We start from the raw sequence: 57269 nt of genomic DNA, 5'->3' as shown, positions 1-57269 counted from the left end.
AGACCGTTTAATTAATATTAAACTACTAAATCTTTCACCCGTTTTACTTAAATAGATGATAACCAGCAGTAATGACATAATAAAATAGCTAATTGAAGATGCTATCGCAGCTCCATTAGCTCCATATTCAGGAATTAAAATTAAGTTTAAAAGAACATTAACCACGACAGCGAATAACATGGCTATAATCGATGGTATTGGATTACCTTTACCTGCAAAATATGCGTTAAGCGTTTTAAAAAATGATGCTAGAGCTAATCCAGGAGAAAGTAACACTAACACCTTAACTAAGCCTTGATAGTCTTCACCAAATATTAAATCATTAAAAAGTTCAAAAAAAACAATACTACACAATACAATAACTAACGTAATCCAAAAAACAATTCTTGTCGTCGTTGAGACTGTTTTTACTAACTCATTACTATTTTTTTCGTTTGCACTTCTAGACATAATAACAACAAGCGCAGCAGCTGGAAGTTGCCAAACTATCTCAGCAACTTGTACTGTTACAGAGTAAACACCCAGTTCAGCCAAACTACTTAGTTTTGACATAAATAATATATCAATCTTATAATTTGCTTGGATTAAAAATAGGGCTAAAGCAAAAAGAAGACCTTTTTTTAACATTAAAAAAATAATATTGAAAGACACATCTTTTTTTGAAAAATTAGCTCTTCCCTTAAGTACTAACTCACAATATATTATGGAAACGACCAAACCCATAACTAATGAAGCAATAGCAAGACTAGGAGAAATATCATCAATAAAAAGTAAATATAGCAAGATAATCATAAAAATAAATTTATTTATCCAAGTAGAATGATTAAATTTATCAATTACTTCTAGCCCTAGAAAAATACCCCTATAGGAATTGTAAACCACTGTCAACGGAACAATTAAACTTGCAAAAAAAACACCAACTATTGGTACATCGCCTCCTAAAGATAAGTACATAACAACACAACAAAATACATATCCCAATATACCAGTCATGTAAGTATAGGCTTTTAAAGAGCATATTATTTCATTTATCCTGTACTTTTCAGAACCAATAAAATAAACGGCGGATTGCCTAACGCCTCCTTCAACTATTGAGACTAAAAGATTTGGTATCACTAATAATGCGGCATAAACTCCCCTATCAGTGGTGCCTAAACCTCTAGCTAATACAAGAACAGAAACTACAGCCATAAGTATAGATATAATATTAGTGCTAAATACTGATATTATTTTTTTTGCAACACTATTACTCATATCTATCTCTAATTTTTTTTGCTGCCATGTGTAATGGCTCCAAGGTTCCGTCCTTATTCACAAACAATCCTTCAGATTCGAGTTCAAATCCATATTTTTTTCTAACTTTTTCATTTATAACTTTAACTAAATATAGAATATGTAATGCTTGAGCGTTTCCTATATTAATTATAAAATTTGCATGAGTATTGGATATTTCAGCTCCCCCGATTCGAGCCCCTTTTAAACCAGTTGATTCAATTATAGCACCTGGAGGACCTGCTAGTTCATAGTTCTTTGGGTCGCTAATAAATACAGAACCACAGCTAGGTTCTTTTCTTGGGAATTTGTTCCTTCTATCTCTAAGTATAGTCAAACACTCTCTTCGAATTTTATCAATTTCTGTAGGTTTTAAATGAATCTTAATAGATATTATTAATTCACTTTCTAAATTTTGATATATACTTTTCCGGTAAGAAAAATTAGCATCTTTAACACTTCGTACTATGGTTTCTCCTTGCGAAGTTATAGAAGTGATACTTATTATATTTTCAGATATCGTGCGTCGTTTACTCCCCCCATTCATATATACCAAACCACCAATGGTAGCGGGTATACCGACAATATGCTCCAGTCCGCTTAATCCAGAACTTTGTAAGATTCTTGCCACCTTGGGGCAATAAGAAGCAGCTCCTACCTCGGCAATGTCGTCAGATATACTAACGTAATCATAATTGGAACCTAAACGAATCATTCCAACATCTATCAATCCATTATCGAATAATAGATTTGTCGTATTCCCAATATGTAGGTGTTTCACTCTACTATTTGATATAAATTCACGAGCATATTTATACTCTTCAAGTGAATTCACTTCGAATATATGCGTTGCTTTTCCACCAACCTTCCAATTTGAAAATTCATGTAAATCAACATCTCTAATACACTTCATCAAAGTCATCCAATAACCTACCTCTAAGTAAAGGTAGGTTTTATTTTATATTTCTGAAACTGAAGCTCCAAGACTTATTAGTTTCTCTAGAATATTATCGTAACCACGCTTTATTTGCCAAGAGTCACTGATAATTGTTTTACCCTCAGCAACGAGACCTAACATTAGTAATGCTATTCCAGCTCTTAAATCAGAAGCTTTTACTTCACTTCCAACAATCTTATTAGACCCTAAAATTTCAAGAGAATCACCACTTACCTTACAGTTTACGCCCATTTTATTCATATCAGAGGAGTATGCATATCTTCCTGGAAATCTAAGGTCAATAATATGACTTTTCCCGTTACACGATGAAGCAAATGCAGCGAATAATGGTTGCATATCAGAGTTTATTCCTGGATACGGACCTGTACTAATCTCGACAGGGTAACAATGTCCTTTGGCAATAATAGCATTACTGCCACATCGATATAGGTTTACCCCACTCTCTCTTAGATGGATTAAAGGAATCTCAAGATCTTCGAAAGGGAAATTCTCAATTTTTATTTCACTTTTAGTCATTGTAGCCAATATAGCCCAAGTTAATGCTTCCATATTATCTGGCATAACACTATGTCGAACAGAAGATAATGACTGAACACCACATATTTCTATTCTTTCTTGACCATATGCTTTGATATTTGCTCCTGATTTATTTAAAAAACTTATTAAGTCAATAATCTCAGGACGAATATGTGGATTATATATTCTTGTAGTTCCGCTAGCTAAACAACCAGCAAGAATCGCATTTTCTGTAGCTCCAGTGGAGCGCATTCGAAGATGTATATCACAACCTGTCAGTCGTTCTTTTGATTCTGCGATTAAGTATTCACCATCTTCAGTTATTCTAGCACCAAGAGATTCAAGTACATGAACATGAATATCATATTTACGCTCCCCTAATTTGCAACCACCAGGTAATGGCACACGTCCGTACCCATACTTTGCAACTGAAGCCCCTAGAATCAAAAGAGTATTACGAATTGAGCGCTCATGCCATTCAAGGTTAGTGCTAATACTATCAACCTGAGAAATAACGACACTATCATCATTAACCTCAACATTTTTCCCCAAATACCGTAGCATATCCTCATGAATCTGAACATCTAACAAACTGCTTGGATAATTGGTCAACTCAACATTTTCATCAAATAGAATAGATGCGGCAAGTAAACGTAAAACACTATTTTTTGCACCACTAACTTTTACTGTCCCAGTCAATTGACTTTTTTCTATCAAAAATTTCTTTTCATACATATTTTAAATACTCACTAAATTTAATTGTGCTTATAAATATTAAAGAGGCTATAAATAACAAGGCTAAAAGAACCTTGTTCTACAGAGTTGTATACTTTATTATTACGGAGAAGGTTTACTTCTAAACAGACTAATTATAAAGTCGGTTTAAATTAAAATACTTTATATCTTACGACCAAGTTTTAACTATTTTATTTAAAAAATACATATCACTTAGACTAACGCCTACCCGTTAATTAGTTTTCTTTTAAATTTTTCATTTATTTTATAGTAAACCTTTGTCATTAGCTTCACTGAAGATTATGTAATACTTGATTTTTATTATTTTGCAAATTTTTTGCCATGTTTCCTACGCCATTCCAAGTTATTTTCACAAATATCTTCCAAACCTAAACGTCAGTAGTAACTGAAATATGGGTAAAACTTATCCAAGATATGGAAAAGGTATCAGTCTTATAAATCCTAGGTAGCACTTTTACCTTGCAACCCATTTGGGTACGCTACCGCCCTTAGGTTTGGCTCCTAAAGGCAATAGTCACAATTCGTTCGCTTTATGCGGTTTTCATACGGTTTTAAATATGCGGGGCATTCTAGCAAAGTAAGTGCATATTAACCAGTTTGAAATTGACTCTGGCATGACAAACAACTCACCACGCATTCAACCAGCGAGAGCATTGTACGTCTTGCAGGAACTGGGTTCCTATGAAGTAGCGGTTTTCTTGTGCTGCGTCGCAGTAGCGCTTTTCTATATCAATGAAAATATTGCCGTTGCGGTATAGCGACACGAAGCTTGGGTTGTTGTTTACCGCCAATAACGCTTTAATCTCGGTGCGTGTTAGCCCTTGTGGGTAGTGGTTAACCAGCAGTTTCAAGAACTCGCCAATGCGTCCTTCTACTCGCGCTATCTCTTTTTCTAAAATGGTGACTTTTTCTTCCGTTGTCAGTTTTTTTAGGCTGATATCGTCCATTTGCCCTCTCCCTAATTCTACTTTTGTTTCTTGACGTTTTTTGTCTGTATTCGCGCTTGGTCTGCCCTAGCCTTTGGTTTTCCTAAGCTTTTCGCTTCCTAAATCATTGGTTTTCAATAGCTTTTAGCTGTGTGAGCAAGCGCTTAGTCTGTGAAAAATCGAATGGTCACTTTTTAGAATCCGTGCAGGGCGATTTGGATTGAACTAGGGCCTTGATACGTGCTTCGAACGGATTGGTGGTGCTTTTGGCTTGGTAGTCCGCTAGGGCCTGAGAGACGGGCGTGGGTTGTTTGTGAACCATGGGCTTGGCTGCCGGTTGGGTTTTAGCTTCCTTGGTCGATGTAGAAGCAGAAGCCCTTGCTGGTTTAGCCGCTTTTGTTTGCTTAGCCGCTCTAGCCTGCTTAAAGACTGGCGATGAGTCTCGCTTCGCTTTGGCTTGGGCGCTTCTTCTTAGCCAGCCATTCACAAAGTGACCAATGTGCTCAAAGGGTTTGCGCTTATCGGGGTTGATGTACAGCCAGGCTTGCATGGCATGCAGTTCTTGCAGCACATCTAACTTTGGGTAGGTTCGCTCTAAGATTTTGTAGAACTCATGATAAATCGGCGCGCTGCCCTCTTTGGTGAGCAGGTGAATCACGACTTCATTCTGTTGGCTTATTGGAGTAGTGGTGGCTTGAGGTGTCGATACCTCATGTTGTTCAGAACCGCTTTGGGGATCAAGAACATCGGTGTCATCCAAGAGGCCGTTTTTCAAGCTCAACTCTGTTTTATGTTCTTTATGAAAGATTATGTGTGCCAGATGATCACTCTCCGTGTTGGGTCTTGAGTCACCCAGGGGAGTGTCTGAATGGTCGGTTTTCTTCGCATGTTCTGTCTTCTGTGGATATTCCGACGAAGCTGACGGTAAACCTGTTTGTTCTACATTCGTGTTCTCTTGATTCGCTTGGTCTAGATCGATCTGCTGAATGTGGCTGTCGCTGGGAAGGCGCAGCTGATATATGTTGCTGCGCTGGCGCCCTGAATCATCAAAGCGCTTTATCCGCTTCACAAAACCTTGTTTTTCGAGCTCGTTAACGTGTCGTTTAACGGTTCTTACCGACACTTCGCAATATTGCGCCAAGTAATTGAGGGAAGGAAAACACACGCCGCGCGCGTCTGCGTTATCGGCTAATTTCAATAGCACTAACTTGCTTATTGGCGAGCCAGTTTTTAATGGGATGAAAGAAAGAATTAGAGAAACACACATGGTTAACGCTCCTTGTTAATTAGTCATTCGTATAGAAATCCATTGATATACAGAGCATTAACAACACTTTTTGGCGCTTTAGGGGCGAAAGGCCCATGAGATAAGTTGTAAGAAAAGATGTTTGGTTAATCGCCTCGGATAGATATGCAACATCAACCTTATTAAGCAATGGCTTTTCGAAGCACCTCTCATTTTTCTGTATTCCTCTGTTTTCGTGTTATTCCCGCCAACCCCAATCAAGAATGTTGAAGTACATTGCCCTCCCCATGCAGCAATAAGGTGCTTAATGAAGGCGATAGTTTCTCTTTTTATTTCAGCGTATCAACCCGGAATGGCGAGCATCGAGTGCCGTGCTAACTCCCTCACTCAATCACGTCAGCCGTTATTTTTTAGTGATAGTGATGGGTTTGGCCAAGTACTGAGCTATGAAGTTAACTGTTATAAAGAAAGCCATTTAGAAGGTTGTTATTTTAATGAGGATGAATGCGGTGACACCCCCAGCTATGACGATATTTGTTGGATGATCAGCCGATCGCGGCGTAAGCAGCCTCTGGGTTATTACGTGATGTATTTACGTTATGTCAGCCACCACCCCGGCTATGAAAAAACCGTAGCCACCAGTCTGCGACAACACATCGCATTGCACCCTGATTTAAAAGAATCGCTATCAACGTCTTTAATCGTCTATTTACAACAACACGAGGATTTATTTTGTCAAACACTCCACCAGCAACTGATCGAGTTCCAAATCAGCCGTTAGAAGCGTCTGTTTTACAAGAGCGGGCTGACACCAAAGAACGAATTGATTCGGAAGAGCAGGCTAGCAAGATGGAGCTTATCCCTTCGTTAGAGCCTTGTTTACCTTCAGCATCCTATTCATTCAGCCTGGTTTCGGTTTTACTCCGCTTACCTCATTGCCCGCCATATTCCTTTATTACTGTGCATTGCAGCGCCACGCCGCCACAGCAAGATGTAGGCGTAGCCGAGATTCGCCAATGGCATAAAAAGAGAGGCTGGCGCGATGTGGGGTATCACTTTGTTATTCGTCGCAATGGGGATGTCCAATTGGGCAGGCCGCTGTCGCAAACTGGCGCGCATGTGAAAGGACACAACAAGGGCAATATTGGGGTTTGTTTGGTTGGCGGTTGTAATGCCGAGCTGCAACCAGAAGATAACTTCACACTTGCGCAGCGCAAGGCACTGTTTGGTTTGATGGCTGCACTGCAAGAGCAGTTCTTGATTTCAGATGAGAATGTTAAGGGGCATAAAGATTGGGGCGTGAATAAGGCGTGTCCTGTTTTGAAGATAAAAGCTTAAGAGCAGATGCGGGATTCGAAAAGTGAGGAAAATAAAGTGAGAGTGGTGCTTTTAGCTCCTCCCCTTTATCACGACTGTTACTTGGCAAAAAATATCCTATACAAGGGGAGGCTGGGAGGGGTTGGTTAGGCATCGCTAGCAACCCCCTCTAACTCCCCCTTCTATTAACACCATCACTCACAATAGTCCGGTGTTCAAGGGGGAGGACCAAAAGCTAAGTCTTCGAATAATTTGAAGAGCAGTTGCGGGATTCGAGTAAGCGAGATGCGAAGAGACTAATAGCGGATTCCAGATACTTCGTTCCTCGCCTCTAAAGCAACAGAATGGCGGAATGACGGAGTCGTGAGATTATTCACTTAATAAAAGTAGTCGTCATTCCCTACAGTGAGGGACGAACGTGATAGGGAATCTAATTCAACGGATAAATGGCGGAGCAGAGGGCTCGCTAAGGTTGTCGAACCATAAGGTTATACAGTCAAAGGTTATACATGCGGTCAAAGCCAATCAATAAACCAAGGAGCAGTATGACATTGTTCGGAAGAATATTCGGGAGCCAGTCTTCGATTAGCAAGGGGTTAGATGCACTCACCAACACAGGAGATGCGATGTTTTTTACTGATGAAGAAAAAGCGAAGCACAAGCTGGCACTGCTTAAAGCGTATGAACCTTTTAAGTTGGTACAGCGCTACATTGTGTTGTTGTTCACCATTCCTTATGTGGCACTGCATGTGATGGTTATTTTAGGCTGCATGCACGGCTACGATTGGAAACCATTAGGGGAAATGACCAATGAAGCGTTTGGTTATCCGGTGCTAGCGGCGATTGGATTGTATTTAACGGGAGGCGTGGTGAAGAAGTAGAAGAGCAGATTCGAGTGACGGGTAAACGGGATGCGAAGAGCTTAAAAAGCAGATGCGAGTGACGGGTATCGAGATGCGAGGAGATTAAGAGCGGATTCGAGTGGCGGGTAGACGGGATGCGAGGAGATTAAGAGCAGATTCGAGCAGCGGAGCGGGTAAACGAGTAACAAGAGATGAAGAACGGATTCGAGTGGCGCTTTTCGTATCTCGCCACTCGCATCCCGTTACTGTCTTTAGCTCTTCGTTTACCCGGTTACTCGCATCTCGTTACTGCTCTTTAACTTTATTTCTTGTCGCTCGAATAAGCGTAGTTGTAATAACCGTAGCCGTACGAGCTTGATGCTTTCTTCTCGATGGCATTGAAGATAACACCTTTCACTTCGATGCCCGATTGTTCGAAGCGGTTGCGAGCCACTTCTATCTCTTTAATGGTGTTTTGACCGTAACGCGCCACCATTAATGTGGTGCCAGCGAAGGCGCCGACAATGCTTGGGTCGGTTACCGCAAGTACGGGCGGGGTATCAACAATCACCAAATCATACTCTTTCGATGCCCATTCCATTAGTTCTGCAAAGCGTGGGTGCATCAGCAGCTCTGATGGGTTCGGTGGCACTTGGCCACGAGTAATAATATCTAGGTTCTCTACCGGTGTGGTTTTCACTGATTGAGCGAACTCTTGCTTGCCGCTCAGCACATCAGAAAGACCATTGTCCCAGTTCACACCAAAGCTTTGTTGTAGGTAACCTTTACGCATATCGGCATCAATCAACAATACCTTTTGGCCTGTTTTTGCGGCTACTGCGGCAAAGTTAGTCGAGATGAATGATTTACCAATGCCCGGCGCAGGGCCAGAAATCATCAAGATGTTGTTTTTCGCTTCGAGCATTGCAAAGTGTAAGCTGGTACGAAGGCCACGCAGTGCTTCAACCGAAAGATCGGCAGGGTTCGATTCGGCAAGTAGTGCTTGGGTACCCTTGGTTTGCTGTTTCTTCGATTTAAATCGGTTGGTTAGCTCAATCTGTAAATCTGATTTTGGTACCGCTGCGTAAACCGGAAGGCCGATTTGTTCAATTTGGTCTGGGCTTTCAACACCACGGTGGAACGCTGCTTTTACTAACACAAACGCGACACTTAGCATGCCACCCAATAGCGTTGCTAACACAACAATCAGCGGCTTCTTAGGTTTAACGGCGCGAGCATAAGCTTGAGCGTCATCTAAGATACGAACGTTACCGACCGTACCGGCCTTGATAATGCTCAGCTCTTGAACCTTGTTTAATAGCTGGATGTAGATTTGTTGGTTTACTTCAACATCACGTGTCATACGCAGTACTTCACGTTGTGTTTTTGGCAACTTTTGTACTTGCTTGTTTAGACGGTCTTTCTCGCCTAGTAGTGTCTTACGTTTATCAAGCAGGGCTTTGTATGCTGGGTGATCTTTAGTAAAGCGTTGGCTGATTTCACTCTCTTTGAATGTTAGTTCATTCAATTGCGCTTCAAGCTCTACCATTACTTTCAAGGTTGATTGTGCTTCTAAACCCAAATCGATCGATTCGTTCTTTTGGCGGTAATTATTTAGTACGTCTTCATAACCAGTTAGCTCAGATTTAATGCCCGGAAGGTGGCTTTCTAAGAACTGTAGGCTCTTCTCTGCTTCTGCTGAATTACGCTTCACGTTTTGTAAGAAGTAGATCTGGCTAATATGATTAAGGATTTCAGAGATCTGTTGCTTGTTTTCACCTTCAAAGCTTAGCTTCAAAATACCGGTTTGCTTACCTTGCTCAGACAAAGACAAAGAAGCTTTCAACCATTCGATCGCTTCTAGTCGGCTACGTTGACTAATAGAGAATTCAAAATCGTTATGTGATTCAAAACCTGCCACAAACAAGCTGTAGTCGTCTGCTGTTGCTAGCTCACCCACTTTGCCTTTTAGGATAACGCGCTCATCGTCGCGAACTAATTGGTAAGTGCCCTGCTCGGCATCTAGGATCTGGATCGTGTGCCCGTAGTCGCTCGCATAGCTTGGCATGTTGAAACGGCTAACCGCAATGTGGTTGATGTCGCCAGTTAAGCGTGCAAAGCCTTTGCCGACGATTGGCGCATAGTTAGGTGAGGTCACAGTCGTTAAGTTAAACTTATCAACCGTTTCACCCAAGATCATACGCGATTTGATGATCTCGACTTCGGTTGTAGCTGAAGATTCTTGAGAGAACAATTCACCCATATCACCAACCATAGAAGAGATGCCACCAGAGCTTTTCTCTTCAATTTGGATCAGGGCATCCGCTTTGTATATCGGCGTCGAAAGCAAAGCAAACGCAATACCAAACACAGCAAAAACGAATGTGGTGAGCATGATTAGCCATTTAGCATCTAATAAGATGCCAAGCAGTTTTCCTAAATCTATCTCATCAGAGTTATCTGTATGCGATTGCTGAGAGGGTTGTGTTGTCATTTGTTTGCTACTTCCTAAAGTATTGCTATTTAAGAGACTATATACGCTCCGCGTACTTCTCTTTTATATTATTCCGTTGGTGGCTTTGCCATGCCTACATTTAGAGCATGACATTTAAAAAGCTGTCTATTTAAAACCTACTGCATCTAAAATCTATTGCATTTAAACCTACAGTTTTTTTGCCCAAGCTTGCGCCGCTTCGTCAATCAGCTTATAAGCGTGTTCAAACGCCTCACGACTTTGACGATAAGGGTCAGGAATGTCTTTTTGGCCAATCCACTGACCAAACAGCATAGTTTTACCACGTGCCTCTGGCGATATTTGAGTAAGCGCTTCTAAATGGCCCTTCTCCATCACCAAAATCAAGTCATACTGAGCACAAAGCTGTGGCGTAACTTGCTGAGACTGATGGTTTTCAACATCAACCCCATTTTCAGCGGCGATTAAAATGGCAGTGTCGTCTGCAGGCTTGCCAATTAAACGGCTTTTCTCAGCAGCGATACCGGCAGAGGCCACTTCTTTGTTGGGCAGCAAGTTTTGTAAAACTCGCTCTCCAGTCGGGGAACGACAAATGTTGCCCACGCATACGACCAAAATTTTATTAAACATAATTCACTTATAGCGTTAGTTTTTCGTAAACCGAATGCATTTTTAGACTGTACGTGCTTACAAACAAGATTTACTTCTAGATCTAAAAAATCAGGCCACACGTGAAGTGCGACCTGATTACTGTTCTATCTTAGCCTAAGGCCAATTACGAACACGTAGCGCACCTTCGGTTAAATTATTAAATCCGCTAATGGTTGGAAGCAACTGCCCCACTACACGGTTCCAACGGCTGATTGGCGCGGCGGTAACATAAACAATGTCATAAGGTTTTAAATCAAACTCGGTGCCAATCACCAATGCTGACGCATCTTCAATATTGAGTTGGTAGATATCTGCCATACGTTCGGATTTATCATCAGAAGTTCGAATCACAAATACGCCGGTTGCATCCGCTGTCAGTTCATTTATTCCACCGACATTACTGAGCGCTTCCGTCAAGCTCATTCCTACGCGATCAATCTTTAATAACTTGGGCTCTTTCACTTCACCCATCACGAACACTTTCTGCTTATCATTACGCGGTACGTGAACAATGTCACCAGCTTGCAATAAGCGGTTTTGAGTTAGGTCACCACGTTGCATTAAGCCATAAAGCGAAAGGTTTTCTTCCACGCCATTGCGGGTTAATGAAACATTTCGCCAATCAGCATCTTCAGACAAACCGCCAGAACGGTTCACGGCATCCAGTAACGTTAAAGGGATATTAGTGATTGGCTGCTGGCCAGGTTTAGATACTTCACCGGTAATGTAGGTTTTCTTAGATCGGAAAGCCGCTACGTTTACATCAACTTGAGGGCTTTCGATGTATTTCGCCAAACGTTCCGCTATATCAGAACGAATTTCACGAACCGTTTTTCCTGCAACTTCTACTGTACCAATGTATGGGTAGAAAATAGTGCCGTCAGCATGAACCCAGTTACCCGCTTCAGTACTACTACGGTAAGAGCCCGCAGGAATGGTCAGTTCAGGGTGATCCCAGATCGTAATATTTAAGATATCGCCCACACCGACTTTGTATTCATACTTTGCGATGTCTACGTCGAGTTCAGGGTTGGCTTGTGACACCGACAATGTACCCGTTTGGTAAGTCGATACTGATTGAGCTGTCAGTGGGTAAAGGTTAACCACATCAGAGATATCAGATTCTTGCTGTTCCTCTGAAGGCTGAATCACATTCTTGTTGCCAGTAGAAAGGTGAGTTCCTGGAGTAGTACACCCTGCAAGCAATGCAGGAAGGAGCGCTAAAAGGAGACGATTTTTATTAATCTTCATGTTAACCAAGTCATAGAAACGGAATGTGTCGTGATATCCCAAAGGACACCCAAAGAAGTTAGAACAAACAATTTTATCAGCTACGCAGTATTTAATAGAGTTAAGGAGGGCTATTACTGTGATATCGCTCCCACTTAATATCAAAGATAGGAACGCTACCGCCCTTTGATATTCCGCGACATCACACTGCGTAGTTAATCTGCCTCTATCTATCTGGAATTGAGATAGAGGTTTTTTGTCATAAACCGAGCCAAAGATCGGACTTTCACCCGGTTATTTTATTGCGTATGCATTATCCACAATTTGTGTTTATTATCAACCTAGTTGAATGGTTAAAGAGCAGATACGGGATGCGAGTGAACGAGTGGCGAAGAGCTAAAGAGCAGATGAGAGTAGCGAGATACGAGTAAACGAAGAGCCTAAAGCCGTGTCGGGATGCTTTTAGCTCCTCCCCTTTATCACAACTGTTGCTTGGCAGAAAATACCAACATAAGGGGAGGCTGGGAGGGGTTGGTAACACATAGATTAATATCCCCCTCTAACTCCCCCTTTGATGAACATCACCGATCAAAAACGAACGGCGTTCAAGGGGGAGAACCAAAAGCTAGACCCAATGAATATCACGATATCTTAAGCTATTCGTTATTCGATTATTCGAGACTGCTCTTTCCCCGCTCTTCGCATCCCGCTTACTCGTCACCCGTATCTGCTTTCGATCTACTTAACGCTACTCGGTCTTTGGAACCAAGGTGAGCGAGCATCGGTTTGATCGAACAAGTTGTATTGCTTATTCAACACTTGTCCGCCGTCACGCGTGATCGGTAACCAGGTAAAGCCTGCGCGGCTTGAGCTTGGTTTCACGGTAACAAGATCAAACGGAATTGATACATAGAAGCCTTTGGTATAGCTGCCTTCACCGTACTCTTCAGTTGTCATGTCGGTTAAGCTGACAAACGCACCAGCAATCACGCCGCTCTTGAACTGCTTAGAGAAGTCGACACGAGTCCCGACATCACCCGCAAGAAATTTACCCACACCCACTTTAAGCAAGGTATCGCTCAAGAAATCCCATTGTGGGGTGTAGTAACCAGTAATAAAGCCCGTCGTGCCTTTGTCGATCACTTTGTACGTTCGGCTGCTGTCGTCTGGGTTAACTTGGATCTCTTCATCAAACGTGCCGAACCAGCTTTCTGGATCGCGTTGGCTTATTGCTGTCATGTCTGCGCCAATCGCCCAGTTTTGGTTGAATGGACGATACAGGATTTCGCCACCCACACCCGCGAACATGCTCTCTAGGTAACCGCCGTAAGCTTGGGTGTAGATACCGCTGCCATAGTCTTCAAACCACGTCAGTTGTAAACGGTCTAAACGAACCGGATCATCAACATAAGAGCGGAACAAGGTTCTTACCCTTGGCGTTTGGTCAGTGCCGTCTGATGGGACGGTATAGTTAAACTTGTCGTAGTTATCGACTAAGTTAACGTACAAAGAGCCCGACAGTTCAACATTGTTTAACGCCCAGAACGAAGCGTTGGTGTATAAACCCAAACTGTATAAATAGAAGTTTTCAGCCGAACCGAACGATTGAGCTAGGTTTGGTGAAATCGACACATCGAATCGCTCACGCCCATCATGATAAATAACGGATTTCTTACGCTCTAACTCGTGAGTATCGGTTGCATCACTGGTTTGAGCATTGAGATAACTGTTATTAGCCGCCGCTTTGAACGCTTGTGCATCTACCGTTGTCTCAGTGAGTTCCATCGATTTATCATTTTCGATGATTTTATAAGTATCGATGTAACTCGGCACCGCGTTGGCAATCACGGTCGCACCACGCTCAAGGGCGATATCTCTGTCTCGGTATTTAACCTGAGTACCCTTGACCACAATGCTGTTATCGTCGACCAAGATTTGCGCTTGTTCATAGCCCGCGACCGTTTCAAGTTCTTCTGCAAGGGCCGCCATATCAATATCGTCAACCGTATCTACACCACTTGGGCGCAATTCTGCTGTTTCGGTATCTCGCCACACGGAATACATTTCATTGAAATTGGTAGATAGGTCGAAACCAAGGGTTAAAGTATCGCCTCGCTCATAGCTCACTTTCGCTGAGCCCCAATCCGTAAAACGGTAGACCGCGCCCACGTTCCATGGCGTGTGTTGTGTCATGTCGACACCACCACGTACTACAGGGAAGTCTTGAGAGTAATCGTTGCCATCGTATTCAAGCTTTAAGGTTAACGGCTTATAAGGGGTTTGGTATTCAAAGCCGCCATAAATTGCAGCATCGCCTTTAAACCAGCGTTCAAAGTCAACACTGCCGCCATTGCCTTTAAAATCAGACGGGCGTTCACAATACTTGTCACTGGCTTTGCACAGTGGGTTAGTGAAATTGCCACTGGTGCCCATGTATCCCCAAGCCATGCCCAAAGTGAAATCAACGGGGCCAAAACGCTTGGTTGCCGCGACAAATTCGCCATCAAACAAGCCAGTACCACCGAAGTCACGCACGCCTACTGACACTTCTGGTAAGTAGTACCCTTCTTCGATTAAACGCAGTTTAAAGTCGATGCCTTTATCTGTGTATTTAGTACAGCCACTGAATGAGTTTTGAGAGCAATCTTGATTGCCACCACCGCTATAAAAGAGATCTTGTACTTGTGTATAACGAATGGTGGTTTCAAGCCAAGGCATCACCTGCAGGCTGACGTTATAAAAGTAGTATTCGTTATTAAACGAGGCGCTAAAGTTGAACTCACCTTCTGGTGCCATTCGGCCTGTTGGCATTTGCATTAAGCCAACACCACCAAAGTTCATTTGCGACGTTCTGTATTCTGTGTCGTCGAATGGGGATTTTTCTGCTCGAATTGAAGAGGAATCAATGATTGTTTCTGCTCTAGTCGACATGCTATTGGTCATTAATAAAGCACAGGTAACCGATGCACACACTGCCGATAGAGGGAATGATTTCTGTTTCAGCATTACAGGCCAACCTTATGACGTAGCAAATCGACAATATCTTGGTTCAACGTTGAGTATTCCGATGGCAAAGAGTAGAACGCCATAAATACGATGGCACCTGGTGCTAAGTAAACCGGCTGTTCGTTCCAGTATGCGTATTGAATGGTTTGTACCTCGCCATCTGGCTGGACAACATAAGCCACGCTTTTATCTGCAGATTCACCAATAAAGCCATTCGGCAATGCATCGAGATAATCATTCAACGTTCCATGCTCAATCAGATTCATTGTTACCGACTCTTTCATTGCACCCATCAACTGAATAGATGTTGGTCGTTGTGGTAAGTACAGAGAAAAGGCTTGAGTTTGACTGTCTGACGGCTTGTTAGTATGAGAACTTGAAACAAGCAGTGGGTTCTTATCTGATTGAGAGATAACGGCATTACGGTCTAACTCAATAAAAACTCGATTGAGATATTGGAAAGAAGCTAATTGTTGCTTTACTAATTTTGCTTCTGGTTCTTCTACCGAGAAAGCGTCAAGTTGGTTAAATACATTGCGCTTTTTGGCTTCGATAGCTTGGTTAGCTTCTTTAAATCCAGTAACTGCAGTCGCTTCAGTATTGGTTATATCAAACAGTTGAGCCGAAAGGGGGAAGTAACCAATACCGCTGTTATCGTTCACGTTAGAGCTAGCATTCGCGTCGTCTAATACCTGAAGTAGTCGAACATTAGCTTTATACTCAAGCGTCACACCTTGAAGAGGAAGCTCGATTGTTGTTTTAATCGACGAAGAGCGTTCAGGCGTAACAAGATCAGAAGCCGAAGAAGCGGAGCTCAAAGCAAATAAAGCGCTGATCATTAACAGAGCTCTCATCGTTAACATAGTTCTCACCAATGGCAACCGACGCCCCGTCATTTTTGATGTATGACTAATATAATTCATCATTTTAGTTCATTACCCTGTTCGTTAATTGCTTTGATAATGCTTAAGGACGGTTAACTCAAGCCTTGTCATATCAGGGCCTAAATACTGTATGGTTTTTACCACTTTGCCTTCGCTGTCGACCCAATATTCGTTGGTGATGTCTTGTTCTAATATTGGGAATTGAATTTTTTCTTGGAATTTCTTGGTATCGATAGACGCTAACGGAGTTTCAACCGTGTCATTTCCCACATACGTTCGGGTGATGTTCGCTTTGTAGCCAAATCGATAGTTGGGTTGCCAGTCGTAAACCGCTTGCCACTTTTGGGCACCGGGGTTAGCTGACACATCAAACGCATAAGCAGAGTCTGGCGACGAGCTGTTTGCAGAAGAGAATGCATTCAACGGCTGGAATGCCAAACCAGAGAGGTTTTCGTAAGGAAGCAATAGCGTTTGTACGACACGTCCATTTTCAGTGACGATCATCGCTTTGTCAGAAGACATCCACTTTAACTGCTCTGCGCCCGTTTGCGGGTTTTCACCGACGTACGCTAAGACCATGAAGATCTTACCTTGGTCATTCACTTCTGCATAAATGCTGGAATAAGGTAACGTTTGAATGTATTCCTTGGATAGCTCAACATCGGAGCTTCCAAAAAAGGCTTCATCAAAAGTAGAGTTAACGTCTTGAAACTGCTGAGAACAACCAGCAAGAAAAAGACCAAGAGATATGATTAGAGGTTTAAGCATGACGAGTTCTGCTTCCTAGCAATCTGGTTGCTGATGTCCAATATGGAAAATTAATCAATTAGATATAAAAAAACCACTTTATGCTTTCACATAAAATGGTTTTAAACGCCTACTCAAAAATTATCGAGTCGTTGTTGTCGTTGTTGCACCGCTTTCGTTAGAAGCAACCGCTACTGCTGCTGCTGCCGCTACTGCTGCTGTCGCTACTGCTACTGTTGTAGCCGTACCAGTTGCAGCTGCAGATGCACCAGCGCCTGCTGCTGTACCAGTACCTGAACCAGTACCCGCCGCAGCTGTTTCTTCAGCTGCAAATGCAGCACCTGAGAAGCTAACTGCTAATGCAGCTGCTAGAGCCATCTTTTTCATAATGATTTCCATTAATATAAACGTTTATATGTAGAAGATGATTTTCACACCCTCAAACAGTTGCTCAGCTTAAACAACTGATTGATCATGATAGATAATAACCACAATCAAGTAAATGGATAAATCATAAGCAATACCTTATAAAGCAATATTTAGGAAATAGCGTCACATAAAAATGGCCTTAGAGACTGTGGAGGTCAACAAAGCTATGTTTGTATAACGCAGAAGCCAGTACCTATGATCATAAGAGAGCGTAAACCATATCTAACTAAACCCTGTCGCCCGAACCTTTACCTAGTACGGTTTGAATTATGTATTGGAAGTATAGTTTAGTATCTAACGTGTTAATCATGCGTTGATCCCACTCGGCTAGTTTCTTAGGCGTAGACATATCAATGTCGTTAATCTGCGCCAAACCAGTAACACCAGGCCTAACAGCAAGGACACCTCTTGATTCTCTCTCATCGATGAGTTCCTGTTGGTTAAACAGACATGGTCTTGGACCAACTAAACTCATTTCACCTTTAAGTACGTTGTATAACTGAGGCAGTTCATCAAGCTTGGTTTTACGCAGGAATCCACCGAGCTTAGTCACTGAACTCGCTCCAACTAAATGGGTCGCAACAGATTTGGTTTCGACAGGCATGGTTCTGAATTTGACCAAGGTAAATGGTTTTTTGTTGCGCCCTACTCGGGTTTGAAAAAAGACAGGCGACCCCGTGTCAAAGTAACCAAGGATACAAATAATGAGAAATGCTGGCCAAAGGAACAGCAAACCAAAGAAAGCAAAAATAAAATCGAACAAACGAATCAAAATATGTGTCCTATCAAATTCGGATTGAAAACGTGGGGCACTATAAGCACCACTAATCAATAAAGGATACCTGAAAAATTTATGGACAAGAAAGCCATAAACTACCTAAAACGCATCAATGCGACTTCAAGTAAGCTTCTACGGTTCTTTTGATCCCTTGTTCAAAACTTACAGGGGGGTTCCATCCCAATATCTCTTTCGTCAAACCTATATCCACTTGGAGGTTGCCGCATATTCTTTGCGCTATGTGCTGTCTATTTAAAACTGACGATCCAGCTTGTATCCAAGACATTGGGATTGGAATTAATCGCGGTGATTTCCCCATAGCATGAGCGATGGTTTGCATCAATTGAGTTGTCGATACATCCTGATCATCAGAAGCTAAGAAGGTATAGCCCGGAGCTGAAGGGTGCTCGCAACAAGTTAGTATCAAATCGGACAAATTATCCAAATAAACCAAGCTTCTCTGGTTCTTTATAGCACCAAACGGTAACGGAATGCCTTTATCAATCAAACGCATCATAGATAAGAAATTTGCTTTGACGCCAGGCCCATAAACTAATGGAGGCCTAATGATAACCACTTCTAGCCCTGTCTCTTTTGAAAGCTTAGCCAACTCAACTTCAGCTTCATACTTGCTCAAACCATAAGGGTCTTGCGGAGTATTCTTTAAATTCGGTTCAAAGGGTAAATTTGGCTCACTGAATTCACCGTTAACTTTAATAGAGCTGACAAATACAAACCTTTTAACGCCCGCTTCAGCGGCTTGCTTCGCTAGGTTCAAAGTGCCAAGGGTGTTGATATCTCGATAGGCAGTTAAAGCACCTTGCTCACTCTCATTCATTTGATGCACTCGAGCAGCACAATGAACAACACAATCCACACCTTCGAATGCACCAGACCAATCGGTACTCGAATCAATAGAAGAAACAGCAAAGCTATTAACGGCCAAGTTATTAACAAACTGGCTATTAACAAACAAGCTATTAGGCTGTATTTGTGCCGCTTTTCGCACTACAGGCACAACTTCCCACTGACACTCTTGTGCTAAATTCGCAACGCGAGAGCCGACAAAGCCCGTACTACCAGTGACTAATAATTTCATAATACAAAAAAGCTCTACATATTGAATAAAAAACAAGCAGCATCAACAGCAAAACTACTGAGCAACACAGAACCATCAATTACGACTAGCTTACCGCACTTAAGAGCATTAAAATATCGCAGATATTAAATTACTCAGCTACAGCTTGTAAGCCTGATTGAGAACAGTTACCAAGGAATATAATGATTAAGCCGATACGCCTTATCCTCAATACTAAACGAAAAAATAAGCGTTTGATCAGTATTGGCTACGACATATTCGCGATAGCAATGTCAATCTATTTAGCTATTGCTTTAAGGTTAGGCACGTACACTTTTGAGCTAGGATTAGACGAGTGGGTAACTTTACTCCTGACCATTTCAGTTACGGTATTCACCTTTGCCAAACTTGGAATGTACCGCGCTGTACTACGCTACATGATGTTTCCTGCCGTCGGTAACATCTTCCTTGCTGTATTTATCTCATCTCTAACCTTAGTTATGAGCGGATTCTTTTTTCATACTTTTATCCCAAGAAGCGTTCCATTTATTTACGCTGGGTTAGCGATTCTGACCTTAGGTGGGCCAAGGATAATGATCCGCTCTGTCTATGATCAGATGATCAAACGCAAAAAACCCAATGTATTTATCTACGGGGCCGGGGCTACAGGTCGCGAACTTGCATATGCTCTAATACACGGTGATGAATATAACCCGGTTATATTATTAGATGACGACCCGAGCAAAAGGGGCAATATCTTATTTGGGCTAAAAGTCCATCACCCAAGCGAATTTGAGCATCTTCAATCTCTTTATCAGCCAGTAAAGCTATTACTAGCAATTAATAATATTAATAAAGGTAAACGATTAAGACTGGTAGAAAAATTATCTGAGTGGCCTATTGCGATTCAGTCTGTCCCATCGGTAGAGGACATAGCTGCAGGTAAAGCGACTGCGACAGAGATCAAAGATCTCGACGTAGCTGATCTATTGGGTAGAGCGCCTATCACACCTGACAGTGAATTGCTGGCAAAGAATATTCATAACAAGTGTGTCATGGTAACCGGTGCCGGTGGTTCCATTGGTTCAGAGTTATGTCGTCAAATCTTGGCGCAGCAACCTAAAACATTAGTTCTATTCGAACTCAATGAGTACAACCTATACAAAATTGAACAAGAACTACTTTCTACAAAGAAAAACTTAAAGAGCCAAACTCAGATCATTGCCGCTCTAGGTTCAGTCCAAAGACAGAACCGTCTTGAAAAACTCATTAATACATATGAAATTGAGACCCTGTATCATGCTGCCGCATACAAGCATGTCCCCCTAGTCGAGGATAATGTTGTTGAAGGGATTCGTAATAATGTTTTTGGGACACTATCCTGCGCACAAGCCGCTATAAAGTGCGGTGTGAAAAACTTCACGCTAATTTCAACTGACAAAGCCGTAAGACCAACGAATGTAATGGGTGCAAGTAAACGGATGGCTGAACTCGTTCTTCAAGCGCTTGCAGATAAAGGGACAGATACTGTCTTTACCATGGTCAGGTTTGGCAATGTGTTAGGCTCTTCCGGGTCGGTAGTGCCACTTTTTAAGAAGCAAATCAAAGCTGGCGGCCCTGTTACTGTGACGCACCCTGATATCATCCGCTACTTCATGTTAATCCCAGAAGCCGCACAACTTGTCATCCAAGCCGGAGCTATGAGCAATAACGGTCAAGTTTTCGTACTAGACATGGGTGAACCAGTTAAAATCTTAGATCTTGCAAAACGCATGGTGCACCTTATGGGTATGAAGGAAAGCCTTGGATCAAACTCGGATGAAGGCGATATTGAAATCAAATTTACAGGTTTAAGACCCGGTGAGAAGCTATATGAGGAGCTTCTGATTGGTGACAATGTTGAAGGTACTAGCCACGAAAAAATCATGACGGCAATGGAGAGTAAGCTCAGCTGGCCAGAGATGCAGATTCTCTTAAACGAACTAGACGAGTGCTGTCATGATTTTAATGTAGACTGTATAAGAAGAATACTGTTAGAAGCTCCAACAGGTTATATCTCGACAAAAAAATAACTCCCTAAGCAAAAAAAGATTCATCGCCTGAAGCATAATAGTCGTTTTAAACGTGATAGAAGCGAAGTGCGGTTCAGTTTTTCATGGTACTCTTGCACCTTGCACTTAATCGAAGGGTTGGTCGGATTTAAGTCATAGGCAAGGTTTATCAGATCATAAGCTAGTCTAATATTTTCCTTTTCAAGCCTTAAAGCTTCACTTTTTAAATACTTAGGAATAGGTGTAGACTTTTGATGATGGAGACGAATAATTAGCTGATAAGCTTCAAGCAGCATTGAACTCAAAGTCGAATGATCGATTTGGTGATTCCTTTCCATAACCCGATCCTTATAAAACGAACTATCCCACCAAGCACTGTTTTCACATATATTTTCATTGACAATTAACCGTGAGAGCTCCACGTTACTCTCTCTAGTCTTTTCTAATAGTGACTCAATATTCGATTTACTAAGCACCCAATTAGCCTTTGTTCTGCTCTTTAGGTACTTATTTAATATCAGTTCTTTCGCAGCATTATGGACCCCAGTCCTAAGCTCACGGTTATCAGTCATAAATGTCAATAACTCTTGACTTGATGCTTGATTCGATGTTGGTACAGGGAGGTTGCTACCATTAAAACCCACGATCCTAAATACTGAATCCATTACGTTATCAGACAGGGATAAAACATGTACCTTATTGATATAAGGTAATGAGTTATAGAAATTGTATGCATTTAACCATTGCTTTGAAACATTCTTTGAAACATATTCATCTTCGCTAATCCCTGACCAGCGCCCCCATTGCCACCAGGCACTGTTCATCCAAAGAACTGGAGGACGAACAACCATAATAATTTCAACTGTATATTTCGAAAGAACTGAGGAAAGGTAAGAAAATTGCTCTTCTGATTCTATCCATAATTCGTTAGAGAACAAGATAGATTGATAACTTGAGCTTAGTTTAGTTAATGAGAGTTCAAAATTAGCCAGGAATAGTCGATCTATACCCTCAAGCGAACAGGACTTTCGATAGCCGGAGGCAATATTTTGAGCCTGTACTCTTAATTTTCTTCCAGTATCGATGGTACCATCTTTATTAAGACAAGCGTAAGCGAAAGTATCTTGCTTGAAGTTTTTAGAGAAGAAGCTTTATATTGAACTACTCGCACACTTTCCCACACCAATATGTAAATAAATTTTCAAGTTATCCCTACCAGCACACATTATCAATAGTAAACTCTAGTTTCTAGAGAGCTTTGTTACATAAACCAGATATTAATATATCATTATTTTTACAGTGTTCAGACTGTACAGCGTTAAGTATATTATTAACAAACTCTCTCTGTTCATAATAGTAGCTATCTATATTTATCAAGTTAGTCAATTCTTGCAGAAAAACATTAAAGCTCTCAGGTTTAGGGCCTGGAGTATAATTAAAATAGTCGATAGAAAAACCAACTTTTTCATTATACTCACGATAATCATAAGGTAAAAAAAGAATTGGCTTCTTCGTTAACAAATAATCTACATAAATACTGGAATAATCGGTAATCAGTAGGTCAAAGCCAGATAGTACTGTGTTTATATCGTCAACATTAGAGCGATCTAACAACCTAATATTGGAAGCACTTTGTAACAAATCCAACTCATCCCCCTCAAAATTGGGGTGTAAACGTAAATATACCAAAATTTCATTTTTGATGAGAAAGTCATTAAACTTTTCCAACTCAAAATCAGAGAAAGGGAATAGTATTGTTTTTGAGTATGGACGCCAAGTCGGGGCATATAGAATATTTGTTTTCCTAATATCTAATAAGTGATTACAATTAACCAAATCATTAGTAGTAATCAAGTCATTTCTCGCTTGAGCAGCAATCACAACTTGATCCCAATCAACCCCCAAACACTCCTTCCAATTTTTATTAAAGTGCCTTGATGTTGAAAAAAAATAGGAAAAGTTAGTTTTTATTATCTTGTAATAAAAATATTTTAACAAACCAGTTTTCGACTCGCTTAATCCTACATTTTTTAGTGGAGCTCCATGACCCAAATGGATTACAATTCTGTTTCGATTCAAAAAGACTCCACCAATAGGTGTTTCCAAAGAAGAAGTAATCCAAACCTTAGCCCTGAGAATATAAAGAATACCGGTAATCGAGTGAGAAGAGATAAAAAAATCACCATACTCACTTATTAAAGCCTTTCTTTTATTTTCATCATTAATCACAAACCTACATTGAATATCTTTCCTTTCCTTTAGGAAGTATAGAAACAATGATTTAGAGTTGTGATTAAATTCAGTATTAAACTCGGAGCTAAATATATAAATCCGGTCATCCCTAATATTAAACAAAGCATATATCAATCCAGGCAACAACCCTAGGATTATATTTAAAAACCGGTTAACAATAAACTTGTATTTATTTAACTGCATAACTATATTCTAGGAACTCTAGCTTTTATTATATGGATTTAACAATCTCTATAATTTCTGTTGTAGATATAGAAGGGGTTCTTGGAAAGTAAACAACTTCACATATATCTGAAAACTCATCAAATTTTCCTTTCCAGTCATCGCCCATAGCTAGAATATCAGCTTTAAAAAACTCAATATACTCTCTTTTCTTTTCTAAAGACTCTTCAAAAAAAACTTCATCTACAAACGACATTGATTGCACTATTTTTAATCGATCATTTTCTTTGTATATCGGGTAGCGCTGTTTTTTGCTAAAGTTCAATTTATCACTAGATACACCAACAATTAGAGTATGCCCTAAAGATGCACATCGCTCTAATATATTAACATGTCCAACATGAAAGACATCAAATGTTCCGAAAGTTATTACTCGTTTACTCATTAATTAAACCTATTTTTTTTAGTACTCGCAAAGAAGAATGGCCATCTTCAAAAGGGTTAAAACACAAATTAAAAGATTCTAAGTCAGAGGATAGCTTACAATTTTTAATCGCTCTAGATAACATCTCCATATCATCTATAACTTCGCCAGGCAGGTCTTTATCCACATCTAAATAAAAGCCTCTAACATCATTTTCATAGCTTTCTCTATCAGGCATATAAAATAAGACTGGACGTTTCAAGATAGAAAAATCAAAGAACACACTAGAAAAATCTGTTATTAGTATATCTGTAACCAAGAGTAAGTCATTGATATCATTTATATGACTAACATCAATAAAGCTATCACTCACCATGAGAGAGTCAACAAAATAATGACCGCGAAATAAAAATATGTAATTAGAATCGAAATTATTAAGAAAACCCTCACAGTCTAGAGAGTTACTAAAGCGATAAGTGGCTTCCTTAACTTTTTGGTTATCTCTCCATGTTGGAGCATAAAGAACTATAGTCTTATCTAGAGGTAAACCTAGTTTTTTCTTCAAGAGCAAATCTCTGTCAACCTCTGAGCCTTTTGCCAATATGTCATTTCTAGGGTAACCCAGTTCTATAATTTTATCTTTTTCTATGTTAAAAGATGAGCAAAATTTTGAGGTCGCATAAGGGCTAGGTGAAATAAAATAATCATAACGTGAAGAATCAACATTATAGCTATAACATAACCCCTTTGAACTGCTGAGAGAGTAACGTTCAACGGTAATATCATGTCCCAACTTTTTTAGTGGGGTTCCGTGCCAACACTGGATATACTTTTGCGTCGATTTTTTTACAATTTTAAAAGGTAAACGACAATTCACAATCCAATAATGGCACCTAGCGTACTCACGATAATATTCATTCGTACCATAATAAACCACTGTTGTATTAGTATGAGACTTTATCCACTCTAGGTTTTGATTATTTGGAGAATCCAAAACCCAAACAAAGTTTAATTCTGGACGCCTCTCATATAACTCTTTAAAAAGCGCTAAAGGAGAATCACTAACATTTCGACCATTAAAAACCTCAAATATCACACGGTCTTTCTCAACACTTACATGGCCATACCTTACCTTAAATACTGCCTGAGAAAGTCTAACAAAAGTAATCTTTAAAACTAAATCTAACCATTCAAACCTAGAAAGTGATTTTTTAATTAGATTATTCACCCTCCTTCCTAATAAATACATATTACTTACCAATAATACTACTAGATCGATTTTTTATCCGCTTTATCAACCTTTTTACACTCACAGGTACTAAATGCTTAATAGCCATAGTTTTGGTTATCTTCTGAGGAGTCACTTTATCCTCTAATAATTTAATTTCTTTCTCTAAAGCGACCATTCTTCTATGAGATATTCTATATGATACTCTGAGGCATCGAACAATTTCGGAGTCTTCAATCTCTAGTAGCTTAATCATAAGCTTAGTGAAAAATGTGTTTTCAGACAAAAACTGTTCTCTAGACTGTAATTTATGTCTTACAGGGTTCCAAGAATTGTGGAGCAGTATAAACGGTGATTTTTTATTAATTTCAAACTCTAAGTCTTCTTCAGTAGCACCGGCAAGATAAAATGTTTGATACCATTCTTTATTATTTTTATTTTCACTTAAATAACGATTTTTCCACCTTTCAGAAAATACAGCACACATCCTTTCAATTCGTGATGAAGATTGAGATGTTCTCGGTTCTAATATTGCCCCTGTCTCATAAGAGTCGTAGACAGTAATTTGTTCTTTACTTGCACATTTTATAGCTTTATCAAGTAACTCATTCCCAAAAAAGTCGAACCTCTGCTGGTTCATCCCTGCTTCATTAACACGCTCTTTCATTTTAGGATAATGGGCCTCTAGAATACTTGCTCCTTTTTGCGCATAAATAAAGGCAAAGTGAGTTGTCATAGTATCAGTATATCCAAACATACTCATTTCTGATCCATTATTGGCACACTCCTGTAGGAATCTAGCACTATATGGAGTTGCTATAACATCTGCATCCATAAAAATACCGCCATACTTCATTAGCAGTGCTACACCGATAATATCAGAATGATGTGACATTCTTTGGGCAAAAAGATACTCAAAGTTAAATTCGTCTTCATCCAGATACTCAAAAATATTTCCTTTATGAACATGGTGAATGTTGTAATCCGGAAGGTATTTCTTCCAACTTTCCAGACACAATTCAATATATGCGGGAATCTTTCTATTTGGGAGACACTCCCAGTAGTAATAAATATTCTTTTCCATAAAATTCACCTAATTTATTTTAAAAACCCACTAGATAATAACTCATCAACAATTAGTTTACTTGATGGATTTCTATTTTTGTCACAGAAGTTATTTCTAAATTTTGTTAATCGTTCATAATCAATACTTTTGAATGACTCGCTTTTAATAATATCAGCTAATTCACGCTGAGAAAAAGCAATCTCTCCTGGTACATTATCCTTTAATTCAAAATAAAAGCCTCTCAAGTTTTGACTATATTTATCATAATCAGGTGCGTATACAATCACAGGTTTTTCTTGGTTGACATAATCAAACATCGTCGATGAGTAATCAGTGACTAATGCATCAGACGCAAGCATCAGATCTTGAATGTCTGAATAATGAGATAGGTTTATTACATTGTGAGGTAATTTGCTATTTAGTTTAGCTGCATCTATCGGGTGTAATTTTACTGCAAAAACATAACCTTCCGGTAGAGATTGAGACACTTCCTCTAGGTTTACTAAATCAAACGCTCCTTTATTTCCTAAAGTATCATCTCTAAATGTTGGGGCATATAATATACAAGTTGTCGAGTCATTAATCTTCAAAGACTCTCTCACGGCAAGTCGTCGTGTTTCATATTCATCAGAGAAAAAGATATCGTTTCTAGGATAACCATGCTCTATAACGTTTCCTGAAAATTGGAAAGCCGATTTAAAGCACTGAGTCGCATAGTTAGACGGCGACAATAGGTAATCCCACTCTGAAACACATCTCGAAATTTTCTCCACATAGCCTTCGCTTCTCCCATAAACACAGTCTAGGTCGTGCAACATTTTCTTCAGCGGTGTTCCATGCCAAGTTTGCAGATATTTTGTATCTTTTGGCTTACGTAGATATGAAGGGAAGTTTTGATTATTCATCCAGTATTTAGATACTGCCAAGTAGTAGTAATAAGAAATAGATAATCGCTTTACTGATATAACCCTTGGGTCCCTATAATAAGCAACACCATTCCCCTTTGTAGTAACCACAACTTTAATATCTAACTCTCTGGAAAGTATCTCTTGAAGCAAGACTGCTGGGCTATCAGATATACTCTTACCATTGTTTGCCTCAACAAACAATATCTTCTGCCTAATAGGCAAAGCCTTAAGAAATTTATACATCAGCTTTCGCAACCTAAACTTTTTGTCAAGGTTGTACAATTTTGCTGTTATTACTAACGCATATATACTTTTACTTAATTCCGATAGATAAGTTTTTTTACGAATAGATTTAATTTCTTCATATATTCTTAGGCAATTGTTTTCGTCATTAAAATCGAAAAACTTCTTAGATCTAGCTATTGCTGATTCCTTTATAGAAGAACTATTTGATGTCAATGATTGCTCAAGTACGTTCAATACTGACTTACTGCTTGTTTTGACGACTCCTGGTAAATCTTGATCTAATTCTAAATGAGAGGGCCTTTTGCCTAAAAAATCACTACGGTCAAATTGATAGTAAATTACAAGTTTTTCCAAATAAGAAAAGTCAAAACCAACACTACTATAATCGGTAATTAATGTATGTGAATTGATAAGAAGTTGCTGAACATTCACTTCTCCTTGACTTATAACTCGTACACCTTCTGCCTCAAAATAGTGTGAGTACTTTTGCATATTCGGATGTATACAGAAGACCACATTTAGATCATTTTTTTTACAGATGCTATGTAAATCACTGCTATTAATTAAATCGACCCAGGACTTATAATATTCGCTTTCAAGAAAATCCTTCTCATGATTTAGCCAATCTCTCCAAGTTGGCATAATTAGCAGTGTTTTTTGATAATACTGCCCAATATGTGGAGTCAAGTTGTCATAACGACTAAGTCCTGTTACTTTGATTTTTCTTGCGTCAAAGCCAAAATCTTGTCGAATATACTCTTTTTCAAATTTTGAACTAACAACAAAAAGATCTGTAGAAAATGTTACAGACTGAACACCATAAGTTGGAATCATGTTTTTAACCCCCATGACCCCATGCTGAAGAAATATCTTTTTTGCTCTTACGAGCGGATTGAAAATATTATCTTTGAATGGAATAAGATCCTCAGCATAATGCGATGCGATTATATTTTTTGCCGCACATGCCAATTTAACATGTTCCGCAGATCCAAAGTTCAAAATTTTTGCTTCTTTTGGAAGATTTCTTACTTCTGGTGAACTTTTATCAATAACATAATAAGCGTTTTCTAGCTTTTTATCTTCTATCAAATATTTATAGAACTCTAATCCAGTGTCTTGTGCTTTATAGGGCTTCTCTCCGACCAACCATACATCCCTATATACTAGCCTCCAAAAATATTTCATATAGTATGCTTTCTGCATTAATCTATATGCTTCAGAATCGTACAATGTTGTCTTGAAAGAAAAACCTCCATACATAGTAATAAAGGATTCAAGCAAAACAACTTTATTCCCATTATACTTTTCTGTTTTACAAGCCGCCTTTAAGAAAAATACTGGAGTTTTAAGTCTAGATAACAATTCAGGTTGCAAGCTTAGTTTTTCATTGGCAATAAATAAATCAAAAATATTACCAACATCACCGTTAAATACATCAGATATTTTAAACTCATAGCTTTCTAAGGAAGTATTCCCCTTATTTTTACCAGAGACAAAATAGCCTTGATATCGATAAACAGCAGAGTCACTTCTTGACTTCAATACTAACTCACACACTTTGCTTCGATTTAAGGACCAAGTCCGTTCAATTTTTAGGTTTAGTTTATCTCCAGAAATTCTTGCGCTTTTCAGCTTAATTGCTTGTGGATTTCTCTTCCCATGAACAAGTTGTAAGTAACCATTTATATTGTTCATTAGTCCGAACTTGCTACCTTCATCACCTTGTAAAAGTCCTTTAATTTTATCAGCATAAAGTGGCAACTCAACTCGTCGAACTAAACCAAATAACCTTATCTCAAACTCAAACTTCAATCTCGACTTTCTAGTTGAAAGTATATCGTATTCATCTCTTTCTATCTCAATCTTGACAAGATTTTCTTTCAACGACATCGTTGGATTGTTATAATTTTCTTTACTTGTGTAGATTTTGCATGAAATAAAATCCACACAACCATGATAATCAATTATAATATTAGAACTATCAGGAAGATTAACCACATTAACAATAACATTCTTTTCTATTAAATATCTTGCGATTTTCTTTTTTAACTTAACAAAATAATTAGTCATATAATTCACGATAATACTTTATATATAAACCAAATGATTATAAAATTTAGCGAATATTGCTAAACAATTTATTTTTAGTAATTTCATGTTCTGGCCTCAATTTATTAGCATCCCTGAAAAATTCGTACGCTAACCTTGGATGACTAGCCTCAAGAGACAATCCGACATTGTATAACAAGTAAAACTTTCCTCTTGTTGCATTTTTGAGCCCATTCCAATCATTCGCAATAATCAAAGTAAGAATCTCCGGAGACAATTTGATTATGACATTAGGGGGCGGCGATACTATCCTTTCCTCTTTAAATTTTTGCACAAAACCTTTGACCTCCAAGTCAAAACATTTATTACAAATTCTCTCAATTTGCTTCTCACTATGTGAAACGAACAGAACGGTCTGATCTTTACCACCGATTTTATCCATCATAGCGTTTTCAGCTTTGGCTTTAAAGCCTTTGTCTCCAACCGAAAGAACTTCATCAATCAATAATATATCTACGTGTGATACTATTCCTGTTGAAAAGCCTAGTTTGGATCTCATCCCCGAGGAGTACGTTCTGACAGGTTGTTCAAAAAAATCCCCCAGCTCGGAAAATGCATGGATTTCTTTGGATAACTCAATAGATTCAGTTTTACTAAAACCATTAAACATGCAACTCAAAATAGCATTATCGCGTCCAGACAAATCGCCATTAAACCCAAGTCCCAGCGTCAATAAAGATCTTGTTGTACCAGGGGGAACCCAAACTCTCCCTGAATCAGGCTTAAATACACCAGACAAAATCTTCAATAATGTAGACTTTCCTGCGCCATTTTTGCCTAAAATACCGAGTACATCGCCTTTATTGACTTCAAAGCTAACATTATCTAAAGCTTTATGTTTAAACGTATTAAAAATGCCAACTCTAGTTTTATATTCTAAAGAAACATTCTCTACTTTCAATATTACTTCATTCATGAAAACAATGCTCTTGTTAAACTATTATTACGCGCCTTAAATATACAAACGCTCAACAATATTAATAGGGTACCTAGGGTTAAAGTTGGTAAAAGTGAATAGAGGCTAATACTAGAGCCTTCAATAAGAACAACCCGAAAAGAGTCAATAACAAGGGCTAATGGATTTATCAGAAAAATAGTGTTTTTTATTTCTTCATTTGAGATCGAGTTTATATCCCAAAATATTCCAGACGAAAACATTAACCCTGTCATACCTAGCTGGATAATGTTTGAAAAGTCCTGAGCATATGTGACAAGGATTGATAAAAACAACCCAAAACCACAAATTAAAGCATATAAAGCCAGCATCAAAGGTATTAGTTGCCAATAATTTTGATTTGGAGCATAGCCTAAAGACCAAATAACGGAGAAAAGTAATAAAAATGAGATTAGCGACTTATATAATGTTTCTTGTATATTTACTAGTGGAAATATCCATTTGGGCAAATCTCTTTGGCCAATAATATTCTTATTTTGCGTTAGTCCTTTTGATGCCATTACTACACTTTTAGAAAACCATAAGTATATTATTTTACCTACAACCAAAAAAACAAAAAAATCATCTCCACCTCTATTCAATACATACTCAAAGACAAGATAGAACAAAGACACAAACAACAACGGCTCCAATAGCCACCATACGTAACTCAATACAAGCTTATTAGCTTGAGACCTCATTTTCATACGAGCTTGCATATCAACAAGCTGAACATAATTTTTAATCAAAACAAATCTACTCTTTTCAACTTAACTGCACATAAACTGAATGGTTGCAGCTCTAGATCTTGCGTCACCCACTAATTTTTAATCTACGGAGTGACTTACTTTAACTACCATTACACCTCAATACTGCAAACTAGCTTTTAGTAGCTAACGAAGCTAATCGAATATCAGAGACCACTTTCACGAGTTTATTTAGACTGACACGCTACCGCCCATTAGTATTACGCGAAACTACACTACGCATTCACTAGATGATTAAGGGGCTAGCTACAATCATCTCACTTCACAAGCTAAGAGGCAAACTGTCACCAATACTAGGGCCACAAAAACCATTAAGACATCAAGCTTACCTATACCCCCTCTCCGAAAAACTAGCTATACTGCCACCCTATAATTTTTCGCCCAATAACGAATAAGAGTTCAAGATATGCAAGAGTTAGTTCCATTTGTTCAAGAGAATATGATTTTAGCCATCGTATGGATCGGCTTGGTTGTTGCCATCATTGCGAACGTTATCAAGACATCAAACGCAGCTTATAAAGAGATCACGGCAGCGCAAACCACACACATGATTAACCGTGAAAACGGTGTTGTGGTTGATATTCGTACTAAGGATGAGTTCAAGAAAGGCCATATTACTGACGCAGTTCACATTTTACCGTCAGATATCAAAGCAAATAACTTTGGTAACCTTGAAAGTCACAAAGCAGACCCAATCATCGTAGTATGCAAGACGGGTCAAACCGCTCAAGAAAGCGCGAACTTGCTGGTTAAAGCAGGTTTCGAAAACGTAAGCGTGCTGAAAAGCGGCTTAGTGGCTTGGAGCGAAGCTAACCTTCCTTTGGTTAAAGGTAAGAAGTAGTTAAAGGTGAAAAGCCTTTAAAGATAAACAGCCGTTAACGACAAGAAGTAAGCTGACAGATAAACTAACTTTCAGGCTTTGTTCGATAAATTGAATGAACAGAGTCTAATTTGAAATTTTTAAGGACAAGAAAATGGCTGAAGCAGCACAACAAGACGCACAACAGAACTTCGCAATCCAACGTATTTTCCTAAAAGACGTCTCTTTCGAAGCGCCAAACTCTCCAGATATGTTTCAAAAAGAGTGGAACCCAGATGTAAAACTGGACCTAGACACTCAAAGCCGTGAGCTTGGCGAAGGCGTTTACGAAGTTATCCTACGTCTAACTGTTACTGTTAAGAATGCAGAAGACACAGCATTCCTTTGTGAAGTTCAACAAGGCGGTATTTTCTCTGCAAGCGAAATGGAAGCTGGTCAACTGGCACATTGCCTAGGTGCATTCTGCCCGAACATCCTGTTCCCATACGCGCGTGAAACAATTTCTAGCCTAGTGGTTAAAGGTACCTTCCCACAACTGAACCTAGCTCCAGTAAACTTTGATGCTTTGTTCATGAACTACCTACAAAGCCAAGCTCAACAAGCTGAAGGCGAACAGGCTTAAGTCTCAAAGTAGAACTTAACTCTAACGATTCAAGCGCTAGTTAGCTTTTAAATGCACATCGCAACTTCTGCGATGTGCATTTTTTCTTTACACTGTACTAAGATTGAAAGCTCTTCTTATTTTAGTGGATAGCTTTTTCAAAACTCTTCGATTTCCCTCATTATTTTTAGGTGGAAGCATGACAGAAACAACTCGCCCGACTAATACGGCAGACGCTTACGGTAAAGACAGCGCTTACGGCAAAGAGATCGCCATGACTGTCATTGGTGCAGGTTCTTACGGAACCTCTTTAGCTATCTCTCTAGCGCGTAACGGTGCAAATGTTGTTCTTTGGGGGCATGACCCTGCTCATATGGCTCGCCTTGAATCTGAGCGCGCTAATAATGAGTTTCTACCAAATATAGAATTCCCAGAAAGCCTGATCATTGAATCAGACTTAGAAAAAGCAGTGACTTCAAGCCGAGACCTTTTACTTGTAGTCCCGAGCCACGTATTTGGCGTTGTGCTTAATAGCGTTAAACCTTACTTAGCCTCAGACTCTCGCATCTGTTGGGCGACCAAAGGCTTAGAGCCAGAGACAGGACGCCTGCTTAAAGATGTCGCGCACGATGTGCTGGGTGATGGCTACTCTTTAGCGGTTCTATCAGGGCCTACTTTTGCCAAAGAGTTAGCGATGGGCATGCCAACGGCTATCTCTGTCGCTTCACCAGATGAAGTTTTCTTAAAAGAGCTTCAAGAAAAAATTCACTGCGGTAAAACATTCCGCGTGTACGCAAACTCAGATTTCATTGGTATGCAGCTTGGCGGCGCAGTGAAGAACGTTATCGCAATTGGCGCAGGCATGTCGGATGGTATTGGCTTTGGTGCCAATGCACGTACCGCGCTTATCACTCGCGGTTTAGCTGAGATGAGCCGATTAGGTGCAGCTCTTGGGGCGCAACCAGAAACCTTCATGGGCATGGCAGGGTTGGGTGACTTAGTACTAACCTGTACTGATAACCAATCACGTAACCGTCGTTTTGGATTGGCTTTAGGTTCAGGTAAAGACGTCGATACTGCACAAGAAGAGATCGGCCAAGTGGTCGAAGGCTATCGCAACACTAAAGAAGTTTGGTTACTATCCGAACGTATGGGCGTTGAGATGCCAATTGTTGAACAAATCTATCAAGTGCTGTATCAAGGGAAAGATGCCCACTTAGCGGCACAAGATCTGCTTGCTCGAGACAAGAAGTCAGAGCGATAACATCGCTTATGAAGTCGTGGAATGAAATAGATAAAATGGATGGAAAAATGAAACACTGTGAACAGCAAAAGGTTTGGCAATGCATTGTGAAGGAAGCTCGACAGCAGTCAGAGCAAGAACCTATGCTTGCGAGTTTTTACCATGCCACCATTATCAACCACGAAAGCTTAGGCGCTGCATTAAGTTATATCCTAGCCAATAAGCTAAAGACGGCTTCAATGCCCGCAATGGCGGTGCGTGAGGTGGTTGAACAAGCATTCAAGCAAGATCAATCGATTATTGATGCGGCTGCTTGTGATATCTGTGCGACGGTAAATCGAGATCCTGCGGTCGAGATGTACTCGATGCCTCTGCTTTATCTGAAAGGCTACCACGCTTTGCAAGGTTACCGAGTGGCTAACTGGCTATGGAAGCAAGGGCGTATTGCACTTGCTACTTACCTACAGAACCAAATTTCGGTCGCTTGCCAAGTGGATATTCACCCAGCCGCTCGTATCGGTAAAGCGATCATGCTCGACCACGCCACCGGTATCGTGATTGGTGAAACAGCCGTAGTTGAAAATGATGTATCTATCCTTCAAGACGTGACTTTAGGTGGTACGGGTAAAGAAGGTGGCGATCGTCACCCTAAAATCCGAGAAGGTGTAATGATCGGTGCCGGCGCTAAAATACTTGGCAATATTGAAGTGGGTGAAGGCGCGAAAATTGGTTCTTGCTCAGTGGTTCTTCAAGCCGTTCCGCCTCATACGACTGTCGCTGGTGTTCCTGCAAAAATTGTTGGAAAGCCGAAAACTGATAAGCCATCTTTAGACATGGATCAGGGGTTTAACGGTCGCTCTCAGAACTTCATCCATGGTGATGGGATTTAAGAGCAGATTCGGGATCCGACGAATAGCCGAGATGCGAAAAGACTCGCAGCAGATGCTGATTATTAATAAGAGCAAAATGACGATAATGATGAAACCCGTTCAATCAATGAGCACTGTTCTTTTGATATCTGCCAGCCTTGGTGTTGCTCTTTTGTCTTCATCATCATTTGCTGCATCTCAAGGTGAACTGAAAGGCGTATCAAGCGAAATCTCTCGTCAACAGAAAGCGCTCTCTTCCCAGCAAAAGAAACTCGATAGCCTACAGGCAAACCTCAAGAAGCAGGAACTGTCCATCGCTTCACTTGAAAAAGCGATTCTAGACAGTAAAAAGCAGCTCAATACTGCTAATGCTAATATTGCTAATTTAGACACAAAGATTAAAGCGCTCACTGCACAGAAAAAAGTCCAGACAGACAAGTTAGAGCAGCTCATTCAGACTTACTACATGACGAGTCGAGCTAAGGCTTCTTCTCACATTCTCAACACCGGTGTAGAAGAAGATCGCATCAGTCATTATTACCAGCACCTTGCCAAAGCTCGCTCCGCAACCATTAAAACGATTGAACAGACGCAACTTGAATTAGAAGAAAGCCACAAACAGCGTCAACTCGAGCAAGAACAAATCGCAACATTGTTAAAACAGCAAACCACTAAGCGTGACAAGTTGTCTCAGACTCAAACACAACGTAAGAAAACCGTTGGCAGTATTAAGAAGAATATTTCTGGCGACAAAAATTACTTGGCTGAACTTCAGCGAAATGAAACTCGCCTGAAAGCTGAAATAGCAAAAGCAGAAAAAGCGGCTCGAGAACGACGTAATGCAGTCCCGATGGATGGCCTAGCAAAACGTAAAGGTAAGCTACCTTGGCCGATCAAAGATAAAGTTCTACATAACTACGGTTCACGTCAAACGGGGCAAATTAACTGGAAAGGCATGGTGATCAACGCCAAGTACGGTCAGCAGGTTAAATCCGTTTACTCAGGTACGGTGGTATTTGCCGAGTATCTGCGAGGCTATGGTTTAGTGGTTCTTCTCGATCATGGTAAAGGTGATATGACGCTCTATGGCTTTAACCAAGCACTACTGAAGAAAGAAGGTGACAAGGTTAAAGCTGGCGAAGCGATTGCGCTTGCTGGTGACACTGGCGGCCAAACGCGCCCTTCACTGTACTTTGAGATTCGCAGAAACAGCCAAGCCCAAAACCCGAAGAGTTGGTTAGTTCGATAAAGAGCAGATACGGGATGCGAGTATCTTTCTTCGAATCCCGTATACCGCTTACTCGTCTCTTTCTATTTAGAGTTCAACGCCCTTACACCATCTTCCAATAATGTCAGCTGCTCAAAACCTTGAGCTGTCGCAATCGGTTTAACCGTCGCGATCATCTGCAGCATTCCTTGATGAACCACTTGCTCGGTAATTTGAGCTTTTGGAGACATCGCAGACTGATACGCCAACCAACCCGATGCGATCAAGTGAAGAGAAGTGACCATCGATTTCATTTCCGTATCCGTTGCTTTGAGCAGGTTCAACTCAACGAAGGCTCGCATGATATCGACAAGATTCGTTTGCAGCTTTTCTTGTACGGCCATGTAATCAAGGTGGAGTTTTTCATCACGTGACAATATTTCAGGCAGATTCGCATAGAAGAATCGGTACTTCCACATCAGTGTGAAGATAGAATCTAAGTAAGTCTTTAGTAACGTCAGGCTTTCTTGTTGGCCTTGAATCGGTGTGAACCTTTCAAGTAACTCTGTCGAATAGAGAGTAAAGATGTCACGGACAATTTCTTGCTTGTTGCGGAAATGGTAGTAGAGGTTACCAGGGCTAATCTCGATATGCTCAGCAATATGATTGGTCGTAATACTACGCTCACCGTGCTCATTAAAAAGCTCTAGAGCAGCGTAAACAATCTTGTCACGTGTTTTCATTAGTTATTAGTATCCCTATCCGTTTAGGGGTTCAGTATATCGCCACTAAACGGATAGATCGAGCTGTTAACATCTGGTCTAATTAGCATTAGCTAAAATAGAGCCGAATCAATCACTGCCAAACAGATCTCGTGTGTACACCTTATCTGCAACGTCTGCGATTTCTTCTACCATTCTGTTAGATACAATCACATCCGATACTGTTTTAAAATCTTCAAGGTCAGAATAAACTTTAGAGTTAAAGAAATGCTCTTCTTCCAATACCGGCTCATACACGACGACTTCGATGCCTTTGGCTTTTAAACGCTTCATGATCCCTTGGATGGAAGAAGCACGGAAATTGTCAGAGCCCGCCTTCATGATCAAACGATAAATACCGACAATTTTAGGCGAGCGCTTAATAATTGAATCCGCAATGAAGTCTTTTCGGGTACGGTTTGCATCAACAATCGCACCCACAATGTTGTTTGGTACATCTTGATAGTTTGCTAATAGTTGCTTGGTGTCTTTTGGTAAGCAATAACCACCGTAACCAAATGAAGGGTTGTTGTAATGATTGCCGATACGAGGGTCTAAGCCAACACCTTCTATGATCTGACGAGAATCCAAGCCATGCGCTTCCGCGTAAGAATCAAGCTCATTGAAATAAGAAACTCGCATCGCTAGATAAGTATTTGAGAATAACTTTACTGCTTCTGCTTCCGTTGAGTGAGTAAACAGTACGTCGATGTTTTCTTTTTCCGCACCTTCCACAAGAAGATTCGCAAACACTTTAGCGCGTTCAGAACATTCACCAACGATAATACGTGATGGGTGTAGATTATCGAACAGGGCCTTGCCTTCACGCAAAAACTCCGGTGAGAACATGACGTTTTCGCAGTTCAGCTCTTGCTTAATACGCTCGGTATAGCCAACCGGCACCGTTGATTTAATAACCATCACCGCATCAGGATTGATCTCCATGACGTCTTTGATGACAGATTCTACAGAGCTGGTATCAAAGTAATTATTTTTTGGATCATAATCGGTTGGTGTAGCAATGATGACAAACTCAGCATCTTTGTAAGCCGCTTTATCTGTTGTCGCCCTGAAATTCAGCGCCTTATTTGATAGAAAGTGCTCAATCTCATTATCTACAATCGGTGACTGCTTATTATTCAGCATTGTCACTTTTTCATCGATGATATCTACCGCGACTACTTCATGATGTTGTGCTAACAGCATTGCGTTTGATAGACCCACATACCCAGTACCGGCTACTGCAATCTTCATGATAATACCTATAGTTTTGAGTAATTAACTCAACATAATTTATAACTTAGCTTGCCGTATCATACTCTGGTTGGGGAATTATTCCACTAGCCCGCTTTATCCATTCCTTGCTATACTCGTGACAGTTTTGTATTCAAAAGAGTTAGAAATTATGATTATCGTAACTGGTGGTGCTGGCATGATTGGCAGCAATATTGTTAAGGCGCTTAATGAAGCGGGCCACAACGATATTCTAGTCGTCGACAACTTAAAAGATGGTAAGAAATTTAAGAACCTTGTAGACCTAGACATCACGGATTACATGGATCGTGATGACTTCCTAACTCAAGTCATGGCCGGTGATGATTTTGGTCATATTGAAGCTGTTTTCCATGAAGGAGCATGCTCTGCTACCACTGAGTGGGATGGCAAATACATGATGCTCAACAACTATGAATACTCAAAAGAGCTACTTCATTACTGTGTTGAACGTGAAATTCCTTTCTTGTATGCCTCTTCAGCTGCAACTTACGGTGAAACCGACACTTTCATTGAAGAACGAGAGTACGAAGGTGCATTGAATGTCTACGGCTATTCAAAACAACAATTTGATAACTACGTTCGCCGCTTAACCGCGGATGCAGCAGCACACAACGAAAAGCTTTCGCAAATCGTAGGGTTTCGTTACTTCAATGTTTATGGTCCACGCGAGCAACACAAAGGCAGCATGGCCTCTGTCGCTTTCCACCTAAACAACCAAATGAATGCCGGTGAAAACCCGAAATTGTTCGCAGGTAGCGAAACCTTTAAGCGTGATTTTGTGTATGTGGGTGATGTCGCGGCTGTAAACTTGTGGTTCTTAGAGAATGGGGTATCTGGCCTCTTTAATCTAGGTACTGGCAATGCTGAGTCGTTTGAAGAAGTCGCCAAGGCAGTTATCAAGCACCATGGTAAAGGCGAAATCGAAACGATTCCTTTCCCTGAGCATTTAAAAGGTGCTTACCAAGAATTCACTCAAGCAGACCTAACGAAGCTTCGCGGTACAGGTTGCGATATCGAGTTTAAAGCAGTAGCCGATGGCGTTGCTGAGTACATGAAGATCGTAAACGCTTAACGGTATATTTCAGATTAGGACCAATAATACACCCTACTTTTAGCGTGTATTATTGGGAATGTCTAACGAATATAATCATTCCCAGAGTGACCGATATTAAGTTAACTCTCTGATTTAAATAATGTAGTGAATGAATGACCACACAACGCAATGATTTTGATCCAAAAGCTTACAATCCTGAGTTTGAATGGGGTTTTCTAGCACCTAAATACTGGGGAACTTGGATTGCTGTTTTGTTATCGTCTTTAGTCTGCTTCTTACCTAATAGCATTCGTTTAGCATTAGCTAAGTTTATGGCTAAGCAAGCTGTAAAAATTAAGAATAAGGCTAACCGCCGGGCTCGAGTGAACCTTGAGATGTGTTTCCCTGAGCAATCAATCGAAGAGCGCGAAGAAACTCTCTATCAGTCATACGTTACTTCCATCTCATTTTTGATGGGATTTGCTTCACTGACACTCAAGAGTAAAACTTGGCTAGAGAATAACACTGCGATAAACGGCCTAAGCAACCTAACCGATATTATAGACAGTGGCGAGAATGTGATCTTGCTGGTGCCACACACATGGGCTATCGATATCCCAGCGGTATTATTAGCTTCACGCAATTTACCTGTATCTGCGATGGCGAAAGCACAAAAAAACAAACTCAGTGACTGGCTAATGCACCGACAGCGCGTGCAATACGGCGGTCGTGTTTATGATCGCAGCGGTGGTATCAAACCTTTCATCAAGTCGGTACGTGATGGGTACCTGGGTTACTACCTCCCTGATGAAGATCTTGGCCGTGAGCACAGTGTCTTCGTTGACTTTTTCGCGACTCAAAAAGCAACTATCTCAGGCCTTGGTCGCCTATCAAAACTAAGTAAAGCTAAAATTGTGCCCTTGTTTGCTCAATACGATAGCAGTACAGGCCAATACGCCTTGGACTTCTACCCTGCTCTACCCTTCCCAACAGGAAGCGAAGAAGAGGACGCACGTATGATGAACCAATGTATTGAAAATTACGTGAGCAAAAACCCAGAGCAATATATGTGGATCTTAAGACTGCTTAAGACTCGCCCTGATAGCAATATAAATCCTTATAGTGGTTAGCATTACATTAAACAGTATGAATATTATTAACAGAAAGCAGATTTATACAGCAATCTTACTATTACCTTACTTTTTTGCTGTTACAGGCATGTTAGTTTTAGATAGTGGTGATAAGAAAATGATCCCACTATTTTTGATTAGTATCATCGTCAGTATATTAGTATTTAAAAAAGAAACTATATTAAATAACATACAGAGCCAGTTTGTGTGGTTAATTGGCATTTCATGTATATATACTATCTTTAGCTATTATTATCACGAATCCAGTTCTAGAGAGCTAAGAGCACTGATTGGACTTACTCTTTTCCTTATAGCTTTTCCATACCATATACTTACTCAAAAAGTAATTCAATGGGTAGTTTTGATCGGTAGTTTGGCAATATTTGTCAATAGCGTCTATTTCAATGTTTATATCAGTACAGGGCGTAGTGCTGGTTATATAAATCCGATACCTTACTCAACTGCATGCGCATTGATATCCATAATCGCGTTTTCTTTATTGCTAGGTAATTCTCCTTTAAAGGGTAAAACCCTTCCTTTGGTCGCTTTTCTGCTGTCGTTACCTCCTATAATCCTAAGTGAAACTAGAGGGATTTGGTTGGCGTTTACTTTAAGTATCTTTATTATAATCGCAGTTAAATTTATTAAAAATCCTCCTTCGAGAAAATATATACTATTTACACTTATACTCACAGCCATTCTAACTTCTACTGGCGCCTTCTTATTTAAAGATAAAATAAATGAGAGATATAACCAAACCATCTATGAAGTCAAAAAGATTCAATCAGGCGATTATAGTACATCCGTTGGGCTTAGGTTACAAATGTGGATGTTAGCTCCGGAATTAATAAAACAAAAACCAATACTAGGGCACGGACAAGAACAACGGGATATATTAAAAGGTAAGTTAGAACATGGTGAAATATCTAGATCGCTATATCACTATGCTTCAGCCCACTTCCACAATCAGTTTTTAGATAAAATGGTTAAGTCTGGGGTTATAGGAACGATGCTAGTAATTGGACTTCTGCTTTATCCACTAATGATGGTGAGGAAATCACCACCATCCGATGCATATATAATAATTGGTTTGGTTAGCTTATTTTTCATCGCAGGTTTAACTGATGTACCTTTTAATCACCCTCAACCTTTAATGTTATATTTATTATTTCTAATTCCTATTTGCTCAAGATGTAAGAGAGTTACCAATGACTAAAATATTTGTCATAAATTTAGAATCTTCCACAGATAGAAAAGAAAACATTAGTCGCCAACTAGATGAACTATCTCTTCCTTTTGAGCTATTTTCTGCTGTGGATGGAAGAACATTCCCCCCTCACCCACTACTAAACCTTTACAATAATGATTTAAGCCAAACATACCGAGCAAAAACACTAAGCGCTGGTCAGTTAGGGTGTTATGCAAGCCATTACTTATTGTGGCAGAAGTGTGTTGAACTCAATCAACCAATAGTCATAATTGAAGATGATGCTCTTATATTTAAAGAGGCATTCCTTAACTTCATACGAGATATTAGTGACATACCAGAAAATGTAGAGTGTGTGAGATTATTCAAAAATAAGCGCCGTAAATATGGTTCTTACGAAGTTTTCGAAGCTAAATCTACTAGTATTCATAAGTTTACTAAAGGGCATATGAGTGCAACAGCCTATTTCTTAAGACCTTCAGGAGCTAAAAAATTCCTTGAACACTCAAAAGAGTGGTATATGGCTGTAGATATTTATATGGACCGATTCTGGCAAAACGAAGTCGAGTGCTACGGCACTGCAGTACCCTGCTTAACGAACGACCCTAAGTTTGATTCCGATATCGGTTATGAAAAACGCACAAGCACCAGAAGTTTATTCAAGAAATGTAAGCGTGAATGGTTCAATTTAAACGAAACTATCCAGCGTCACCTACATAACATAAAATTCAAATACTCGAAGCGGTAATCCAATGAAAATTCTTATTGCTAGTTCCTACTATCATGCTCGAAATAGTGTACGTCCTGAAGCCGAAATGTTTATAGAAATGGTAAAGCAAGGTCATGAGGTCACAGTTCTTACCCAAGGCGATGCAGAATACGCTCAACGGTTTCAAGAAAATGGCGTAAGAGTTGTTGATGCCTACCCAAATAAAAAGATTTGTATAAAGACTATCAAAGCTTATAAAAAAGAACTTAATAATAAAAGCTATGACATCTTTTATGCATTTAACTCCAAAACAATCCCAAACGCGGCGTTTGCGTGTATTGGCACAAAAACAAAATTAATCACATATCGCGGGACTACAGGTGGTCTGTATCGCCATGATCCTTCAGCCTATCTTACTCACCTGCACCCAAAAGTCAGCGGCGTTGTTTGTGTATCAAAAGCTGTTGCTAACGACGTCAAGAAGAGAGTTTGGTGCAATAAAGACAATGTAGTCACCATCTACAAAGGTCATGAACTAGACTGGTACACTGTTCAAGCAAATAAACCGGAAGAATTTGGCTTAGATTCCAATAAAGTCGTTGCTGTGTGCGCTGCTCATGTAAGACCCAGTAAAGGAATTGATGTTCTAATCAGAGCTACACACTTTGTAGATAATCCCGACTTCCATCTTCTTTTGATTGGCAGTGGCTACGAACCTTATTTCGAAATGGCCAAAGAAAGCCCTATGTCGGAAAGAATACACTTCATTGGTCACAGAAAAGATGTGCCATCTATAATGGCAATGGCTGACTTTCAAATCCAGCCATCAATCAGTGGAGAAGGCCTTCCAAGAACGATAGTTGAAGCCATGGCTAATGGGACACCATCCATCGTAACGACAACTGGTGGCTCCCCAGAACTTATTGAAGAAAACGAAACTGGCTACATTGTTCCCGTAAAAAACGCCCAGTTATTAGGTGATTCTATAAACAATATGGCGAAGAATAAAGAACATTGCGCGGAGATGGGACGTAAAGCAAAAATCAGACTTCAACGCTACTTTTCGTCATCAGAAACAGTAAAACAGCATATTAATTTTTTTGAAAAACTAACTAAGAAATAATTTAATACTAAAAGGGCAGGAAAATGAGTTAACCTGCCCTAACGATTTAGTTTTGATCTTTGATAATTTTACTTATCACTTCTTTTTGAATTTCGACTATCGCATTGAGTTGTGCCAAAGAGCTCAATTGGTAATTGCTCTTGTCATTGGCTAAAACTTTAAGCTTCAATTGTAAATTTTTCATATCGTCATTAGAGGCCAGTTTGTACACAGTCACGAGTGACAGCCACTTTCTCGATGAAGATTTAAATAATTTAGCTACATTTCTCTTAAACGTATTTTCTAACAATTTACCAATGGGCATCTTATTAACACTCATAAAAGGTAAGTCGTGTAATATTAGCTCTACATCCATAGATTCAGCAAAGTCATACCACTTTTCATCGTCAAATGCCGGGGAGAAACGAACTCCTTTCCAAGGGATGCGAAGTGCGTCCGCAATAATTGCACCGTGCATGGCCTCAGTCACAACGGACTCACACTCTTGAAGAGCCAACAAAAAAGTCTCGACCGGTTGTTTTGCTGTAATGTATGTTAAACCTATCTTCTGGCAAACTTTATCCCAATCGATAAAATCTTCACTACGATGATGAGGTATAAATCCAATCTTCCCTTTTTGTATTTCCGCTTTAGGGAAGTCAACTTCACGAAGGAGATAAGCACCATCTCCAACCACCAGTTCGGGTTTTAACCCTAATTTTTTTGCCGTCCTAGGCCCTCTTACACCATAAACAGTACACTTGTCAGATAACTTGGGGACGTTCCACTCCCATGCACCTGATGAGAAAATAATAACTTCGTCCGCACCTGAAAGAGTTTTATTTAATCGCTTCTCCGTCAAAATCGTCCCTATGCCTAAAAAATAACGAGAGCTATCTTCTACAATCAAGTCACCAAACAGTTGTGGCCATAGCCAAGGGTTAAGATCATCCCCTACATTGTAAGTATCTGACAGGCAGTACTCTAATTTAAAAGCCACTGGTTAGCTCCTTTCTTTTTCAATAAGCCATAAGCCAACATATTTATTGAAATTCACCTGAGCGTAAGTCATAGCCATAATGAAACCGACACTACCATCCATAAAGCCACGGCGAATGATATACACAAGGAAGAACGTCCATATTGCACGTAATAAAGCTAAAAATAAGCCGTGTGATTTCTTACCTTTGCGATGGTACTTTTGCGATCCAAGCCAAGCGTACTGCGCTGCTTTGTCTAAACCATGACCATAATCGCGATGGGTGTAATGAAGAAGAAACCCCTTCAGTACACCTGTAGAACCTTGCTCAGGAACGACGGTCTCGTGAACCTCGTCTAACGTATATCGAGAGCCTTCTCTCTTAAACAGTCTTAATACTGCACGAGCACTGCGGCCATGTTTTAGAGTCGTGCCATAAAGAGTCACTCCCCAAGGCAGTTTGTACGCAGTGTGTTTGATTTGATCTTGTTTTAATAGTTCAACAAGAGCGTCGCTCATCTCTTTATCGAGAGCTTCGTCAGCATCAATTGATAGCACCCAATCACATGTCGCTTTATCTAGCGCTCGCTGTTTTTGCTTACCAAAGCCAGGCCAATCTGTGATTGTCACGTTATCTGTATATTTTTGGCATATCTCAACGGTTGCGTCCGTTGATCCGCTGTCTAACACAATTAGCTCATCGGCAATATCAACCACAGATTTTAGGCAAGTTTCAATTCGGTCTTCTTCATTCTTGGTAATAACAATGACAGACAGGGTATGTTTTCTCATTATTCAGCCCTAGAATTTCCAATAGTTTAATGATTTACGGATTTTAAAGTTACGAATCCAATTTTTTGGTTTTTTATCCTGCCAACCGCTTTCTAACACATCCGTAATAGCACTCAGAACTCTCGCTGAGGATTGACCGTCCAAATATGGCGTTATTGACGGACCATAATTAGCAATGGCTTTATCTCTTGTTTCATCAGGCAGCATAGCTTGTTGAATTGCTGATTCTAACTGCTCTGCTTGGGTAATATTGATGAAGCTCGCTTGAGGCTCTCGGTTATTTACCGTAACAACCGGCTTATTGAGCAACAAAAACTCCTGAAAGATCGATGAGTTGTCACATACCATCACATCAGCACGATGCTGCATTTCAATCACTCGATCATTGTCGAAGAACAGAAGGTTGTCCCCTTCCAACGCCTGGTATTTTTCTCGTGTCTCTTGCTTCATTTTAGGATGCAATGTGACTAACCATTGCCACTGGCTCAGTTTGCTTAGGCGCTTAAGCTCTTCATAAACCAATTCAGCACAGGATAAACTTGGCGAAAAAGTGGAAGCGAATAGAATTTGAGGTCTTTCAAAATACTTGTCACTGGTTTGATAATTAAACAAGCTATCGAGCTTCAGCCACCCGGTCTCTTTAACTTGAAAATAGCCGCGCTGCTTAGCTAGCGGCTCAAGCGAGCTTGTTCTTTCATGGCCTTCGGTGCAATACAAATCAAATAGACCACGTTCAGGGTATAAGTTCCCACGTTTGCTCTCGTTCAAACCATGAAATACTTGTACCTTCAACCCTGGAATAAACGCTGGAACACGATCACCGGGCACTAGAACGGCAGAAGGATTAAAAGCAATAGCTTCTGTCAAAGAGACGCTCTGCTCTTGATCCAGTAAAAGATGTTCAGAAGCGTCTTCACCAACAAGCAACCACTTAACCTCATGGCCGAGTTGCTTCGCGTAATCATAGAATGGGCGAAGAATAGCAAATGAATAATTTTGCTCGACATAGAGCAAGAAACGATAGGTTTGATCGGTTTGCATAAGCGATGAGATAAAATTCACCATGTCCGTTTGAAAGCGCAACTAAGCATTTAATTATAACGCTCTTTACTTTCGAGATTGAAGAAAATACTCTTCTGAATATTGATTTTGCCTTCTGGTGTCACTGTTCTTATGCTTATACGACTTATATACACTCTTATATTGTCATTAGCTTCTCCGCTACTGCTGTATGGGCTTTATAAGAGCAAACCTGGAAAGCCAAGTTTTGGTCAGCGTTGGAAAGAACATTTCGGGATCACACCGCAAACTCAAGGTAAGAATCCTATCTGGATTCACGCAGTATCGGTTGGTGAATCGATTGCCGCCGTACCGATCATAAAGCAACTGAAGCGACGCAATCCAAACCAAGCCATTATCGTTACCACCACAACCAGCACGGGTGCAGAGCAGATAGAAAAACTCGGTGATTTGGTCGAACATCGCTACATGCCGATTGATTTTTCTTGGTGTGTACGAGGCTTCCTTAAATCAGTAAAACCAAAGCAAATGTTGATTATGGAAACAGAGCTTTGGCCAAACACGTTACATTGCGTCGCGAAAGCTGGGATTCCTATTTCAGTACTCAACGCTCGCCTATCTGAGCGCTCGTGCCAGCGCTATGCTAAATTCCAATCCGTCTTTAACCTTCTAGCGAAAAACCTTTCTCAAGTACTCTGCCAATACCCAAGTGATGCTGAGCGTTTTATACGATTAGGGTTAGATAAAGCATCGGTGCATGTGACAGGCTCAATCAAGTTTGATATTGAAGTCTCTTCTGAACAAGTAGAAAAAGGTAAAGCTTTGAGGGATCAAGTCGGCTTTAATCGTGATGTCTGGATTGCTGCGAGTACCCACCAAGGTGAAGATGAAATTGTTTTAGATGCTCATAAACAGCTCCTTAAAGACAATCCAAATACCTTGCTGATGATTGTGCCTCGTCACCCTGAACGATTCAGCCAAGTGACGGAACTGGCTAAACAGCAAGAATTCAACACCATCACTCGAACAAGTCAACAACCTATCGCCTCTGATGTTGAAGTGTATATTGCTGATACGATGGGAGAAATGTTGACCTTACTCGGTGGTGCTGATGTGTGTTTTATGGGAGGAAGCCTTGTAGGCGATAAGGTAGGTGGCCACAATCTTCTAGAACCAGCAGCCCTACAACTACCTTTATTGAATGGTCCTAGCTACTTTAACTTCAGCGAGATCTCAGACAAGCTACTGGAAGCCAATGCCGTGGTTATATGTCAAGATAGCCAAGATATCGCAGGCCAACTCCAACGACTGTTCAAACAATCAGAGCTGCGCAAAACTAAAGGCTTAGCGGCTTATCAAGTAGTTGAGCAGAACCGAGGGGCGTTGGATAAAACCTTGGAATACATTCTTAGCTAACAACTATTTGACCTAATTAGCCTTGGTAGCCCTTTAACATCGGCTCCCAATCCGACTCTTGCCATTGAATCTGGCGCTTGTTCACTTCTTTTAAGAACGAGCGCTTTAAGCGATTCAAGTTGCCTTCTTTCCAGTCATCACCCGCTTGCTGACCACACTTATCAAAGTCAATAATCCACACCCTTTGCGAGTCATCAAGCAGGATATTATGAATGTTGAGATCGGTATGATTAACCCCAGCATCGTGCATCTTGCGTACCTCTTGGCCAATTCGACGATAAACATCCGCATCTATCGGGCCATTGACCAAGACATAAACCAGATCTTTGGCATTGGGAATTCGTTCAGACATTAAGTCCGCTCGATAAAGTAGTCCGCTTTTAATGGCTCTAGCAGCAATAGGCTTCGGTACATTCACACCTGCGTTTGCCAATATCTTTAGGACATTAAGCTCCATAGCGCAGCGAGTACTCTCCCAATCAGAGAAACGATATTGGTCTTCGACTAGCTTCCCAAACAATCCGCCACGGCGATAATGGCGCAATGCGGCCTGTATTCCATCAAGCTGAATGAACCATGTGGTACCGCGTCCTTGAGCACTGCCTGAAATGGCGTCTTGTTGCTGCCAATATTCAGCCTCAAAAATCTGAGCAATATCGCCCTCTGGTACCTGAGCCAAAAGTTCAGGGTCGTACCAAATTGTTTGGTTCTTGGTGCTAATCGTTTCCATCTATGAGGCCTTTGGGTCGCTTTTCGTCATTGCTATTTTACAACTAATGCGAGTATCTGCATAATTCTGATGTTATTCACTTTTTTCGGGCACTTTATGTCACTGTTCTCAACTGCACCTCAATCTCTTTGCATACTTCGCCTCTCCGCGATTGGCGATGTTTGTCATGCTATTTCTGTGGTTCAAGCCATCCAGAAGCAGTGGCCTGAAACGAAAATCACTTGGATAACGGGCAAAATAGAAGCCATGCTGATCGGCGATCTACCCGGTATTGAGGTGATTGTTTTCGATAAGAAACAAGGCTTCAAAGGAATGCGTGAATTATGGCGTCAGCTATCTGATCGTAAATTTGATGCACTTCTGCATATGCAAGCCGCACTCAGAGCCAGCGTGCTATCTTGGGGAATAAAGGCGAAGTGCAAAGTGGGATTTGGCAAAAACCGTACTCGTGAAATGCAGTCACTCTTTACCAACCACCATCTACCTATTTCAGATAAGTTTCATGTGTTGGATAACTTTGCCGAATTTGCTCGCTACATTGGTGCCCCCTTCGATAAGCCTCAATGGGATATCCCTTTAACACCTGAAGATGAACAACTCGCAATTAGCACCATGGCAGACAAGCCGACCTTGGTTATCTCCCCAGCTGCAAGCAAAGATTCACGCAATTGGTTAACTGAGCGATATGCAGCTATTGCTGATTATGCTGTCGAACAAGGCATGCAAGTGGTGTTATGTGGTTCTCCGGCACCAAGAGAAGTTAACCTTGGTAGCGACATCGAAAAATTATGCCAGTCGCCAGTAACCAACTTGATTGGCAAAACGAACTTGAAGCAACTGACTGCCGTACTGAAACATGCAACGGTGGTATTGGCACCTGATACTGGCCCAGCCCACTTGGCAACTACGCAGTCAACGCCTGTAATCGGCTTGTACGCACACAGCGACCCTCGTAGAACAGGACCTTACAACGATCTCGATATCGTAGTGAGTGTTTATCAACAGCACGTAGAAGCACAACAAGGTAAACCAGTCGCAGACCTTCCATGGGGAACCCGTGCTAAAGGCGATGGCCTGATGAAAGACATCACACTCGATATGGTAAAGCAGCAACTCGATAAGGCCTTAAACTCTAGTAAAGCACCGAATTCGAACACTACATTAAGCAAGGACAGCTAAAATGAGCACACACGTTATTTATCCAGGAACTTTTGATCCGGTGACCAATGGCCACCTTGATATCATTGTTCGTGCCGCTAGCATGTTTGACCATATCACTGTTGGAGTAGCAGCGAGCCCAAGTAAAAAAACCATGTTTGAGTTAGATGAACGTGTAGAGTTGTTACGTGATGCGGTGTCTCACTTACCTAACGTATCTGTAGAGGGATTCTCAGGGTTACTAGTCGACTTTGCTAAACAGCAGCAAGCAAACGTATTAGTACGTGGTCTAAGAACAACCATGGACTTTGAGTACGAGTTTGGTCTCACTAGCATGTATCGTAAGCTCTTACCTGGCCTTGAAAGCGTATTTCTGACCCCTTCAGAAGAGTATGCTTTCCTCTCTTCAACCATTGTTCGTGAAGTCGCTATACACGGAGGGGATATTAGCCAGTTTGTACCACAAAAGGTGGCAGCCGAGATAAAGCTGAAGACTGCCAAGTAATTCTCTTTACCTACACCGAAAAAAATAGCGCTCATTGAGCGCTATTTTTTGAGACAGATAAATTCATTTAGACCCCTACATATTAGCTCTGACACTGCAGAACCTATGAATCAGATAATGCGAACCCCGAACACTCTTGAGGTTCGTCACAACCATAACCTCTAACAAAGCGAACAATCATTACAAAAAGCCAAACGAGTGATAACATAATTTCTTGTGAATAAATACATCAATATAGCTTTATGAAATCATACTGTATTACCTTAAAAGCAAACCATTGTAGGCAAAAATCAACAGCTAACGCCCTTAAGGATGCTCAGGTTGATTTTGAGTTTTTTATCGGAGTGGATGCACGAACCGATGAACATCCTCTACTAACAAGAATTCACGATAGAGCTTTTTTACACAATATGGGTAGACCGCATGCAATTGGGGAAGTGGGGTGTTATGCAAGCCATTATCTTATTTGGCAAAAATGCATAGAGTTAAATGAACCCATTTTAGTCTTCGAAGATCATGCCGATATTGATATCGATATATTTCGCAATACTTTGACTATCGCCGAGCAGCATATTGAGCAGTGTGGTTTTATTCGCTTACAAGACAGTAAGAATAGACTACATTATTCAGTTGATAAGTACGATACACAGCATCTTGTAAAGTATTTGAAAGTTCCTCAAGGAACCGCCTGCTATGCTATATCTCCCAAAGCGGCACAAGCTTTCATCGAACAAAGTTCAACTTTTAATTATCCAGTTGATGTATTCTTAAGGAATACTTGGATTCATAAGCACCCCATGTTTGGTGTTTCTTCTGCTGGATTACAGCGTAGTAAACGGCCGTCAATTATCGGTAGTCGTAAACATAAAGGTAGAAAAGACTATTCTGTCGCCTTTATGAAGATTGTGAACAAAATAAAGAGTATGGCACTTAATCTATCAACAAACCTTTATCACCTTGCAGTACTAGATAAAGAGTTCAGACCAAAATTCTAGGTCTAAGAAAAGTACACTCACATTAAATTGCCCCCTCTCTTTATACTTATACCTAAAAAGCAATCATGCGATTACCTATAAAAATAGCGCTCATTGAGCGCTATTTTTTATTCAAAGCTATCAATTACTACAGCGAGTAATAGGCTTTATACCAATCCGCGAAAGCTTTCGCGCCTTCTTGGATCTTCACTTGAGGTTTATAGCCAACCGCTTCAAACAAATCTTCCGTATCAGCGTAAGTCGCGTACACATCACCAGGCTGCATTGGCATGAAGTTCTTTTTCGCTTCAACACCTAGAGCACCTTCTAATGCTTCGATGTAGTCCATTAATTTAACCGGGCTGCCATGACCGATGTTAAACACGCGATACGGAGCAGAACTGGTTGCTGGTGACCCTTGCTCAACGGTCCAATCTGGTTGCTTGGCTGGTATACGATCTTGAACACGAATAATACCTTCAACGATATCATCGATATAAGTGAAGTCACGCATCATGTCGCCGTTGTTATAAATGTCGATTTCTTTGCCCGCTACGATTAGATTCGCAAACTTGAACATCGCCATATCAGGGCGACTCCAAGGGCCGTAAACCGTAAAGAAGCGAAGACCTGTCGTTGGTACGTCGTATAAATGAGAATAGGTATGCGCCATCAACTCATTCGACTTCTTAGTCGCGGCGTACAGTGAAATCGGGTGATCAACACTGTCTGCTGTATGGAATGGCATTTTTTGATTCAAGCCATAAACGGAACTCGATGAAGCATAAACGAGGTGTTCAACCTTATTATGGCGACAACCTTCAAGAATAGCTAAGTGACCGACAAGGTTGCTATCGGCATACGCCATTGGGTTATCAATTGAGTAACGAACGCCAGCTTGCGCTGCTAAATGAATCACACGGTCAAATTTTTGCTCAGCAAACAGCTTCGCCATGCCCTCTCTATCAGCAAGATCCAGCTCAATAAAGGTCAGGTTTTCATGTTCGATACGTTTAAGGCGGTCATGCTTTAAAGAGACTTCGTAGTAGTCATTCAAGTTATCAATACCGACAACCTCATGGCCTGCTGCGCATAGTCGCTCTGACACTGCAGATCCGATAAAACCGGCAACGCCAGTTACTAAATATTTCATTCTACTATTCTCAATTCATATCATTAATGTAATTGTAGCGACTAGCACTTATATCTACTAGCAGTAAAAAGTGAACGCGCGTTCAGTTTTTTTATACTTGGCACTCTTCGCAAAAAAACGTATTTCTTTGCCCTATTTTCAATTCTTGAATCAGAGCTTCACAGCTTGGGCACTTTTCACCCGCTTTCCCATACACTTGCAGCTCTTGGGCGAAATACCCCGGTTTGCCATCTGCTTGTGCGAAATCTTTTAGCGTAGTACCACCTTGTTTAATGGCGGTGGCGAGCACTTGTTTGATCTCTTTGGTCAACAAGACCCACTCTTGTTTTGTCACTTTGCTTGCAGGGCGCAAAGGGCTAATACGTGAAGCAAATAGCGCTTCATTGGCATAGATATTACCCACACCAACCACCACTTTGTTGTCCATGATGAACTGCTTGACGGCCACTTTACGCTTTTCTGCTTTCTCAGCAATGTAGTCAGCGTTGAAGTCATCGGTTAGTGGTTCAGGGCCAGAACCGAGTAACACAGGGTGTGTTTCGTCGGGAGCAGACCACAGCCAAGCGCCAAAACGACGTGGATCGTTGTAGCGTAGTACTTTTCCATTAGTGAGCTTAAGATCCACGTGATCGTGCTTTGCTGCTGGGAAGTCAGCATCTAATACGCGTAGTGAGCCAGACATACCAAGGTGAACAATGGCAGTGCCAGTATCCGTTTCAATCAATAGGTACTTTGCACGGCGCGAGATAGAGCGAATCACCTGCCCTTCTAATGCTTTTAACTCTTGTGGGATATCCCAACGCAGCTTAGGCGTGCGAAAAGTAAGGGTTTTAATGGTCTCGCCAACTAAATGAGGCGAGATCCCCATACGGCTTACTTCGACTTCGGGTAATTCAGGCATAGTTAGTCGTCCGATTTAGAGGAGTGGTTAGCGTTAAAGCTTGGAAACAGGTAGCTCTCTTCAATAGACACCGCCAACCACTGATCATTCCAGTTTTTTAACAACCAGAACTCAGGCAATTGATAATAGGTAATACGCTGGGGCTCTTCTTGGTCTTGATACCATACTTCGATGGTGTGTGGTGTATTTAACCGAGGCGTAAGGTCTGTGTAGGTCTGTGAGTCGACTTCCGTGCCCACAAGCTCTTTCCAACGTTGTGACAGCTCTTGTGCATTGGTGGCTTGAGGAAAGTCAGTATCTTCGAACTGGTAAACCCATTGATTATCTTGTTGAATGACAGACCACTTAGCAAAGTGTAACGCTTGAAGCTTTGCTGTTGGGTTCAGGAGATAAGGATAAGGGCTATCAACCTGCGGTTCAGGCTCGATAAGGTACGCTTTGATCAATGTTGGAAGGTTTAACACGCCAATAAAAGCGATCACACTGAACATGAGTATGTTGTTCCACCGGCGTCCACGATATCTCATCTGATTCTGCTCATCTAACCTATTGAACATTCAGTATATCGTGAAAGTGGCAATACTTTCTATGTTGTACAGATTTCTATCTATCAGAGGCTATATCAAGCAAGAATAATTGAGTTCCTCAAATTGTAGATATAAAAAAACCCAGCGATTAAACTGGGTTTTTCAATTCTTTCTTCTACTGAAGAAGAGCAAAAAAAGCATCAATTACTTGATTTTAGCTTCTTTGTACATAACGTGTTGGCGAACTACTGGATCAAACTTTTTGATCTCAAATTTGCCTGGCATGTTACGCTTGTTCTTATCAGTTGTGTAGAAGTGACCAGTACCTGCAGAAGATACTAGACGAATTTTCTCACGAATGCCTTTAGCCATTGCTTAATTCCTCTTAAACGTTTTCGCCACGTGCACGGATATCAACAAGAACAGCATCGATGCCTTTCTTATCAATGATACGCATGCCTTTAGCAGTTAGACGTAGTTTAACAAAACGTTTTTCGCTCTCTACCCAGAAACGATGAGTTTGTAGGTTCGGCAGAAAACGGCGCTTAGTAGCATTGCGTGCGTGTGAACGGTTGTTACCCGTTACTGGACGCTTACCAGTTACTTGGCATACTCGGGACATGAATGTCTTCTCCAATCGTTTCAGCTCGATATCAACCTTGGTGGCCGAACCTCTCTATCAATTAAAATAGAAGGTAAAAACCGTTATGGAAAATCCATACAAGGCTATCAAAGGTCGCGCATTATACTAACTTGACACGCATTGCTCAAGACCCGAACAGATCCTTTTTACGGATTTCGTGATCTTTTTTTGTGCAGCGCAGCTTGCTTGAGTAATCAGAGCTGATTTTAGGTCTAAAAATGTGGCCGGAATAATAGCAGATTTAACGCAACTAACAACCTAAAATGTGATTCAAATCCATCCACGCTCTGCAAAAGAGACAACTTCACCATCTCCAACGACAAAATGGTCGAGAACTCGGATGTCCACCAGCGCTAATGCGTCGGTTAATCGGCGTGTAATCCGCCTATCCGCTTGGCTGGGCTCAGCAACACCTGAAGGATGGTTATGAGCTAAGATTAATGCCGCCGCATTATGATGAAGTGCCCGTTTAACCACTTCCCGCGGGTAAACCGATGCGGCATCGATGGTTCCTTCAAACATCACCTCGTCCTTTATTACCCTATTTTGGTTATCGAGGAACAATATATAGAAGGCTTCTCGCTGGCGATCACGCAACATGCTCGAAAGATAAAGCTTAGTATGGCTAGGGCTCGTAAGCGCATCTCCACGAGATAAAGTCTCTGCTAGATAACGCTGCGTCATCTCTAATACAGCCTGCAATTGAACATACTTGGCCTGCCCCATCCCTTTATGAGCACAAAACTCTTCCTGTGTTGCTGAAAAAAGATGACGGAGTGAGCCAAAGTCTTTGATCAACTTGTCAGCGAGTTCCAACACGTTCATTCCTTGTGTCCCTGTTCGCAGGAATATCGCGAGCAGTTCAGCATCACTCAAAGAATCAGGCCCTCTATTTAACAACTTTTCTCTCGGCATCGATTCGGCAGGTATTTTATCTATTGGCATATAAAGACAATCATTGGTCATGAACACAACCCATCACCTTAATGAGATCGTAATCAGAGATCCTTCGATAGAGATCAAAGGAAACGAGACACTAACAAAATCGTGTAATTGATAAGTTTGATAACACCAACTTGATGAGCGTCAAATCTGTTCTAATTCTGCTTCTAGGCACTAATCCTTTGTTCTGATATCGTAAGTCCCAGAGAAATTAAGGAACAGAATCATGCAAACATTGGTTAATCAACTGGATAACGCTGACCTACAAGGCCTAGCTGGGAAAAAAATCCTACTTGGCATTAGTGGTGGTATCGCTGCGTATAAATGTGCCGAACTGACTCGACGCTTAATTGAGCGTGGGGCGCAAGTACAAGTCGTGATGACAAATGCAGCCAAGGAGTTCATCACTCCTCTCACCATGCAAGCCGTCTCTGGAAGGCCGGTGTCTGATAGTTTGCTTGATCCTGCTGCTGAGGCTTCCATGGGGCACATCGAGCTCGCAAAGTGGGCTGACTTGGTATTACTAGCGCCAGCAACCGCAGACCTGATTGCTCGTATGACAGCGGGCATGGGTAACGACCTACTGACCACTTTGGTTTTAGCAACCGATGCGCCAGTTGCGGTATCTCCGGCAATGAACCAACAAATGTACAGCCACCCTGCGACTCAAGAGAACATTGCGACACTAAAACGTCGTGGTTGTGAAGTTTGGGGGCCAGCGGCTGGCGAGCAAGCGTGTGGTGATGTCGGTATGGGTCGTATGTTAGAGCCAATGCAGCTCGTGCATCGCTGTGAAGACTTCTTCCAACCTAAGCCACTTGCTGGCCGTTCTGTGCTTATTACTGCAGGCCCGACTCGTGAAGCGATTGACCCGGTGCGTTACATTACCAACCACAGCTCGGGCAAGATGGGCTATGCTCTGGCTGAAGCGGCAGCGAAACAAGGCGCAACAGTAACTCTAGTCAGCGGCCCTGTATCACTCGCGACACCAAATAAGGTTAATCGTATCGATGTCGACAGCGCTCAACAGATGTTTGATGCGGTTGCAGCAAACGCTTCTCAACATGATATTTTCATCAGCTGCGCTGCGGTTGCCGATTATCGCCCTGAGACCATCGCAGACCAAAAGCTTAAAAAGGTCGACGGTAAAGACGACATGACCATTCAAATGGTTAAAAACCCAGATATTGTCGCTTCTGTCGCTTCAATGACCGAAGGTCGCCCATTTACTGTCGGCTTCGCAGCAGAAACTCAAGATGTTGAGAAGTACGCACGCGGTAAACTGGAAAGAAAGAACCTCGATATGATCTGCGCCAACGACGTCTCAGTTGAAGGCCAAGGCTTCAATAGCAGTAGCAATGAGCTGCACCTTTATTGGAAAGGCGGCGATAAATCTCTGCCACTGGAAAGCAAAGACACACTTGGTTTCCAGATCCTCGATCAGATCCAACAGCTTATTAATGTATAAACGCACAAATTTGCTCTGATAATCTGCTGACACCTCTCGATTCTGTTGACCTAGGGCTTACAAAACTAGGAAACAGAATTGAATGGTGTTTATAATCCTTCTTCACTCAATCCTCATCTTTAGGAAAGGAAGTAAATAGATGGCTGGTGCTCGAAAATCAAACCGTCGTGAAGAAATCCTACAAGCTCTCGCACAAATGTTGGAATCGACCGAAGGTGCTTCTCGTATCACAACGGTAAAGTTGGCCAAGCAAGTGGGTGTTTCTGAAGCTGCGTTATACCGCCACTTCCCAAGCAAAGCCCGCATGTTTGAAGGCCTGATCGAGTTCATTGAAGAAGCGTTGATGTCTCGAATCAACCGTATTCTGGATGAAGAGAAAGACACGCTAGAGCGCATACGCCTAGTACTACAACTTATCTTAGTTTTCTCAGAACGTAACCCAGGCCTGACTCGAATTTTATCTGGTCATGCTCTAATGTTTGAAAATGAACGCCTGCGTGATCGCATCAACCAACTTTTCGAACGCATTGAGACGCAACTTCGCCAGATCCTGCGTGAAAGAAAGCTTCGTGAAGGGAAATCATTCCCGGTTGATGAGAAAATCTTAGCCGCTCAACTGCTCGGTCAAGTTGAAGGCAGCTTGAATCGATTTGTTCGCTCAGACTTCAAATATCAACCAACAGAAAACTTTGATGCTTATTGGGCACTGCTAAGCGCTCAGATTAAGTAGCAATCAAATTAAGTGGCAATCAAATCTTAAGTGATGGTTATGACGACGAAAACTTCTTCAGCAAACGGCACAGCACAACACGTGATTACTAAGCCGCCTTTTACTCTAGCTCTACTT

Annotated in this window: 55 protein-coding genes (1 of these 55 only partly in view); 21 read left to right on the top strand and 34 right to left on the bottom strand. The window is 41.0% G+C overall.

From position 1 onward, the window contains the following. The 5 genes from AB4185_RS10235 to AB4185_RS10215 form a co-directional block, all read right to left on the bottom strand. A partial coding sequence (locus AB4185_RS10235) for a polysaccharide biosynthesis C-terminal domain-containing protein (RefSeq protein ID WP_372135417.1) occupies window positions 1-1254 on the bottom strand: 1254 nt, incomplete at its 3' end. Continuing rightward, entirely contained in the window at window positions 1247-2194 is a 948-nt protein-coding gene (murB, locus tag AB4185_RS10230; protein WP_372135416.1) for a UDP-N-acetylmuramate dehydrogenase, read from the bottom strand. The genes murB and AB4185_RS10235, both read right to left, overlap by 8 nt. A gap of 36 nt (window positions 2195-2230) precedes the next feature. Then, window positions 2231-3481, bottom strand: coding sequence for a UDP-N-acetylglucosamine 1-carboxyvinyltransferase (locus tag AB4185_RS10225; RefSeq protein ID WP_372135415.1), 1251 nt, complete (start codon window positions 3479-3481; stop codon window positions 2231-2233). A gap of 647 nt (window positions 3482-4128) precedes the next feature. Next, window positions 4129-4449: a hypothetical protein gene (locus tag AB4185_RS10220; RefSeq protein WP_372135414.1), complete on the bottom strand. Its 321-nt coding sequence runs from the start codon at window positions 4447-4449 to the stop codon at window positions 4129-4131. 166 nt (window positions 4450-4615) lie between these two features. Then, window positions 4616-5695 (bottom strand): helix-turn-helix domain-containing protein, encoded by a 1080-nt coding sequence (locus tag AB4185_RS10215; RefSeq protein WP_372135413.1) that lies wholly within the window; start codon window positions 5693-5695, stop codon window positions 4616-4618. Window positions 5696-5981: 286 nt separating this feature from the next. On the opposite strand from AB4185_RS10215, the gene AB4185_RS10210 reads away from it, so the two are divergent. The 3 genes from AB4185_RS10210 (at window position 5982) to AB4185_RS10200 (ending at window position 7872) form a co-directional block, all read left to right on the top strand. Continuing rightward, the gene (locus AB4185_RS10210) at window positions 5982-6455 is read left to right on the top strand and encodes a hypothetical protein (RefSeq protein ID WP_372135412.1); all 474 of its coding nucleotides are present in this window, start codon (window positions 5982-5984) and stop codon (window positions 6453-6455) included. Then, window positions 6407-7012 (top strand): N-acetylmuramoyl-L-alanine amidase, encoded by a 606-nt coding sequence (locus tag AB4185_RS10205; protein WP_371981992.1) that lies wholly within the window; start codon window positions 6407-6409, stop codon window positions 7010-7012. Before AB4185_RS10210 ends, AB4185_RS10205 begins: the two co-directional genes overlap by 49 nt. 524 nt (window positions 7013-7536) lie before the next feature. Next, a complete protein-coding gene (locus AB4185_RS10200) occupies window positions 7537-7872 on the top strand; it encodes a hypothetical protein (RefSeq protein ID WP_004733275.1) in 336 nt (111 codons plus the stop codon). 283 nt (window positions 7873-8155) lie between these two features. Here the strand turns inward: AB4185_RS10200 and AB4185_RS10195 are convergent, their stop codons facing one another. The 9 genes from AB4185_RS10195 to AB4185_RS10155 form a co-directional block, all read right to left on the bottom strand. Continuing rightward, window positions 8156-10327 (bottom strand): polysaccharide biosynthesis tyrosine autokinase, encoded by a 2172-nt coding sequence (locus tag AB4185_RS10195; RefSeq protein WP_372135411.1) that lies wholly within the window; start codon window positions 10325-10327, stop codon window positions 8156-8158. A gap of 168 nt (window positions 10328-10495) precedes the next feature. Next, window positions 10496-10936, bottom strand: a complete 441-nt coding sequence (locus AB4185_RS10190; RefSeq protein ID WP_017069276.1) for a low molecular weight protein-tyrosine-phosphatase — start codon at window positions 10934-10936, stop codon at window positions 10496-10498. Window positions 10937-11071: 135 nt separating this feature from the next. Continuing rightward, window positions 11072-12208, bottom strand: a complete 1137-nt coding sequence (locus AB4185_RS10185; protein ID WP_372135410.1) for a polysaccharide export protein — start codon at window positions 12206-12208, stop codon at window positions 11072-11074. Between the two features lie 717 nt (window positions 12209-12925). Further along, window positions 12926-15193, bottom strand: a complete 2268-nt coding sequence (locus AB4185_RS10180) for a YjbH domain-containing protein (protein ID WP_372135409.1) — start codon at window positions 15191-15193, stop codon at window positions 12926-12928. Further along, window positions 15193-16119: a capsule biosynthesis GfcC family protein gene (locus tag AB4185_RS10175; RefSeq protein WP_372135408.1), complete on the bottom strand. Its 927-nt coding sequence runs from the start codon at window positions 16117-16119 to the stop codon at window positions 15193-15195. Before AB4185_RS10175 ends, AB4185_RS10180 begins: the two co-directional genes overlap by 1 nt. Before the next feature lie 21 nt (window positions 16120-16140). After that, complete coding sequence (locus AB4185_RS10170) at window positions 16141-16845, bottom strand: YjbF family lipoprotein (protein WP_372090266.1); 705 nt, start codon at window positions 16843-16845, stop codon at window positions 16141-16143. 120 nt (window positions 16846-16965) lie between these two features. Continuing rightward, complete coding sequence (locus AB4185_RS10165) at window positions 16966-17211, bottom strand: hypothetical protein (RefSeq protein ID WP_017060480.1); 246 nt, start codon at window positions 17209-17211, stop codon at window positions 16966-16968. A 268-nt stretch (window positions 17212-17479) separates the two neighbouring features. Then, window positions 17480-18028 (bottom strand): sugar transferase, encoded by a 549-nt coding sequence (locus AB4185_RS10160; protein WP_372135421.1) that lies wholly within the window; start codon window positions 18026-18028, stop codon window positions 17480-17482. Between the two features lie 112 nt (window positions 18029-18140). Further along, on the bottom strand, window positions 18141-19130 hold the full coding sequence (locus AB4185_RS10155; protein ID WP_372135407.1) for a UDP-glucose 4-epimerase family protein: 990 nt from the start codon (window positions 19128-19130) through the stop codon (window positions 18141-18143). Window positions 19131-19312: 182 nt separating this feature from the next. Between AB4185_RS10155 and AB4185_RS10150 the strand changes: the two genes are divergently transcribed. Beyond that, window positions 19313-21181, top strand: a complete 1869-nt coding sequence (locus AB4185_RS10150) for a polysaccharide biosynthesis protein (protein ID WP_372135406.1) — start codon at window positions 19313-19315, stop codon at window positions 21179-21181. Between the two features lie 20 nt (window positions 21182-21201). Here the strand turns inward: AB4185_RS10150 and AB4185_RS10145 are convergent, their stop codons facing one another. The 8 genes from AB4185_RS10145 to AB4185_RS10110 form a co-directional block, all read right to left on the bottom strand. Next, window positions 21202-22011, bottom strand: a complete 810-nt coding sequence (locus AB4185_RS10145) for a hypothetical protein (RefSeq protein ID WP_372135405.1) — start codon at window positions 22009-22011, stop codon at window positions 21202-21204. Between the two features lie 397 nt (window positions 22012-22408). Further along, a complete protein-coding gene (locus AB4185_RS10140) occupies window positions 22409-23596 on the bottom strand; it encodes a CDP-glycerol glycerophosphotransferase family protein (protein WP_372135404.1) in 1188 nt (395 codons plus the stop codon). Between the two features lie 28 nt (window positions 23597-23624). Next, complete coding sequence (locus tag AB4185_RS10135; RefSeq protein WP_136974362.1) at window positions 23625-24020, bottom strand: adenylyltransferase/cytidyltransferase family protein; 396 nt, start codon at window positions 24018-24020, stop codon at window positions 23625-23627. Continuing rightward, a complete protein-coding gene (locus tag AB4185_RS10130; protein WP_372135403.1) occupies window positions 24013-25227 on the bottom strand; it encodes a CDP-glycerol glycerophosphotransferase family protein in 1215 nt (404 codons plus the stop codon). Before AB4185_RS10130 ends, AB4185_RS10135 begins: the two co-directional genes overlap by 8 nt. A gap of 22 nt (window positions 25228-25249) precedes the next feature. Beyond that, the gene (locus AB4185_RS10125; RefSeq protein WP_372135402.1) at window positions 25250-26311 is read right to left on the bottom strand and encodes a capsular polysaccharide synthesis protein; all 1062 of its coding nucleotides are present in this window, start codon (window positions 26309-26311) and stop codon (window positions 25250-25252) included. Window positions 26312-26325: 14 nt separating this feature from the next. Beyond that, complete coding sequence (locus tag AB4185_RS10120) at window positions 26326-29517, bottom strand: CDP-glycerol glycerophosphotransferase family protein (RefSeq protein ID WP_372135420.1); 3192 nt, start codon at window positions 29515-29517, stop codon at window positions 26326-26328. Between the two features lie 46 nt (window positions 29518-29563). After that, window positions 29564-30472 (bottom strand): ABC transporter ATP-binding protein, encoded by a 909-nt coding sequence (locus AB4185_RS10115; protein ID WP_372135401.1) that lies wholly within the window; start codon window positions 30470-30472, stop codon window positions 29564-29566. Continuing rightward, window positions 30469-31239 (bottom strand): ABC transporter permease, encoded by a 771-nt coding sequence (locus AB4185_RS10110; RefSeq protein WP_372135400.1) that lies wholly within the window; start codon window positions 31237-31239, stop codon window positions 30469-30471. The genes AB4185_RS10115 and AB4185_RS10110 overlap by 4 nt, the downstream gene beginning before the upstream one ends. Window positions 31240-31663: 424 nt before the next feature. Between AB4185_RS10110 and AB4185_RS10105 the strand changes: the two genes are divergently transcribed. From AB4185_RS10105 to AB4185_RS10085, 5 genes are all read left to right on the top strand, one after another. Next, a complete protein-coding gene (locus tag AB4185_RS10105; protein ID WP_016795010.1) occupies window positions 31664-32098 on the top strand; it encodes a rhodanese-like domain-containing protein in 435 nt (144 codons plus the stop codon). Between the two features lie 133 nt (window positions 32099-32231). Further along, on the top strand, window positions 32232-32699 hold the full coding sequence (gene secB / locus AB4185_RS10100) for a protein-export chaperone SecB (protein WP_050648496.1): 468 nt from the start codon (window positions 32232-32234) through the stop codon (window positions 32697-32699). A gap of 178 nt (window positions 32700-32877) precedes the next feature. Continuing rightward, window positions 32878-33942, top strand: coding sequence for an NAD(P)H-dependent glycerol-3-phosphate dehydrogenase (gene gpsA / locus AB4185_RS10095; protein ID WP_372135399.1), 1065 nt, complete (start codon window positions 32878-32880; stop codon window positions 33940-33942). A 47-nt stretch (window positions 33943-33989) separates the two neighbouring features. Then, entirely contained in the window at window positions 33990-34811 is an 822-nt protein-coding gene (cysE, locus tag AB4185_RS10090) for a serine O-acetyltransferase (RefSeq protein WP_009847961.1), read from the top strand. Window positions 34812-34887: 76 nt separating this feature from the next. Then, the gene (locus AB4185_RS10085) at window positions 34888-36039 is read left to right on the top strand and encodes a murein hydrolase activator EnvC (RefSeq protein ID WP_016797614.1); all 1152 of its coding nucleotides are present in this window, start codon (window positions 34888-34890) and stop codon (window positions 36037-36039) included. 62 nt (window positions 36040-36101) lie between these two features. Here AB4185_RS10085 and AB4185_RS10080 read toward each other — a convergent pair whose 3' ends face one another. Both AB4185_RS10080 and AB4185_RS10075 read right to left on the bottom strand, forming a co-directional pair. Next, the gene (locus AB4185_RS10080) at window positions 36102-36740 is read right to left on the bottom strand and encodes a TetR/AcrR family transcriptional regulator (protein WP_017063104.1); all 639 of its coding nucleotides are present in this window, start codon (window positions 36738-36740) and stop codon (window positions 36102-36104) included. Window positions 36741-36848: 108 nt separating this feature from the next. Further along, a complete protein-coding gene (locus AB4185_RS10075; protein ID WP_372135398.1) occupies window positions 36849-38012 on the bottom strand; it encodes a nucleotide sugar dehydrogenase in 1164 nt (387 codons plus the stop codon). A 151-nt stretch (window positions 38013-38163) separates the two neighbouring features. Here AB4185_RS10075 and rfaD point away from each other — a divergent pair, with 151 nt between their 5' ends. The 5 genes from rfaD to AB4185_RS10050 all read left to right on the top strand — a co-directional run bounded on the left by rfaD (window position 38164) and on the right by AB4185_RS10050 (window position 43235). Further along, window positions 38164-39105 (top strand): ADP-glyceromanno-heptose 6-epimerase, encoded by a 942-nt coding sequence (rfaD, locus tag AB4185_RS10070; RefSeq protein ID WP_372058101.1) that lies wholly within the window; start codon window positions 38164-38166, stop codon window positions 39103-39105. A gap of 134 nt (window positions 39106-39239) precedes the next feature. Continuing rightward, window positions 39240-40196 (top strand): lauroyl-Kdo(2)-lipid IV(A) myristoyltransferase, encoded by a 957-nt coding sequence (gene lpxM, locus AB4185_RS10065; protein WP_372131215.1) that lies wholly within the window; start codon window positions 39240-39242, stop codon window positions 40194-40196. A 16-nt stretch (window positions 40197-40212) separates the two neighbouring features. Next, the gene (locus AB4185_RS10060; protein ID WP_372135397.1) at window positions 40213-41412 is read left to right on the top strand and encodes an O-antigen ligase family protein; all 1200 of its coding nucleotides are present in this window, start codon (window positions 40213-40215) and stop codon (window positions 41410-41412) included. Further along, a complete protein-coding gene (locus tag AB4185_RS10055) occupies window positions 41405-42151 on the top strand; it encodes a glycosyltransferase family 25 protein (protein ID WP_372135396.1) in 747 nt (248 codons plus the stop codon). Before AB4185_RS10060 ends, AB4185_RS10055 begins: the two co-directional genes overlap by 8 nt. Before the next feature lie 4 nt (window positions 42152-42155). Continuing rightward, window positions 42156-43235: a glycosyltransferase family 4 protein gene (locus AB4185_RS10050; RefSeq protein WP_102332614.1), complete on the top strand. Its 1080-nt coding sequence runs from the start codon at window positions 42156-42158 to the stop codon at window positions 43233-43235. Window positions 43236-43281: 46 nt separating this feature from the next. Here AB4185_RS10050 and AB4185_RS10045 read toward each other — a convergent pair whose 3' ends face one another. From AB4185_RS10045 to AB4185_RS10035, 3 genes are read right to left on the bottom strand one after another with little or no spacing between them, the layout of a single operon-like run. Beyond that, window positions 43282-44214, bottom strand: coding sequence for a polysaccharide pyruvyl transferase family protein (locus AB4185_RS10045; RefSeq protein WP_372135395.1), 933 nt, complete (start codon window positions 44212-44214; stop codon window positions 43282-43284). 3 nt (window positions 44215-44217) lie between these two features. Then, entirely contained in the window at window positions 44218-44985 is a 768-nt protein-coding gene (locus tag AB4185_RS10040) for a glycosyltransferase family 2 protein (RefSeq protein WP_065100471.1), read from the bottom strand. 9 nt (window positions 44986-44994) lie between these two features. Continuing rightward, the gene (locus AB4185_RS10035) at window positions 44995-46026 is read right to left on the bottom strand and encodes a UDP-N-acetylglucosamine 2-epimerase (RefSeq protein WP_372135419.1); all 1032 of its coding nucleotides are present in this window, start codon (window positions 46024-46026) and stop codon (window positions 44995-44997) included. Between the two features lie 132 nt (window positions 46027-46158). On the opposite strand from AB4185_RS10035, the gene waaA reads away from it, so the two are divergent. Then, a complete protein-coding gene (waaA, locus tag AB4185_RS10030) occupies window positions 46159-47421 on the top strand; it encodes a lipid IV(A) 3-deoxy-D-manno-octulosonic acid transferase (protein WP_372135394.1) in 1263 nt (420 codons plus the stop codon). A 16-nt stretch (window positions 47422-47437) separates the two neighbouring features. Here waaA and AB4185_RS10025 read toward each other — a convergent pair whose 3' ends face one another. Next, window positions 47438-48151 carry a 3-deoxy-D-manno-octulosonic acid kinase gene (locus AB4185_RS10025; protein WP_372135393.1) on the bottom strand — a complete coding sequence of 238 codons (714 nt, stop codon included), beginning with the start codon at window positions 48149-48151 and terminating at the stop codon, window positions 47438-47440. Window positions 48152-48247: 96 nt separating this feature from the next. Here AB4185_RS10025 and AB4185_RS10020 point away from each other — a divergent pair, with 96 nt between their 5' ends. The 3 genes from AB4185_RS10020 (at window position 48248) to AB4185_RS10010 (ending at window position 50809) form a co-directional block, all read left to right on the top strand. Next, window positions 48248-49330: a glycosyltransferase family 9 protein gene (locus AB4185_RS10020; protein ID WP_372135392.1), complete on the top strand. Its 1083-nt coding sequence runs from the start codon at window positions 48248-48250 to the stop codon at window positions 49328-49330. A gap of 1 nt (window position 49331) precedes the next feature. Further along, entirely contained in the window at window positions 49332-49814 is a 483-nt protein-coding gene (coaD, locus tag AB4185_RS10015; protein ID WP_010433787.1) for a pantetheine-phosphate adenylyltransferase, read from the top strand. 242 nt (window positions 49815-50056) lie between these two features. Then, the gene (locus tag AB4185_RS10010; RefSeq protein ID WP_016792613.1) at window positions 50057-50809 is read left to right on the top strand and encodes a glycosyltransferase family 25 protein; all 753 of its coding nucleotides are present in this window, start codon (window positions 50057-50059) and stop codon (window positions 50807-50809) included. Window positions 50810-50936: 127 nt separating this feature from the next. Here the strand turns inward: AB4185_RS10010 and AB4185_RS10005 are convergent, their stop codons facing one another. The 6 genes from AB4185_RS10005 to radC all read right to left on the bottom strand — a co-directional run bounded on the left by AB4185_RS10005 (window position 50937) and on the right by radC (window position 54957). Then, entirely contained in the window at window positions 50937-51941 is a 1005-nt protein-coding gene (locus tag AB4185_RS10005) for an NAD-dependent epimerase (protein ID WP_010433784.1), read from the bottom strand. Between the two features lie 91 nt (window positions 51942-52032). Next, window positions 52033-52842 carry a bifunctional DNA-formamidopyrimidine glycosylase/DNA-(apurinic or apyrimidinic site) lyase gene (gene mutM / locus AB4185_RS10000; protein WP_229648012.1) on the bottom strand — a complete coding sequence of 270 codons (810 nt, stop codon included), beginning with the start codon at window positions 52840-52842 and terminating at the stop codon, window positions 52033-52035. 2 nt (window positions 52843-52844) lie between these two features. Then, window positions 52845-53369, bottom strand: a complete 525-nt coding sequence (locus AB4185_RS09995; RefSeq protein WP_032546317.1) for a hypothetical protein — start codon at window positions 53367-53369, stop codon at window positions 52845-52847. Window positions 53370-53573: 204 nt separating this feature from the next. After that, the gene (gene rpmG, locus AB4185_RS09990; RefSeq protein ID WP_002535344.1) at window positions 53574-53741 is read right to left on the bottom strand and encodes a 50S ribosomal protein L33; all 168 of its coding nucleotides are present in this window, start codon (window positions 53739-53741) and stop codon (window positions 53574-53576) included. A 13-nt stretch (window positions 53742-53754) separates the two neighbouring features. Next, window positions 53755-53991 carry a 50S ribosomal protein L28 gene (gene rpmB, locus AB4185_RS09985; protein WP_004728407.1) on the bottom strand — a complete coding sequence of 79 codons (237 nt, stop codon included), beginning with the start codon at window positions 53989-53991 and terminating at the stop codon, window positions 53755-53757. 291 nt (window positions 53992-54282) lie between these two features. Continuing rightward, on the bottom strand, window positions 54283-54957 hold the full coding sequence (gene radC / locus AB4185_RS09980) for a DNA repair protein RadC (RefSeq protein WP_017071069.1): 675 nt from the start codon (window positions 54955-54957) through the stop codon (window positions 54283-54285). Window positions 54958-55180: 223 nt separating this feature from the next. Here radC and coaBC point away from each other — a divergent pair, with 223 nt between their 5' ends. The 3 genes from coaBC to lpxL form a co-directional block, all read left to right on the top strand. Further along, complete coding sequence (gene coaBC / locus AB4185_RS09975; RefSeq protein WP_017059265.1) at window positions 55181-56422, top strand: bifunctional phosphopantothenoylcysteine decarboxylase/phosphopantothenate--cysteine ligase CoaBC; 1242 nt, start codon at window positions 55181-55183, stop codon at window positions 56420-56422. Between the two features lie 139 nt (window positions 56423-56561). After that, window positions 56562-57152 carry a nucleoid occlusion factor SlmA gene (slmA, locus tag AB4185_RS09970; RefSeq protein ID WP_017063086.1) on the top strand — a complete coding sequence of 197 codons (591 nt, stop codon included), beginning with the start codon at window positions 56562-56564 and terminating at the stop codon, window positions 57150-57152. 39 nt (window positions 57153-57191) lie between these two features. Then, on the top strand, window positions 57192-57269 hold the 5' end (the start) of the coding sequence (lpxL, locus tag AB4185_RS09965; protein WP_017063085.1) for an LpxL/LpxP family Kdo(2)-lipid IV(A) lauroyl/palmitoleoyl acyltransferase. 903 nt of this gene lie beyond the right edge of the window; 78 of the gene's 981 nt are visible here — the first part of the coding sequence; the start codon lies at window positions 57192-57194; its stop codon lies off the right edge, out of view.

This window comes from Vibrio sp. 10N.286.48.F5 (genome assembly GCF_041469785.1).
GTDB lineage: Bacteria > Pseudomonadota > Gammaproteobacteria > Enterobacterales > Vibrionaceae > Vibrio > Vibrio crassostreae_C.
This window is presented reverse-complemented; position numbering and strand designations above follow the sequence as displayed.

Coding starts and splice junctions, on each gene's coding strand:
- radC (WP_017071069.1), bottom strand. CDS start 54,957: ATGCCAATAGATAAAATACCTGCCGAATCGATGCCGAGAGAAAAGTTG.
- AB4185_RS10145 (WP_372135405.1), bottom strand. CDS start 22,011: ATGGTTGTTCGTCCTCCAGTTCTTTGGATGAACAGTGCCTGGTGGCAA.
- murB (WP_372135416.1), bottom strand. CDS start 2,194: ATGACTTTGATGAAGTGTATTAGAGATGTTGATTTACATGAATTTTCA.
- AB4185_RS10225 (WP_372135415.1), bottom strand. CDS start 3,481: ATGTATGAAAAGAAATTTTTGATAGAAAAAAGTCAATTGACTGGGACA.
- AB4185_RS10125 (WP_372135402.1), bottom strand. CDS start 26,311: ATGGAAAAGAATATTTATTACTACTGGGAGTGTCTCCCAAATAGAAAG.
- slmA (WP_017063086.1), top strand. CDS start 56,562: ATGGCTGGTGCTCGAAAATCAAACCGTCGTGAAGAAATCCTACAAGCT.
- AB4185_RS10075 (WP_372135398.1), bottom strand. CDS start 38,012: ATGAAGATTGCAGTAGCCGGTACTGGGTATGTGGGTCTATCAAACGCA.
- AB4185_RS10115 (WP_372135401.1), bottom strand. CDS start 30,472: ATGAATGAAGTAATATTGAAAGTAGAGAATGTTTCTTTAGAATATAAA.
- coaD (WP_010433787.1), top strand. CDS start 49,332: ATGAGCACACACGTTATTTATCCAGGAACTTTTGATCCGGTGACCAAT.
- gpsA (WP_372135399.1), top strand. CDS start 32,878: ATGACAGAAACAACTCGCCCGACTAATACGGCAGACGCTTACGGTAAA.
- rfaD (WP_372058101.1), top strand. CDS start 38,164: ATGATTATCGTAACTGGTGGTGCTGGCATGATTGGCAGCAATATTGTT.
- AB4185_RS10040 (WP_065100471.1), bottom strand. CDS start 44,985: ATGAGAAAACATACCCTGTCTGTCATTGTTATTACCAAGAATGAAGAA.
- AB4185_RS10085 (WP_016797614.1), top strand. CDS start 34,888: ATGACGATAATGATGAAACCCGTTCAATCAATGAGCACTGTTCTTTTG.
- AB4185_RS10220 (WP_372135414.1), bottom strand. CDS start 4,449: ATGGACGATATCAGCCTAAAAAAACTGACAACGGAAGAAAAAGTCACC.
- AB4185_RS10060 (WP_372135397.1), top strand. CDS start 40,213: ATGAATATTATTAACAGAAAGCAGATTTATACAGCAATCTTACTATTA.
- AB4185_RS10005 (WP_010433784.1), bottom strand. CDS start 51,941: ATGAAATATTTAGTAACTGGCGTTGCCGGTTTTATCGGATCTGCAGTG.
- AB4185_RS10195 (WP_372135411.1), bottom strand. CDS start 10,327: ATGACAACACAACCCTCTCAGCAATCGCATACAGATAACTCTGATGAG.
- AB4185_RS10155 (WP_372135407.1), bottom strand. CDS start 19,130: ATGAAATTATTAGTCACTGGTAGTACGGGCTTTGTCGGCTCTCGCGTT.
- AB4185_RS10210 (WP_372135412.1), top strand. CDS start 5,982: ATGAAGGCGATAGTTTCTCTTTTTATTTCAGCGTATCAACCCGGAATG.
- cysE (WP_009847961.1), top strand. CDS start 33,990: ATGAAACACTGTGAACAGCAAAAGGTTTGGCAATGCATTGTGAAGGAA.
- AB4185_RS10105 (WP_016795010.1), top strand. CDS start 31,664: ATGCAAGAGTTAGTTCCATTTGTTCAAGAGAATATGATTTTAGCCATC.
- AB4185_RS10035 (WP_372135419.1), bottom strand. CDS start 46,026: ATGCAAACCGATCAAACCTATCGTTTCTTGCTCTATGTCGAGCAAAAT.
- rpmG (WP_002535344.1), bottom strand. CDS start 53,741: ATGGCTAAAGGCATTCGTGAGAAAATTCGTCTAGTATCTTCTGCAGGT.
- coaBC (WP_017059265.1), top strand. CDS start 55,181: ATGCAAACATTGGTTAATCAACTGGATAACGCTGACCTACAAGGCCTA.
- AB4185_RS10140 (WP_372135404.1), bottom strand. CDS start 23,596: ATGCAGTTAAATAAATACAAGTTTATTGTTAACCGGTTTTTAAATATA.
- AB4185_RS10025 (WP_372135393.1), bottom strand. CDS start 48,151: ATGGAAACGATTAGCACCAAGAACCAAACAATTTGGTACGACCCTGAA.
- AB4185_RS10185 (WP_372135410.1), bottom strand. CDS start 12,208: ATGAAGATTAATAAAAATCGTCTCCTTTTAGCGCTCCTTCCTGCATTG.
- AB4185_RS10050 (WP_102332614.1), top strand. CDS start 42,156: ATGAAAATTCTTATTGCTAGTTCCTACTATCATGCTCGAAATAGTGTA.
- secB (WP_050648496.1), top strand. CDS start 32,232: ATGGCTGAAGCAGCACAACAAGACGCACAACAGAACTTCGCAATCCAA.
- rpmB (WP_004728407.1), bottom strand. CDS start 53,991: ATGTCCCGAGTATGCCAAGTAACTGGTAAGCGTCCAGTAACGGGTAAC.
- AB4185_RS10180 (WP_372135409.1), bottom strand. CDS start 15,193: ATGCTGAAACAGAAATCATTCCCTCTATCGGCAGTGTGTGCATCGGTT.
- AB4185_RS10055 (WP_372135396.1), top strand. CDS start 41,405: ATGACTAAAATATTTGTCATAAATTTAGAATCTTCCACAGATAGAAAA.
- AB4185_RS10120 (WP_372135420.1), bottom strand. CDS start 29,517: ATGACTAATTATTTTGTTAAGTTAAAAAAGAAAATCGCAAGATATTTA.
- AB4185_RS10150 (WP_372135406.1), top strand. CDS start 19,313: ATGATTAAGCCGATACGCCTTATCCTCAATACTAAACGAAAAAATAAG.
- AB4185_RS10135 (WP_136974362.1), bottom strand. CDS start 24,020: ATGAGTAAACGAGTAATAACTTTCGGAACATTTGATGTCTTTCATGTT.
- AB4185_RS10010 (WP_016792613.1), top strand. CDS start 50,057: ATGAAATCATACTGTATTACCTTAAAAGCAAACCATTGTAGGCAAAAA.
- AB4185_RS10175 (WP_372135408.1), bottom strand. CDS start 16,119: ATGATGAATTATATTAGTCATACATCAAAAATGACGGGGCGTCGGTTG.
- AB4185_RS10080 (WP_017063104.1), bottom strand. CDS start 36,740: ATGAAAACACGTGACAAGATTGTTTACGCTGCTCTAGAGCTTTTTAAT.
- waaA (WP_372135394.1), top strand. CDS start 46,159: ATGCTTATACGACTTATATACACTCTTATATTGTCATTAGCTTCTCCG.
- AB4185_RS10170 (WP_372090266.1), bottom strand. CDS start 16,845: ATGCTTAAACCTCTAATCATATCTCTTGGTCTTTTTCTTGCTGGTTGT.
- mutM (WP_229648012.1), bottom strand. CDS start 52,842: ATGCCTGAATTACCCGAAGTCGAAGTAAGCCGTATGGGGATCTCGCCT.
- AB4185_RS10165 (WP_017060480.1), bottom strand. CDS start 17,211: ATGAAAAAGATGGCTCTAGCAGCTGCATTAGCAGTTAGCTTCTCAGGT.
- AB4185_RS10020 (WP_372135392.1), top strand. CDS start 48,248: ATGTCACTGTTCTCAACTGCACCTCAATCTCTTTGCATACTTCGCCTC.
- AB4185_RS09995 (WP_032546317.1), bottom strand. CDS start 53,369: ATGAGATATCGTGGACGCCGGTGGAACAACATACTCATGTTCAGTGTG.
- lpxM (WP_372131215.1), top strand. CDS start 39,240: ATGACCACACAACGCAATGATTTTGATCCAAAAGCTTACAATCCTGAG.
- AB4185_RS10200 (WP_004733275.1), top strand. CDS start 7,537: ATGACATTGTTCGGAAGAATATTCGGGAGCCAGTCTTCGATTAGCAAG.
- AB4185_RS10215 (WP_372135413.1), bottom strand. CDS start 5,695: ATGTGTGTTTCTCTAATTCTTTCTTTCATCCCATTAAAAACTGGCTCG.
- AB4185_RS10190 (WP_017069276.1), bottom strand. CDS start 10,936: ATGTTTAATAAAATTTTGGTCGTATGCGTGGGCAACATTTGTCGTTCC.